At 68.4% G+C, this 57,671-nt stretch carries 47 protein-coding genes, 2 pseudogenes and 1 riboswitch (2 of these 50 running past the window's edge); of the genes and pseudogenes, 21 read left to right on the forward strand and 28 right to left on the reverse strand.

The features are described 5' to 3' along the window. The 3 genes in view from OG714_RS44485 to cobG are tightly spaced (at most 11 nt apart) and all read right to left on the reverse strand, a layout consistent with a single transcriptional unit that may run on beyond the window. Positions 1-1,058, reverse strand: partial view of a precorrin-2 C(20)-methyltransferase gene (locus OG714_RS44485; protein WP_406129704.1) — the 5' portion only. It extends 430 nt beyond the left edge of the window; only the first 1,058 of its 1,488 coding nucleotides appear in the window; it begins with the start codon at positions 1,056-1,058; the stop codon falls past the left edge of the window. Next, the gene (locus tag OG714_RS44490; RefSeq protein ID WP_406129706.1) at positions 1,055-1,717 is read right to left on the reverse strand and encodes a precorrin-8X methylmutase; all 663 of its coding nucleotides are present in this window, start codon (positions 1,715-1,717) and stop codon (positions 1,055-1,057) included. Before OG714_RS44490 ends, OG714_RS44485 begins: the two co-directional genes overlap by 4 nt. 11 nt (positions 1,718-1,728) lie before the next feature. Continuing rightward, complete coding sequence (cobG, locus tag OG714_RS44495; protein ID WP_406132155.1) at positions 1,729-3,024, reverse strand: precorrin-3B synthase; 1,296 nt, start codon at positions 3,022-3,024, stop codon at positions 1,729-1,731. A 54-nt stretch (positions 3,025-3,078) separates the two neighbouring features. Then, a riboswitch (cobalamin riboswitch) is annotated at positions 3,079-3,225 on the forward strand. Positions 3,226-3,255: 30 nt separating this feature from the next. On the opposite strand from cobG, the gene cobN reads away from it, so the two are divergent. Then, positions 3,256-6,846 carry a cobaltochelatase subunit CobN gene (gene cobN / locus OG714_RS44500; protein ID WP_406129707.1) on the forward strand — a complete coding sequence of 1,197 codons (3,591 nt, stop codon included), beginning with the start codon at positions 3,256-3,258 and terminating at the stop codon, positions 6,844-6,846. Positions 6,847-7,007: 161 nt separating this feature from the next. On the opposite strand, the gene OG714_RS44505 is transcribed toward cobN, so the two are convergent. Continuing rightward, positions 7,008-7,427 carry a Fur family transcriptional regulator gene (locus tag OG714_RS44505; protein ID WP_406129709.1) on the reverse strand — a complete coding sequence of 140 codons (420 nt, stop codon included), beginning with the start codon at positions 7,425-7,427 and terminating at the stop codon, positions 7,008-7,010. A gap of 161 nt (positions 7,428-7,588) precedes the next feature. Between OG714_RS44505 and OG714_RS44510 the strand changes: the two genes are divergently transcribed. Together OG714_RS44510 and OG714_RS44515 are read left to right on the forward strand one after the other, a co-directional pair. Next, positions 7,589-8,230: a superoxide dismutase gene (locus OG714_RS44510; RefSeq protein ID WP_406129711.1), complete on the forward strand. Its 642-nt coding sequence runs from the start codon at positions 7,589-7,591 to the stop codon at positions 8,228-8,230. Positions 8,231-8,447: 217 nt separating this feature from the next. Next, positions 8,448-8,735: pseudogene (locus tag OG714_RS44515) on the forward strand (GNAT family N-acetyltransferase); the annotation flags it as partial. 359 nt (positions 8,736-9,094) lie between these two features. Here OG714_RS44515 and OG714_RS44520 read toward each other — a convergent pair. Further along, positions 9,095-9,606, reverse strand: a pseudogene (locus OG714_RS44520) (DUF6879 family protein). 544 nt (positions 9,607-10,150) lie between these two features. Here OG714_RS44520 and OG714_RS44525 point away from each other — a divergent pair. From OG714_RS44525 to OG714_RS44540, 4 genes are all read left to right on the forward strand, one after another. After that, positions 10,151-11,047 carry a DUF5655 domain-containing protein gene (locus OG714_RS44525; RefSeq protein WP_406129712.1) on the forward strand — a complete coding sequence of 299 codons (897 nt, stop codon included), beginning with the start codon at positions 10,151-10,153 and terminating at the stop codon, positions 11,045-11,047. Positions 11,048-12,245: 1,198 nt separating this feature from the next. Then, positions 12,246-13,820 carry an N-6 DNA methylase gene (locus tag OG714_RS44530; protein ID WP_406129714.1) on the forward strand — a complete coding sequence of 525 codons (1,575 nt, stop codon included), beginning with the start codon at positions 12,246-12,248 and terminating at the stop codon, positions 13,818-13,820. Beyond that, on the forward strand, positions 13,813-15,024 hold the full coding sequence (locus OG714_RS44535) for a hypothetical protein (protein ID WP_406129716.1): 1,212 nt from the start codon (positions 13,813-13,815) through the stop codon (positions 15,022-15,024). Before OG714_RS44530 ends, OG714_RS44535 begins: the two co-directional genes overlap by 8 nt. Positions 15,025-15,027: 3 nt before the next feature. Further along, the gene (locus OG714_RS44540; protein ID WP_406129718.1) at positions 15,028-18,102 is read left to right on the forward strand and encodes a type I restriction endonuclease subunit R; all 3,075 of its coding nucleotides are present in this window, start codon (positions 15,028-15,030) and stop codon (positions 18,100-18,102) included. 180 nt (positions 18,103-18,282) lie between these two features. Here the strand turns inward: OG714_RS44540 and OG714_RS44545 are convergent, their stop codons facing one another. The 6 genes from OG714_RS44545 to OG714_RS44570 form a co-directional block, all read right to left on the reverse strand. After that, a complete protein-coding gene (locus OG714_RS44545) occupies positions 18,283-19,641 on the reverse strand; it encodes a DUF2399 domain-containing protein (protein ID WP_406129720.1) in 1,359 nt (452 codons plus the stop codon). Positions 19,642-19,644: 3 nt separating this feature from the next. Next, the gene (locus OG714_RS44550; protein ID WP_406129722.1) at positions 19,645-22,755 is read right to left on the reverse strand and encodes a hypothetical protein; all 3,111 of its coding nucleotides are present in this window, start codon (positions 22,753-22,755) and stop codon (positions 19,645-19,647) included. Then, positions 22,752-23,405 (reverse strand): hypothetical protein, encoded by a 654-nt coding sequence (locus tag OG714_RS44555; RefSeq protein ID WP_406129724.1) that lies wholly within the window; start codon positions 23,403-23,405, stop codon positions 22,752-22,754. The genes OG714_RS44550 and OG714_RS44555 overlap by 4 nt, the downstream gene beginning before the upstream one ends. Then, the gene (locus OG714_RS44560; RefSeq protein WP_406129725.1) at positions 23,398-23,988 is read right to left on the reverse strand and encodes a hypothetical protein; all 591 of its coding nucleotides are present in this window, start codon (positions 23,986-23,988) and stop codon (positions 23,398-23,400) included. The genes OG714_RS44555 and OG714_RS44560 overlap by 8 nt, the downstream gene beginning before the upstream one ends. After that, a complete protein-coding gene (locus tag OG714_RS44565; protein WP_406129727.1) occupies positions 23,975-25,279 on the reverse strand; it encodes a hypothetical protein in 1,305 nt (434 codons plus the stop codon). The genes OG714_RS44560 and OG714_RS44565 overlap by 14 nt, the downstream gene beginning before the upstream one ends. 380 nt (positions 25,280-25,659) lie before the next feature. Then, positions 25,660-26,052: a hypothetical protein gene (locus OG714_RS44570; RefSeq protein WP_406129729.1), complete on the reverse strand. Its 393-nt coding sequence runs from the start codon at positions 26,050-26,052 to the stop codon at positions 25,660-25,662. A gap of 75 nt (positions 26,053-26,127) precedes the next feature. Between OG714_RS44570 and OG714_RS44575 the strand changes: the two genes are divergently transcribed. Together OG714_RS44575 and OG714_RS44580 are read left to right on the forward strand one after the other, a co-directional pair. Continuing rightward, positions 26,128-26,973, forward strand: coding sequence for an IS5 family transposase (locus tag OG714_RS44575; RefSeq protein WP_406117946.1), 846 nt, complete (start codon positions 26,128-26,130; stop codon positions 26,971-26,973). 88 nt (positions 26,974-27,061) lie between these two features. Continuing rightward, positions 27,062-27,253: an NUDIX domain-containing protein gene (locus tag OG714_RS44580; protein WP_406132157.1), complete on the forward strand. Its 192-nt coding sequence runs from the start codon at positions 27,062-27,064 to the stop codon at positions 27,251-27,253. A 125-nt stretch (positions 27,254-27,378) separates the two neighbouring features. Here OG714_RS44580 and OG714_RS44585 read toward each other — a convergent pair whose 3' ends face one another. The 11 genes from OG714_RS44585 to OG714_RS44635 all read right to left on the reverse strand — a co-directional run bounded on the left by OG714_RS44585 (position 27,379) and on the right by OG714_RS44635 (position 36,967). Further along, positions 27,379-27,879, reverse strand: a complete 501-nt coding sequence (locus tag OG714_RS44585; protein WP_406129731.1) for a hypothetical protein — start codon at positions 27,877-27,879, stop codon at positions 27,379-27,381. Further along, a complete protein-coding gene (locus tag OG714_RS44590; protein ID WP_406129733.1) occupies positions 27,864-28,292 on the reverse strand; it encodes a DEAD/DEAH box helicase family protein in 429 nt (142 codons plus the stop codon). The genes OG714_RS44585 and OG714_RS44590 overlap by 16 nt, the downstream gene beginning before the upstream one ends. A 57-nt stretch (positions 28,293-28,349) precedes the next feature. Next, entirely contained in the window at positions 28,350-29,846 is a 1,497-nt protein-coding gene (locus OG714_RS44595) for a hypothetical protein (protein WP_406129735.1), read from the reverse strand. A 423-nt stretch (positions 29,847-30,269) separates the two neighbouring features. Beyond that, positions 30,270-31,052, reverse strand: coding sequence for an SAM-dependent methyltransferase (locus OG714_RS44600; protein ID WP_406129737.1), 783 nt, complete (start codon positions 31,050-31,052; stop codon positions 30,270-30,272). Positions 31,053-31,207: 155 nt separating this feature from the next. After that, positions 31,208-32,476: a cytochrome P450 gene (locus tag OG714_RS44605; RefSeq protein WP_406129739.1), complete on the reverse strand. Its 1,269-nt coding sequence runs from the start codon at positions 32,474-32,476 to the stop codon at positions 31,208-31,210. Positions 32,477-32,479: 3 nt separating this feature from the next. Beyond that, on the reverse strand, positions 32,480-33,790 hold the full coding sequence (locus tag OG714_RS44610) for a cytochrome P450 (protein WP_406129740.1): 1,311 nt from the start codon (positions 33,788-33,790) through the stop codon (positions 32,480-32,482). Beyond that, on the reverse strand, positions 33,787-34,383 hold the full coding sequence (locus OG714_RS44615) for a GTP-binding protein (RefSeq protein ID WP_406129742.1): 597 nt from the start codon (positions 34,381-34,383) through the stop codon (positions 33,787-33,789). The genes OG714_RS44610 and OG714_RS44615 overlap by 4 nt, the downstream gene beginning before the upstream one ends. Continuing rightward, positions 34,361-34,729, reverse strand: coding sequence for a DUF742 domain-containing protein (locus OG714_RS44620; RefSeq protein ID WP_406129744.1), 369 nt, complete (start codon positions 34,727-34,729; stop codon positions 34,361-34,363). Before OG714_RS44620 ends, OG714_RS44615 begins: the two co-directional genes overlap by 23 nt. Continuing rightward, positions 34,726-35,148 carry a roadblock/LC7 domain-containing protein gene (locus OG714_RS44625; protein WP_406129745.1) on the reverse strand — a complete coding sequence of 141 codons (423 nt, stop codon included), beginning with the start codon at positions 35,146-35,148 and terminating at the stop codon, positions 34,726-34,728. Before OG714_RS44625 ends, OG714_RS44620 begins: the two co-directional genes overlap by 4 nt. Beyond that, positions 35,145-36,419 carry an ATP-binding protein gene (locus tag OG714_RS44630; protein ID WP_406129747.1) on the reverse strand — a complete coding sequence of 425 codons (1,275 nt, stop codon included), beginning with the start codon at positions 36,417-36,419 and terminating at the stop codon, positions 35,145-35,147. The genes OG714_RS44625 and OG714_RS44630 overlap by 4 nt, the downstream gene beginning before the upstream one ends. After that, entirely contained in the window at positions 36,419-36,967 is a 549-nt protein-coding gene (locus OG714_RS44635; protein WP_406129749.1) for a hypothetical protein, read from the reverse strand. Before OG714_RS44635 ends, OG714_RS44630 begins: the two co-directional genes overlap by 1 nt. A 530-nt stretch (positions 36,968-37,497) precedes the next feature. On the opposite strand from OG714_RS44635, the gene OG714_RS44640 reads away from it, so the two are divergent. The 3 genes from OG714_RS44640 (at position 37,498) to cutA (ending at position 40,116) form a co-directional block, all read left to right on the forward strand. Continuing rightward, the gene (locus tag OG714_RS44640) at positions 37,498-38,904 is read left to right on the forward strand and encodes a helix-turn-helix transcriptional regulator (RefSeq protein WP_406129750.1); all 1,407 of its coding nucleotides are present in this window, start codon (positions 37,498-37,500) and stop codon (positions 38,902-38,904) included. Next, positions 38,892-39,623, forward strand: coding sequence for a 2'-5' RNA ligase family protein (locus OG714_RS44645; protein WP_406129752.1), 732 nt, complete (start codon positions 38,892-38,894; stop codon positions 39,621-39,623). The genes OG714_RS44640 and OG714_RS44645 overlap by 13 nt, the downstream gene beginning before the upstream one ends. Positions 39,624-39,789: 166 nt before the next feature. After that, positions 39,790-40,116, forward strand: coding sequence for a divalent-cation tolerance protein CutA (gene cutA / locus OG714_RS44650; protein WP_406129754.1), 327 nt, complete (start codon positions 39,790-39,792; stop codon positions 40,114-40,116). Positions 40,117-40,182: 66 nt separating this feature from the next. Here the strand turns inward: cutA and OG714_RS44655 are convergent, their stop codons facing one another. From OG714_RS44655 to OG714_RS44665, 3 genes are all read right to left on the reverse strand, one after another. Continuing rightward, a complete protein-coding gene (locus tag OG714_RS44655) occupies positions 40,183-41,424 on the reverse strand; it encodes a helix-turn-helix transcriptional regulator (RefSeq protein WP_406129755.1) in 1,242 nt (413 codons plus the stop codon). Between the two features lie 192 nt (positions 41,425-41,616). Beyond that, entirely contained in the window at positions 41,617-42,768 is a 1,152-nt protein-coding gene (locus OG714_RS44660; protein WP_406129757.1) for a helix-turn-helix domain-containing protein, read from the reverse strand. An 18-nt stretch (positions 42,769-42,786) separates the two neighbouring features. Continuing rightward, positions 42,787-43,206 (reverse strand): NUDIX domain-containing protein, encoded by a 420-nt coding sequence (locus OG714_RS44665; RefSeq protein ID WP_406129759.1) that lies wholly within the window; start codon positions 43,204-43,206, stop codon positions 42,787-42,789. A 168-nt stretch (positions 43,207-43,374) separates the two neighbouring features. Between OG714_RS44665 and OG714_RS44670 the strand changes: the two genes are divergently transcribed. From OG714_RS44670 to OG714_RS44700, 7 genes are all read left to right on the forward strand, one after another. Then, the gene (locus OG714_RS44670; protein WP_406129761.1) at positions 43,375-44,175 is read left to right on the forward strand and encodes a TauD/TfdA family dioxygenase; all 801 of its coding nucleotides are present in this window, start codon (positions 43,375-43,377) and stop codon (positions 44,173-44,175) included. A 140-nt stretch (positions 44,176-44,315) separates the two neighbouring features. Further along, entirely contained in the window at positions 44,316-44,645 is a 330-nt protein-coding gene (locus OG714_RS44675; RefSeq protein ID WP_406129763.1) for an ATP-binding protein, read from the forward strand. 430 nt (positions 44,646-45,075) lie between these two features. Then, on the forward strand, positions 45,076-45,243 hold the full coding sequence (locus OG714_RS44680) for an FxLD family lanthipeptide (RefSeq protein WP_406129765.1): 168 nt from the start codon (positions 45,076-45,078) through the stop codon (positions 45,241-45,243). A gap of 84 nt (positions 45,244-45,327) precedes the next feature. Next, the gene (locus OG714_RS44685; RefSeq protein WP_406129767.1) at positions 45,328-48,399 is read left to right on the forward strand and encodes a lantibiotic dehydratase; all 3,072 of its coding nucleotides are present in this window, start codon (positions 45,328-45,330) and stop codon (positions 48,397-48,399) included. After that, on the forward strand, positions 48,375-49,679 hold the full coding sequence (locus tag OG714_RS44690) for a lanthionine synthetase C family protein (RefSeq protein ID WP_406132158.1): 1,305 nt from the start codon (positions 48,375-48,377) through the stop codon (positions 49,677-49,679). Before OG714_RS44685 ends, OG714_RS44690 begins: the two co-directional genes overlap by 25 nt. A 22-nt stretch (positions 49,680-49,701) precedes the next feature. Then, positions 49,702-51,783: a methyltransferase, FxLD system gene (gene fxlM, locus OG714_RS44695; protein ID WP_406129769.1), complete on the forward strand. Its 2,082-nt coding sequence runs from the start codon at positions 49,702-49,704 to the stop codon at positions 51,781-51,783. A 91-nt stretch (positions 51,784-51,874) separates the two neighbouring features. Continuing rightward, positions 51,875-52,996, forward strand: coding sequence for a hypothetical protein (locus tag OG714_RS44700; RefSeq protein WP_406129771.1), 1,122 nt, complete (start codon positions 51,875-51,877; stop codon positions 52,994-52,996). Positions 52,997-53,009: 13 nt separating this feature from the next. Here OG714_RS44700 and OG714_RS44705 read toward each other — a convergent pair whose 3' ends face one another. Further along, positions 53,010-53,177, reverse strand: a complete 168-nt coding sequence (locus tag OG714_RS44705; RefSeq protein ID WP_406129772.1) for a hypothetical protein — start codon at positions 53,175-53,177, stop codon at positions 53,010-53,012. 834 nt (positions 53,178-54,011) lie between these two features. On the opposite strand from OG714_RS44705, the gene OG714_RS44710 reads away from it, so the two are divergent. Further along, positions 54,012-54,209, forward strand: a complete 198-nt coding sequence (locus OG714_RS44710) for a helix-turn-helix transcriptional regulator (protein WP_406129774.1) — start codon at positions 54,012-54,014, stop codon at positions 54,207-54,209. Continuing rightward, a complete protein-coding gene (gene xerC, locus OG714_RS44715) occupies positions 54,200-55,690 on the forward strand; it encodes a tyrosine recombinase XerC (protein WP_406129776.1) in 1,491 nt (496 codons plus the stop codon). The genes OG714_RS44710 and xerC overlap by 10 nt, the downstream gene beginning before the upstream one ends. Positions 55,691-55,752: 62 nt before the next feature. Here xerC and OG714_RS44720 read toward each other — a convergent pair whose 3' ends face one another. Then, complete coding sequence (locus OG714_RS44720; RefSeq protein ID WP_406129778.1) at positions 55,753-57,276, reverse strand: aldehyde dehydrogenase family protein; 1,524 nt, start codon at positions 57,274-57,276, stop codon at positions 55,753-55,755. Positions 57,277-57,431: 155 nt separating this feature from the next. Continuing rightward, a protein-coding gene (locus OG714_RS44725) for a GAF domain-containing protein (RefSeq protein WP_406129780.1) crosses the window boundary here: on the reverse strand, positions 57,432-57,671 show its end. 1,038 nt of this gene lie beyond the right edge of the window; only the last 240 of its 1,278 coding nucleotides appear in the window; its start codon lies off the right edge, out of view; it ends in the stop codon at positions 57,432-57,434.

Raw genomic sequence — 57,671 nt, forward strand, 5'->3', positions numbered from 1 at the left:
ACCCGTACCGGGACGTGCTCGTACTCCTTCTGCGCGGCGACCTCCAGGACGGCGGTGGCCATCGCGAAGACGCCCGGGTCGCCGCCGGAGACGACGGCCACCCGCCGCCCCCGCTGGGCCAGTTGGAGCGCGAACTCCGCCCGCTCGGACTCGACGCGGTTGTCCGAGCCGTGCCGCGCCTGGCCGGGACGTACGGGCACCCGGCCCAGGTAGGTGGTGTAGCCGATCAGATCGTCGGCGGAGGCGAGCGCGCCCCGCGTCTCGGGGGTGAGCCACAGGGGACCGGCGGGCCCGGTCCCGACCACCACGACCTCACCCTGCTCCCGCACGGGCCGCTCGGAGCCGACCTGGCTGGGCAGTACGGCCACTGAGAAGTACGGCACCGACTCCGCGTCCACGTCGGCCAGTTCGGCCACCCGCTCCCCGGCCATGGTGGCGCGCTCGACGTACCGGGCCTCGGCCAGTCGCCCCGAACTCTCCAGCGCGCGCCGCACCTTGGGGAAGGTGCGCCCCAGTTTCATGACCACGGCCGCGTCCGTCGAGGCGAGGCGGGCGGTCAGCTCCTCCTCGGGCAGGGTGCCCGGCAGGATGGTCAGTATCTCCTCGCCCTCGGCGAGCGGGGTACCGAGCCGGGCCGCGGCGGCGGACACGGAGGTGACACCAGGGATGACCTCGGTGTCGTAGCGGTCGGTGAGCCGCTTGTGCATGTGCATGTAGGAGCCGTAGAAGAGCGGGTCGCCCTCGGCGAGGACCGCGACGGTCCGACCCGCGTCCAGGTGCACGGCGAGCCGGGCGGACGCCTCGGCGTAGAACTCCTCCATGGCGCCCTGGTAGCCGCCGGGGTGGTCGGTGGTCTCGGTCGTGACCGGGTAGACCAGCGGCTCCTCGATGTGGTCGGCACGAAGGTGCCCGGCCGCGATGGAGCGGGCGATGGACCGGCCGTGCCGGGCGCTGTGGTAGGCGATCACGTCCGCCTCGGCGATGACCTCGACGGCCCGTACGGTCATCAGGGACGGGTCTCCCGGGCCGAGCCCGACCCCGTACAGCTTGCCGCTCACTCTTCCTCGCTCGCGATCGCGTTGAGCGCGGCGGCGGCGATGGCGCTGCCACCGCGACGGCCCCGTACGACGAGGTGTTCCAGGCCGGACGGGTGCGCGGCGAGGGCCTCCTTGGACTCGGCGGCACCGACGAAGCCGACCGGGACGCCGATGACGGCGGCGGGCCGGGGCGCGCCCTCCTCGATCATCTCCAGGAGGCGGAAGAGGGCGGTGGGCGCGTTGCCGACGGCGACCACGGCACCCTCCAGCCGGTCCCGCCACAACTCCAGGGCGGCGGCACTGCGCGTGGTGCCCAGCTCGGCCGCCAGGTCCGGGACGGCCGGGTCTGAGAGTGTGCAGAGCACGTCGTTGCCTGCCGGCAGCCGCTTGCGGGTCACGCCGCTGGCCACCATCTGGACGTCCGTGAAGATCGGCGCGCCCGCGCGCAGGGCCTCGCGGGCGCACGCCACCACGCCGGGCGTGTAGGCGAGGTCGCGTACGAGGTCGACCATCCCGCAGGCGTGGATCATCCGGACCGCGACCTGGCTGACGTCGGCGGACAGGCCCGCGAGGTCCGCCTCCGCGCGGATGGTGGCGAAGGACTGGCGGTAGATGGCCGCGCCGTCCTTCTCGTAGACGTACGTGGTCACGGTGTTCTTCTCGCTGCTCTCGGTCGTCATACGGCTCGGGCTCATGAGGTGATCGCCGCCAGGGCGGTGGCGAGTCGGAAGGGGGTGTTCATGTCGGCGGTGCGGGATTCCTGTCCCGCTACGGCGGTGGCGAGCCGGTAGCCGCCACCGGGGGCTGCGACCACGTCGATCCGGTCGCCCCTGGGGTGCCCGCAGCGGCGCTCGCAGCCGGACCAGTACAGGGGCAGGCTCTGCCCACTGGCCGCGACGCGGGTGTTGGCCGCGTCCGTCCGTACGTCGGCATGGGACTTGGCGCATCCGGGCCGGCCGACGCAGGCGCCGACGCGCAGCCAGGGGGAGTCCGGGTCCGTGACGAGGCCGGTGGCGGCAAGGCGGGTGAGCGACTCGCCCGCCTGCGCGGTGGTCATGCCCGGCGTGGGAAGGACGACGCCGCGCCACGGTGTCAGACGCACCTCACCGGTGGCGACGGACGCCAACTCCCGCCAGGGGAGGGCCGAGAGACGGCCCAGGGGGACGTGCACCGACAGGGCCTCGCCGACAACTCCCGGACGCGGACCGTCCGTACGGGCGGCCTCCCGCGGCCGCCGTTCGTGGGCGATGCCCTCGGTATCCAGGCGGCGACCGACCAGGCGGATCAACTCGTCGTCCGCAACCGGGAGTTCGGTCACCCGCCAGGCGCGCGTCCCGCTCGCCCGTGCCGCTTCCAGGAACACCGCCGCGGCGATCAGGGCGGCGCGGGGAGCGTCCTTGGCGGATATGCGCAGCGTCTCGTCGGCTGCGCCGAGACCGAGCTGAGCACCGTCGTCGGCCGTCGCCCGCAGCGTCACGTCGGCACCGAGTCCGGCCACGTCTCCGCGTCCGTCGTCGACTGCGAACAGGAAGCGTCCCGACAGTGCCTGCGCCGCCTCGCTCGCGCACAACTCGGCGTCCAGGCCCGCCAGCCAGTCCTGTACGTCTCGTAGGCCGCCCCCGTCGAGACCGGACAAGGGCGAGGCGACGATGTTGCGAATCCGTTCGTGGCCGTGCGAGGGGAGCAGTCCGGCCGCGTCCAGCAGTCCGGCCAGCTCCGTGCCGCATCCCTCGCCCAGCCCCCGCAGTTGCACGTTGCCGCGCGAGGTGAGGTGCAGCTCGCCGTCGCCCAGCCGCTCCGCCGCGTCGGAGAGCGCCTCCGCCTGCCGGACGGTCAGCACGCCACCGGGAACACGGATACGGGCCAGTGCGCCGTCGTCCGCGAAGTGCAGCCGCAGCGACCCCGGGCAGGCGTCGCCGCGGTCCCGTGAGACCGCTGTGGCCTGGGACGACGGATGGAGAGCAGCCGTGGACATGGCGGCGAGCATACCCACGATCACATCGAATGTATGCCCCGCCCTCTTCCGGTGACCCTTACTATGCTCCGTGGTGGATCATCCGGTCCGCCATCGCCACGACGGCGACAGGGGAGGAAGCCCGGTGCGAATCCGGCGCGGTCCCGCCACTGTGAATCCGCCCCGAGAGGGTCGGGTGAGCCAGGAACTCCCGCCGTCAGACACCGCCCGGGGCGCGGACACCCCGAGGAAGGCCGACGAAGCATGATCCTGCTGCTGTCGACGTCCGACACCGACCTGCTCAGCGCCCGCGCTGCCGACGGCCCGGTGCCGTACAGGTTCGCCAATCCCTCCCGCCTCGCCCTCGACGAACTCCCGTCCCTGCTCGACGGCGTGGACCTGGTCGTCGTACGCCTCCTCGGCGGCCTGCGCGCCTGGCAGGACGGCCTCGATCTGCTCCTCGCGGACGGCCGCCCGGTCGTCGTCCTCACCGGTGAACAGGCCCCCGACGCCCAGCTGATGGCCGCCTCCACGGTCCCCATTGGCATCGCCGCCGAGGCCCACGCCTACCTCGCGCACGGCGGCCCGGCCAACCTCGCCCAGCTCGCCCGGTTCCTGTCGGACACGGTCCTGCTGACCGGCCACGGCTTCGAGGCGCCCGCGCCCGCCCCGACCTGGGGTCCACTGGAGCGCACGGCGCGCACGCCGGATGGCCCGACCATCGCCGTGCTCTACTACCGCGCCCACCACATGAGCGGGAACACCGCCTTCATCGCCGCCCTGTGCGACGCCGTGGAGGTGGCGGGCGGCCGGGCGCTCCCGCTGTACGTCGCCTCGCTCCGGGCCCCCGAACCCGAGCTGATCGACGAACTGCGGGCGGCCGACGCGATCGTGACGACGGTCCTCGCGGCGGGCGGTACGAAGCCGGCCGAGGCGTCGGCGGGCGGTGACGACGAGTCCTGGGACGCGGGCGCCCTGACCGGCCTCGACGTGCCGATCCTCCAGGCGCTCTGCCTCGCCTCCTCCCGCGCCGACTGGGACGCGAACGACGACGGTGTCTCCCCGCTCGACGCCGCGAGCCAGATCGCCGTACCGGAGTTCGACGGCCGCCTCATCACCGTCCCCTTCTCCTTCAAGGAGATCGACGCCGACGGACTCCCGGCCTATGTCGCCGACCCCGAGCGCGCGGCCCGCGTCGCCGGAATCGCCGTACGCCACGCCCGACTTCGCCACATCCCGAACGCCGGCAAGCGCCTCGCGCTCGTCCTCTCCGCCTACCCGACCAAGCACTCCCGTATCGGCAACGCGGTCGGCCTCGACACCCCGGCCAGCGCGGTGGCGCTGCTGCGCCGACTCCGGGCCGAGGGCTACGACTTCGGCCCGGCACAGGACATCCCCGGCCTGGTCTCCGGCGACGGCGACGAGCTGATCCGCGCGCTCATCGACGCGGGTGGTCACGACCAGGACTGGCTGACCGAGGAGCAGCTGGCCCGCAATCCGGTCCGCGTCACGGCCGCCGACTACAGGCGCTGGTACGCCACGCTCCCCGAAAAGCTGCGGGCCGCCGTCGAGGAGCACTGGGGCCCGGCACCGGGCGAGATGTTCGTCGACCGCAGCCGCAACCCGGAGGGCGACATCGTCCTGGCCGCCCTCCGTTTCGGTAATCTGCTCATCCTCATCCAGCCGCCGCGCGGCTTCGGTGAGAACCCGATCGCGATCTACCACGACCCCGATCTGCCGCCCTCCCACCACTACTTGGCCGCCTACCGCTGGATCGCCGCCGCGCGGTCGGAGGGCGGATTCGGCGCCGACGCGATGATCCACCTCGGCAAGCACGGCAACCTGGAGTGGCTGCCCGGCAAGAACGCCGGCCTGTCCGCCGCCTGCGGTCCCGACGCGACCCTCGGCGACCTCCCGCTGGTCTACCCCTTCCTGGTCAACGACCCCGGCGAGGGCACCCAGGCCAAGCGCCGCGTGCACGCCACCCTCGTCGACCACCTCATCCCGCCCATGGCCCGTGCCGACTCCTACGGCGACATCGCGCGCCTGGAGCAACTCCTCGACGAGCACGCCCAGATCGCCGCCATGGACCCGGCGAAACTCCCCGCGATCCGCGCCCAGATCTGGACCCTCATCCAGGCCGCGAAACTCGACCACGACCTCGGCCTCGCTGACCGCCCCGACGACGACGGCTTCGACGACTTCCTGCTCCACGTCGACGGCTGGCTGTGCGAGGTGAAGGACGCCCAGATCCGCGACGGCCTGCACGTCCTCGGCACCCCGCCCGCAGGTGCCGACCGCGTCAACCTGGTCCTCGCCGTCCTGCGCGCCCGCCAGATCTGGGGCGGCTCCATGGCCCTGCCCGGCCTGCGCGAGGCCCTGGGCCTGGACGAGTCGGCCGCGACCCGCACCACGGCCGACGCGGCCGAGGAGCAGGCCCGCGCCCTGGTCCAGGCGATGGAGGACGCCGACTGGGACCCGGCCGCCGTACCCGCCGACCACGGCGAACAGGTCGCCGCCGTCCTGGAGTTCGCCGCCCGCGAGGTCGTCCCCCGCCTGGCCGCCACGACCGCCGAACTCGACCACACCGTCCACGCGCTGAACGGCGGCTTTGTCCCCGCCGGCCCCTCCGGCTCACCCCTGCGCGGCCTGGTCAACGTCCTGCCGACCGGCCGCAACTTCTACTCCGTCGACCCCAAGGCCATCCCGTCCCGCCTGGCCTGGGAAACGGGCCAGGCCCTCGCGGACTCGTTGCTGGAGCGCTACCGCACGGACAACGGCGAGTGGCCCACCTCCGTCGGTCTCTCCCTCTGGGGCACGAGTGCGATGCGCACGGCGGGCGACGACGTGGCGGAGGCACTGGCCCTGCTGGGCATCCGCCCGGTCTGGGACGACGCCTCCCGCCGCGTGACCGGCCTGGAGCCCGTCCCGTACGAGGAGTTGGGACGCCCGCGCATCGACGTGACCCTGCGTATCTCGGGCTTCTTCCGCGACGCGTTCCCGCACACGATCGGGCTCCTGGACGACGCCGTACGCCTGGCGGCCTCCCTGGATGAGCCGGCCGAGGCGAACCACGTACGGGCGCACACCCAGGCCGAGTTGGCGGAGCACGGCGACGAACGCCGGGCCACCACGCGCATCTTCGGCTCCCGCCCGGGAACGTACGGCGCCGGCCTGCTCCAGCTCATCGACTCCCGCGACTGGCGCACCGACGCCGACCTCGCCGAGGTCTACACGGTCTGGGGCGGCTACGCCTACGGCCGCGAACTCGACGGCCGCCCGGCTCGCGAGGAGATGGAGACGGCCTACAAGCGCATCGCGGTCGCGGCGAAGAACACGGACACCCGCGAACACGACATCGCCGACTCGGACGACTACTTCCAGTACCACGGCGGCATGGTGGCCACCGTCCGCGCCCTGCGCGGCGCGGCCCCCGAGGCGTACATCGGCGACTCCACCCGCCCCGAGACGGTCCGCACCCGCACCCTTGTCGAGGAGACCTCCCGGGTCTTCCGGGCCCGCGTCGTCAACCCCAGGTGGATCGAGGCGATGCGCCGCCACGGCTACAAGGGCGCCTTCGAACTCGCCGCCACCGTGGACTACTTGTTCGGCTACGACGCCACCACCGGCGTGATCGCCGACTGGATGTACGACAAGCTCACCGAGACCTACGTCCTGGATCCCACCAACCGTGAGTTCCTCCAACAGGCCAACCCCTGGGCCCTGCACGGCATCGCCGAGCGGCTGCTGGAGGCGGAGTCGCGCGGGATGTGGGCCAAGCCCGACCCGGCGGTGCTGGAGGAGCTGCGGCGGGTGTACCTGGAGACGGAGGGGGATCTGGAAGGCGAGGGGTGACGGCGTCGTTGGTTATTGCGAGTTAGTCGCAACAACATATATATTGCAGTAAGTGGCGGTGGGTTTCATACGCTCGGAACTGCCGACACGCACCGGGTGCGGAGCGCCGTCCCGCCTGACAGCGTCTGTCCCAAAACGCCGCTCCGCACCCCCTCGCCGAGTCACCCGCTGCACTCGGCGCACCGGCCGTAGACAAGCAGGGAGCCCGAGGAATCGGGCCGCAGCCCGGTCAGCGCCTCGATCTTCCCCGCCGCTGCCGTCAGATGCCTGCTCGCGACCGCCGCCACGTCGCCGCACCGTTGACACACGGTGTGATGGTGCGGCTCCCCGCTCGCGCCGTAGCGCACCGCTCCCGGCGCGTGCACGGCGTGCGTCAGACCCACGGCCGTCAGGGTTTCCAGCGCCCGGTAGACCGTGGTGGGGTGAACGACCTCTCCGGTCAGGGCCAGTTGGGCACACGTTTCGGCGGTGGAGAGGTGGCGCTCCGACGCCGACAGTACGGCCAGTACGTGCAGCCGGCCCGGAGTGCAGCGCAGACCGTGCTGCCGCAGCAAGGCTCGGGGTTCCGGCCGTGCCGTCATGTCATGGCGTGCTGGCTGAGAGGCCCCGCTCACATCAACTGCCCTTCCCCTGCCTGCGACACATCGAAAGTCCTAGGTCCAATGCCTGATCCGCAAGGTATCGTTCCTGCTGCTAGCGTGCACCTGCATACCACTCGCAATAACGTCGGAGGACGTTGGACATGGCGGTTTACACGCTCCCGGAGCTTCCGTACGACTACGCGGCACTTGAGCCGGTCATCAACCCGCAGATCGTCGAACTGCACCACGACAAGCACCACGCGGCGTATGTGAAGGGTGCGAACGACACGCTGGAGCAGTTGGCGGAGGCGCGCGACAAGGAGTCGTGGGGCTCGATCAACGGCCTGGAGAAGAACCTGGCCTTCCACCTCTCCGGCCACATCCTGCACAGCATCTACTGGCACAACATGACCGGCGACGGCGGCGGCGAGCCTCTGGAGGCCGATGGCGTGGGCGAGTTGGCCGGCGCGATCGCCGATTCCTTCGGTTCCTTCGCCGGCTTCAAGGCCCAGCTCACCAAGGCCGCGGCGACGACCCAGGGTTCGGGCTGGGGCGTCCTCGCTTACGAGCCGTTGAGCGGCCGCCTGATCGTCGAGCAGGTCTACGACCACCAGGGCAACGTCGGCCAGGGCTCCACCCCGCTCCTGGTCTTCGACGCCTGGGAGCACGCCTTCTACCTCCAGTACAAGAACCAGAAGGTCGACTTCATCGACGCCATGTGGGCCGTCGTCAACTGGCAGGACGTGGCCAGGCGTTACGCCGCCGCCAAGGAGCGCGGCGGCAGCCTGCTCCTCGCGCCGTGACGCCGTAGGCACGCCTGCATAGATGTCCTGCTCGTGATCGTCTTCTCAACCTTCACGGGGCAGGCAGTACAAGGAAGGGCTCCTGCGGGGCGGATCCTCGCGGGAGCCCTTCTGTCGAAAGGTGTGGCGGCTGCGGGAGGCTCACTCGGAGCCTGATCGTCTGGATGCCTCCTCGGGGTTGTGGCTGCGTCGTTGGTCGGCGGCGGACGCTCGTTCGGTGTTGGTCGACTTCACGGACCCATCGATGAGGCAGCAGGTCAGCGAGACGATCGCGTCGCTGGATGCGTCCAACCGATGGCTCGCGGTTCGAGCCGATCAGTGGGCCTCAGGCTCTGCCTTCACCTTCGCCGCAGTCGACACCGACGACACGGTGTCGGACAACGTCGGGGTGAGCGTGGTGAACCGTCGCCATCGCGCGGGGTGGGTGTCGTACTGGACGACGGCGACCGCCCGGGGCAAGGGCGTCGTGTCACGGGCCTGCCGGTCGCTGGCTCGTTGGGCTTTCGATGAGGTCGGACTGTTCCGGTTGGAGATGGGCCATCGGGCCAACAACCCGGCATCCGCAGAGTGGCCGGGGCCGCCGGCTTTGCCGTCGAGGGCATCGAGCGCCAGAAGGTGGAGTACGAAGGCGTGCGCTACGACGTGGAACGTCGTGCGCGGTTGGCCACGGACAAGGGGTCGTCCTGGCCATGACCGGGACGTGGGGGTACCCAGGAGCGGTCCTCCGCTCTCGGGTTCAGCGACGAGGCTGAACGTGGCCAGGGCTGCCTTGTTTGCGGCAGGGTCCTCACCCCGGCACCTGTGCGGTTGTGTCACCTGGGGCAGGTGCGCAGTCGTGACGCTGCGATGGTGTCGTTCGGGGTGTCAGACCGGCTGGAACTCTGCGTGCGGTGTTGCCCGCGCCCATACGGCCTTGAGGTCGACTTGCTGAGCTTTGTCACCTCGGGGTCGTCCGTGAGTTCCACTTCCATGTTCTCGCCTTCGCCGTCGAAGTGGTTGACGAGGACAAGGCTGGAGTCGAAGAGCCAGAAGTCGTTGCCCGGGAGCGCGAGGGCTGTTGCGCTTCGCCGGGAGAGCCAGCGCACGTCTTCGCCGGCGGCGATGTCGAGTCCTTCCGTCACGTCGTACTCGAAGTGGATGTACTCGCTGACGGGAGTCGGGGCGACGCGGGCCCGGCGGACCTCGACGCCTCGCGAGGTCGCTTCCGTGACGATGCGGTGCCAGTCGCCCCGGCGCTCGGCCGGGTCGAGTGTGATGTCTGCTTTCCAGTCGATGAAGGCCGGGTCCGACTTCATGTAGGTGTCGCGCATCTCCAGATGGACAGCCGTCTGCTGGCAGTCGCGGAACAGTTCCTCAAACGTCTGGGTCCTCGTCAACCTTCTTCATCTCCAGGAAGAACTGCACCATGCGCCGGGGGATCTCCCCCACCGACTCGTGGCCGAGAGATGTCCATCTGCCCGAGGTGCGCCGACGCGGCAACGTGCTTGGGCCTTGACAACGGCCAGCGTATCTAGGGCTGTAGAGAGTTCCCAGAGTCTGAAATTCAATCCGGATTCGAGTGCGGCAGGGCTGCGAAGCACGGTCCCTCGACGGGACGGTGGCCCGTTCACCAAGGAGCGGTCATTGAAGGCACCGGCGAACTGACGCCAGGAATACGCAATAGAGCAGGCGCTTAGAAGGCACCTGCTCTATCCACTGAGCTATGGGGTCTGACCTGCGTAAACGCAGCTTCCGAGCGCTTTCCCCCGGGTCGCGGGGGACGTATGGGGGAATCGCGGATTCCCGGTGACCGGGGGATGCGAGCGCTCCCCGATCGGGCCGTACATAGGTTCTCACACCATCTTCACGCCCCCGAAGCCTCTCGCGGAAACAATCCCGCACCTCATCGGCGTTGGTGACCTCCGAGCTGAGGAGGGGAAGGTGTCGGGCCTGAAGCTGTTCCGCACGGACACGACGAACAGCGGCATGACCGAGGTGGTGCCGCGTCTTGCTGAGATCGAGGCCGATGTGCAGGGCCTCGTCGAGGCGCACATGGAGACACTGCTGAGTGTCCGGTTCCTGGCGAGCGAGTACGGTACCGGGCCGGTCCACGGCGGCCGAATCGACTCGCTGGGCCTCGACGAGAACGGGGCGCCGGTGGTCGTCGAGTACAAGCGGGGTGTGGACTCTGGAGTCATCAACCAGGGGCTGTTCTACCTCGGCTGGTTGATGGACCACCGGGCCGAGTTCCAGCACCTGGTTCGCGACCGGCTCGGGGCCGCGACCGCGGCCCGGGTGCTGTGGAGCGCGCCCAGGCTGATCTGCGTCGCCGGCGACTTCACCCGATACGACGTGCACGCCGTACGCGAGCACCGGCGCAGCATCGACATGGTTCGCTACCGACTCTTCGGCAAGGACCTCCTGGGTCTTGAGACCGTGGCTTCTGTCACCGGGCGGACGCCGGCCGCGAGGCGGGTTCGCCGGCACGCGGCCGGGCTGCCGCCTGCCTGTGGGCAGGGCGGGGCGCTCGTGGAGCTGGCGGAGGCGGTCGATGAGGTCATGCTTGGCCTCGGGGACGGCGTCAGCCGGGTGCGGCGCAAGCAGTACCGCGCGTATCAGCGCCTGCGGAACTTCGCCTGCGTCTGCCCACCGCAGAAGACCAAGCTCCTCGTCTATCTCAAGGCCGATCCGAGGGATGTCGACCTCGTTCCCGGCTTCACCCGGGACGTGACGGGGCTCGGCCACCACGGAACGGGCGACCTGGAGGTGCAGTTGCGCTCCGAGCACGACGTGGAGCGGGCCGGGGACCTCTTCCGCGCCAGCTATGCGGCGGGATAGTCGGCTCGTGCGTCTGTGACACGGATCGGCGCGTGACTGCTGGGCTGCGGGTGTTGTGGTGGCGGTGCCTTCCGACGTACGGGCAGGTAGTGGCGGTGAACCATCTAATGATGCGGACGATCGCCGGTTTGGCCAACCGGCGATCGTCGGCTATGTTGCGCCGCTCGGTCGCCGCGTTGATGCCCGGGCGTGACCCGGCCAGTCACCGCGGGCTTGTGCGCAGCCGTGTTCGTGATTCCCGGTCGTTGGACCTCGGATTCGCGAGTGTGGAGGGACTGTCCCCGGTCGCCCGCCGTGTCCAGGCCCCACATGGTCACTCGGGGTGGCCTTGCTGGTCCGGCGGCGGAACAGGTAGTGGCCAGTACGCAGTGTCTCGCTTGCCGGCCAGCGCTTCGAGTAGGAGGTCCTCGGACAACTGCAGGGTGGGGCGCAGCGTAGGAGCTGGGAGGGCATGATGGGAGCGCCGTCGAGCCATGCGGTGATCAAGGGGCACCGCTGATCGCGGCCGACGTGGTCAAAAGAGTCCGCACGCTAACGGGAGCCTGCGGCAGAGCAATTGACGGCCAAACAGTCATGGAACCAGGTGACTGGCCGTGTATGGGATGGGCCGTTCGGCGGTAGTAGGCTTTGCCTTCGACTCGGAGAAGGTTAGCGGCCCGCGTTGTCAGTGGTGCGTGATGGGATGACCGCAGCACTGTTGACGCTGCCTCAGGAGTCGCCCGCATGAACTTACGTTTGACGGTCCCTGCGCATTGTGAGCCGAAGGCGGCCCCAGAGCGAGCCCGACATCCCTCTCTGGTCGTATGGATCAGGCAGGAGCGGTGAGCCGCCAGGCTGCGTCCTGGCGAGGGTCTGGCGTGGGCGGCTCGTGAGCGATGAGGTCCGGCCGGCGAAGCTGGCAGCGGCGACGGAGGTGTGGCGGGAGGCTGTCGACTTCTCGCGCGCACACTTCCGCGAGGTCACCACGGCATGCATCCCGATGAGCCGCGCCGTTTGGTCGGGTCGTTTGCCATATTTCGTGGCCCTGGGGAGGGATATCGTCTGTGAGCCTCCCCCGCACGGAATGCGACGCCCAGAGTGCCTTCCCGCGGGAAGCCCCAGGCGTGTACATGCCGGGTACGCCCGAAATGGGCTGACCAGCAGGAACATCACGGCCTTCGGGCCGCCACCTTTTGACGAGCAAGGACACCCCCGACTGATGGCAGTGACCCAGCAGGAAATCGAGAACCGGTTGTGGGACGCCGCCGACGAGCTGCGCGTGGCGATGCCCGAAGCGCAATACTCCTCGGTCGTCTTCCCACTGATGTTCTGGAAGTATCTTTCCGACACCTGGGAACACCAGCACCAGGAGTTCCTGGCCGACAACGAGGGCTTGGACGATCTGTCCACCGAGGAAGCCCACGAGATCGAGTACCGCGACTACCAGTCGTTCGAGGTCCCGTTCATCCACCCCGGCACTGTCCAGAAGCGTCGCGCCTCGTGGTCGTCCATCCTCGCCACCATCACTCAGCCCGGCCTCGGCCAGCGGGTCCGCGCCTCCCTCCAGGCCATCGAGACCGCCAACCCTGACAAGTTCTCCCGCCTGTTCGGGTCCATGACCTGGACTTCCGAAGAGGTGCTGTCCGGCGAGGTGTTGGCGGCGGTGATGCAGGCGATGGACCGCACCCCGAAGATGCACGAGGGCAACATGTCACATGATGTGCTCGGTGGGGCGTACGAGTATCTACTGAAGCGGTTCTCCGACGGGTCCGGCACCCGCGCTGGCCAGTTCTTCACCCCGCGCGAGGTTGTCGAGCTGATCGTCGAGGTCCTAGACCCCAAGGGCCACGAGTCGGTGTACGACCCGACTTGCGGGTCGGGCGGCATGCTAATCGCCTCCGCAAACCTCCTGAAGGCCCATGGCGGGCGTGGCTACACGCTCAAACTGCACGGGCAGGAGGCCGTACCGGACACCGCGGGTGTGGCTCGCATGAACCTCTTCATGCACAACCTCACCCAGTTCAAGGTGGAGGTCGGCGACACTCTGAGGGACCCGCGCTTCAAGAAGCCAGACGGATCCATTGCGCAGTTCGATGTGATCCTCGCCAACCCGCCCTACAGCTTGAAGTGGAAGCCTTGGACCAATGACCCGCGTGCCATCGGTGGTGTCGCACCGCAGTCGTCGGCGGACTGGGCGTTCGTGCAGCACATGATCGCCAGCATGGATCCGAAGAAGGGCCGCGCTGGCGTCGTCCTGCCTAACGGTGTCCTCTTCCGCGGCGGCCAAGAGGGTTCGGTCCGGCAGCGAGTCCTCGATGACGACTTGCTTGAGGCTGTGATCGGACTGCCAGCGAACCTCTTCTACAACACCACGATCCCGACCTGCATCCTCGTGTTCCGCGCCCCTGGCACCAAGGCCGACGAGCGTAAAAACGGGGTGCTGTTCATCGATGCCTCCAAGCGGTTCACCAAGGGCAAGAACCGCAATGTCCTGACCAACGCTGACATCGCCGACACGGTGGCTGCCTACCATGCGAGCTTCGACGTCGACGGCACCACGGTGGCTCTGGACGGGGATGGTGGGCTAGCCGCCCAGTTCGTGCCCGTGACCGAGATCGCGGCAAACAGCTATGACCTCAACATCAGTCGCTACGTCAAGCAGGTCACGGCCGAGCAGACGGACCTGCCCACCCTGATTGAGGCTTACAGCATCGCCCGAGGCGAACGTCAGAAGATCGAGCGGCACATGCTCGCCGTCCTCGCACACGCTGGGATTGAGGGATTCGATGAGTGACGCCGCAGCTGCCGTGCAGGATGAATGGGTCCTGGCGCCTCTCTCACGTGTCCTCAAGCTGAACGTGGAGGTCGTCGATGTGGACCCGGGTCGGACTTATCCGATCGTGGGAGTCCTGAATAGGGGGAGAGGGCTGCTTTTTCGCGGCCCCGTCGCTGGAAGCTCTACCGCTTACAAGAAGCTCAACCGGATCGGTCCCGGGGTGCTCGTCTACAGCCGGCTCAAGGCATTCGAAGGCGCGATCACGGTCACTCCCGACGACTTGCCGGAGTCGTTCGCGTCTCAGGAATTTCCTACCTTCGCTTTCGGGACTGACATGGACCCCGACTTCTTCCGCATTCTCACCACGACGCAGAGCATGTGGGGCGCGCTCCAAGGTGCATCGAAGGGAATGGGGGGGAGGCGCGAGAGGGTGAAGCCCGCAGACTTCCTCAACATCGCCATGGCCATCCCGCCGCTGCTTGTGCAGGAGCGGATCGTCGAGGTCATCGGGGCGATGGACGAACAAGTCGCGGCACTCGAGGTCGAAGCCGACAGCCTCCTTCGAGTCCGCAACGCCGTTCTGGGAGACATGCTCTCACGTGGCGGTGAGGGTTGGTTGTCTGCTCCATTGTCGGAGGCTGGAACACTCAGCCGCGGTCGCCGGTTCGTGAAGAGCGACTACGTGGAGTCCGGCCTGGGGTGCATCCACTACGGCCAGATCTACACGGACTATGGGGCATCGGCTACACGTACGGTGACGTACTTGCCTGAGAGCTTCCGCGGCTCGATGCGTCTCGCGCAGCCCGGTGATGTGGTGGTCGCTGGGACGAGCGAGAACGTTGAGGACGTCGGCAAGGCTGTTGCCTGGCTGGGCGATGAAGATGTGGCCGTTCACGATGACTGCTTCATTTTCCGTCATGATCTGGACCCGAAGTTCGTTTCGTATTTCTTTGCTTCACCCTTTTTCCAGCATCAGAAGCGTCAATTCGCGAGCGTGACCAAGGTGGTTCGCATCTCGGCTGCGAACCTGAAGAAGATCGTTATGCCCGTGCCTCCTCGTGATGAGCAAGAGCGCATTTCGAGGGCGGCCGGCGCGGTGGACGCGCAAGTCGCCGCTCTTCAGGCTGAGGCGGAGCGTCTCCGTCGGGTGAGGGTGGCAGTGCTCTCGGGCCTATTGAATCGCACCATCGACATCAAGTCCGCCGAGTTGTTGGAGGTCTGAGCCGTGGCGAAGGGCGTTCGGGAGCGGGAATTCCAGAACCTTATGATCCAGTGGTCCCTCCCCATGGGCTGGGGTTACACAGCGGGCAGAGCCCTGCCTCGTGAGACGACGCAGACAGTGGTCATCGGCCAGCTGCGGGACGCCATCCTCCGGTTGAACCCTGGAGTGATCGCTGGGTTCGACGTGGACGTGGTTGTCGAGGAGATCGTCGCTACGGTCAACGCCGTCGACGGTGGCCTGGTGCGTGCCAACGAGCTGGTTCTGAACCTGCTGCGCGGGCACAAGGAGTTCCGGGATGCGGACGGCGTGTGGCACGCCCTCAAGGTCATCGACTTCGAGCATCCGACAGCCAACACGCTAGTCGTGTCGGACGAGGTGACCATCACCGTCCCCGGCAAGACCTCCCGCCGGTTCGACCTCGTGTACTGGGTCAACGGGCTGCCTCTGGTCGTAGTCGAGGTGAAGTCTCCGACCGCGAAGTCCGGTTGGGCGGACGCGGCCCGCGAGATCAACGACGTGTACGCCCCCGAGTACCCGTGGTTCTTCACCCCCAATGTCTTCTCCGTCGCTTCCGACGGACTGAAGCTGCGGTTCGGTGCCGCTGGCGCGCCCGTGAACCTGTGGCAGCCGTTCCGGTCCACCGATGACGACGAGAACCTGTCCGGGCAGGCGGACGTGCGGCGCTCCGTCGAGTTGCTGCTCAGCCCGGCCACGATCCTGGACATGTTGGCCAACTTCGCCCTCTTCGACACCTCGGGGGATGGGGTGGACATGAAGTACCTGCCCCGCTACCCGCAGATGGAGGCCGCGCACCTGATCCACGAGCGGGTCCTGGAGGGCGGGTCGAAGGGCCTGGTCTGGCATCACCAGGGGTCCGGGAAGACACTGCTGATGGTGTTCGCCGCCTCGCTGCTGCTGACCGACACCCGCACCGAGTCGCCCACGATCATCCTGCTCTCGGACCGGACCGATCTCGTCCGGCAGACCTCCGGCGTGTTCACCTCCGCGATGGGGCACGCCTACTTCCACAAGCCCGCCACCAGCCAGCAGCTGCGCTCCCTGCTGGCCGATGACGTGCGCGGTGTCATCTCCACGACCGTCCACAAGTTCGCCGACGCCGGCACGAATCTGTCGACCCGGGACAACATCATCGTGCTGGTCGATGAGGCACACCGCACCCAGTCCGCCAAGTCGAAGTCCCTGGCTGGCCAGATGCGTGCGGCGTTGCCGAGCGCGAAGTTCTTCGGCATGACCGGCACACCCGTCAGGAACCTCGCCACCGACACCTTCGCGCTCTTCGGTGAAGAGACTGACCCGGACAGGGTGCTGCACCGGTACTCAGTATCCCGGTCTCTGCTGGACGAGGCGACTGTCCCGGTCATGCTGGACCCGCACCCGGTCACCTTCGAGATAGACGACAGCGCACTGCAGGCCGAGTTCGACCAGTTCGCCGACGAATTCGACCTCGACGACCCCGACCGCGAGGCTCTGTCCCGCAAGTTCGGGCGTCTCACCTCGGTGTTCGCCAACCCGAACCGCATACACACGGTCTGCCAGGACATCGTGGACCACTACCTGGCCAGCGCCTACCGCAACGGCCTCAAGGCCCAGGTCGTCGCCTACAACCGTGACCTGGCCGTGGCGTACACGGACAAGATCAACGAGCTGCTGGCCGGCTTCGAGGCGTCACAGGTGCTCACCGAGGTCGGGAAGCACGAGCGGATCACTGCCGAGGTGAACATCTCCGTCTCGGACTCCAAGGACGAAGACGCCGCCATGCGGCCCTACCAGCTGTCAGAAGTCGACGAGGAGAAGCAGAAGCGGCGCTTTCTCACCCCGGATGACCCGCTGTGCTTCCTGGTGGTGACCGCGAAGCTGATGACCGGGTTCGACGCCCCCAACGAGGGCGTCCTCTACCTGGACAAGCCGCTGAAGGCCCACAACCTGTTCCAGACGATCACCCGCCCGAACCGGACCTGGGTGTCCCCGGACGGGTTCGTGAAGACTGACGGCGTGGTCGTGGACTTCATCGGTCTGGCCGAAGAGGTCCAGCGGGCCGTCGTTGACCCCACCGCAAAGGGAGCCAGCAAGGGCGGCGGGTTCGTCACCGACCTGACCGAGCTGGTCGCCGAGTTCCGCACCACCTTCGCCCGCATCGAAGACCTCCTCGCCGACGTGGACGGCCTGGACCTCACCGTCCACGGATACGAGTCCGTGCGAGCCATCAACATCTTCCTGGACGCCAACCCCGGCGCTGCCGACATGTTCACCAAGGACTACCGGCTCCTGGCCCGCCTGTACCCGCTCATCAACACCGACAAGCGGGTCGCCAAGTACCGGGACGGCTTCGGGTTGTTCGGGTCCGTATACACGACCCTGTTCAAGAAGTCCTCCGACGAGGAAAGGAAGGAGCGACTGGGCGAGCTGGGGCCGATGGTCCTGGAGATAATCAACGCCCACGTCCACTCCTTCTCGGTGGCCGCCTCCCAGGAAGAAGCCCTCGTCCTGGATGCCCAGGGCATTACGATCCTCAAGGAGCTGTTGGCCCTCGTCCGTCCCAAGCCCGACAAGGACGACAGCGAGGATAAGGGGCGGCCGTCTGCGGCGGAGATCCTGGACCACATCAAGGCGGCCCTTGAGAAGGGCGTCGAACCGGGGTCTGCGAAGTACACCGCCCTGGCGGAGCGGATCAGGCAGCTGCGGGACCGGATCATCCAGAACGCTCAGGACGCCTTGGAGTTCCTGGCCGAAGCACTCCGGGTCGCCCGTGCCATCGTGAACGCGGAGAAGCACCCCGACGAAGCCGTCGTGCTGGACGACGACCACGTGGGTGTCCTGTCGCGGATCATCCGTGACCATGCGCCGCCCGGCCTCACCGTCACGGAGCAGAACCTGGCCGAGGAGATCGACCAGGTGGTCAAGCGCACCCTCGCCCAGTCATGGGACAACGCCGAGGCCCGCAATCGCGGTGTCCGCCGTGCCACCGCCGCGGTCTTCCGCCGGTACATGTTGAAGCCGGTGGGGGAGCCCTATGGCTCCACCGTCGCCTACGTCGAAGCCCACTACCTCGTCGACTGATGTGCGCACTGAGGCCCGGCAACCTGTGGCGGTTGCCGGGCCTCGTCGCGCTGCCCTGCCCAGATCTGCCCCCCTGAGCCACGCCATTCTCGTCATCACTCCAGCCGGCGTGGCGACACCGGGGGCCAGGGCTGTGGCGTCGCGCACGGTGACGCGGGACGCCGGCCTGCGACATGCAGCTCAGATCAGGCGCAGCACGCCTTCGACGATGGCGGTTTCCTGTTCGACGGGGTAGCCACGGTCGAGACAGCTCTGGGCGAGTGCACCGGCTGGACCTGCCTGGGCCGACTTCAACGTCTCCCAGACGGGACTGTCCGGCGCCCATGGCCTCTGCGGTGCATGGGCAGCGGCGCCGACGTCGCAGATCACGCTCCTGGTCTGGCCTGCGGGCGACAGGGTCTGATAAATGGCGGTGGCGATGCGGATGCCGCCGAGATCCGCGTCGGGAGCGATGACGATCCTTTCCGCAGTGGTTGCGAGGCCGGCGATGCGATCGAGAACGGCCGCGCTGGGCATACCCCCGCAGTATGCGATGCCGACGTCGCTGCTCGTGACATTCCCGTTGAGGGCGTCGCACAGCGTCTCGGCGGCCTGCAGGTTCTCGACGATGACAAGGCGGGCGCCGGTCAGGGCCAGGCGGAGGTCGGTCTGTTCGGCGCGCAGGAGCACAGGGCCGCGAAGGCGGGTCAGGGGCAGGCTCTGTCCTACGGTCTGCAGGTCGATGGCTCCTCCGGCTCCGATGCGGCTGTCGCGCTGGAGTCCGATGGCGGTCGCCACGGCGGGAGTGACACCGCAGTGTTGGAGGATGGGGCGAGCGTCGTCCCAGGTCTTTGTGTTGCCCGTGTGCGCTTGAGAGAAGGCCCGGGCATTGGGGTGGATGGTGCCTTCGCACAGGTCGCGGGCGACGGCGATCAGTATGCGTGAGCGTTTCGGCGCGGGTGCAGGTCGGTCCAGCTCTGCTTGCAGCGCGGAGCGCAGGCTCTGCACCGCGATTTCGGTGAGCCCCTTCATCGTGGGGATGGGGCTGCTGGCTCGGTTCAGATGGGGGTGCAGCGCATCAAGAGCATCTTGGATGCCGGTGCGGAGCTGATCGCGTGTGGTGGTCTGCCGTTTTGCATGCTGTGCGGCTGCCCGGGTGGTGGCGTCGGTGCGATACCAGCGGATGGGAGAGCCGAGGGCCATCTCGGAGGCGGTGACGTTGCAGCGCAGCACGACCGCCCCGGCGCGGGCGAGCGTGATGGCGGTGGCCCAGGCGTGACCGCCGTAGCGCTGCTGTACGGCGCGCCATTCGCGGTGCGCGGCGTTGAAGACGAAGGCCCGGTCACCGCTGCGGGCGAGGGCCGGGATGGCGTCGGGGGCAAGGTGTTCCGGCAGCGTGGTCGCGGTGAGGTCGACCTGGGAGTAGTGGGGCATGCCGGTCGGGCGCGCGTTGACGAGGCGTCGGGTTCCCTCGGCGGTGTGGCGGGTGCGTACGACGGCGTGTGCGGTGAGCCCTTGGGGGAGGCCCTTGAGGGGGATGACGGGACCGGTGGGCTGCATCGTCTACCACCAGGTGCGTCCGGCCAGCAGAACCTCCATGGTCAGCTCGACGCGCTCGCCGTTGGCGTCGTAGCCGAACATCCGGGTGGGTGCGTTGAGGGCTTCCGTGTGGCTGGGGTAGTTGAAGTAGAGGAGTTCGCCGCTGTGTTCGGTGGCGTCGTCCAGGAGGGACTCCTGGCAGGTGCCCAGGACGGTGATGCCGTTGCCCTGGGCGCTGGAGGCAAGGGCGCCGAGGACTTCGCGGCGGTGGTGGGAGCCGAGGGAGTCGCCCAGTTCGTCGAGGATGAGCAGGCGCCCGCGAGGGTGCGGGGAGGCGAGCAGCGAGGCCAGGACCAGGTGGATGGAGAACAGCTTCTCCTGGGCCGAGTTGGTGATGTTGTCGTAGGGCAGCATCGGGCCGTGCGGGGTGCGCCGCCAGTACGGGGTGACTTCGCACCTCCACATGTCCTGCAGCGTTGGGGGCGGAGTGAGGGTCCGGCGCAGTTCGGCACCGTAGAGCCCGGCGTCCCGGTTGAGCGTGACCAGCGCGTCCTCTATGTCGACCAGGGCCAGTTCGAGCCGCAGGGCGATACTGCCCTGCATGGTGCGCAGGCTCTCTCGTAGGTCGCCGGCCTTCTGCTCACCGAAGGCGATCCGGCTGGCCCGGTGGGCGCGTTCCTCGGCGATGCGGTTCGCGGCCGAGACGTCGGACTCGACGAATCGGTCCAGCCAGTCCCTCAGGGCACGGACGGGCGCCTCGAACGCGGTGGCATCGGCGAAGCGGCGGCCTCCGGCGTCATCGGCGAGGTTGTTGCGGAGCCGGACCGCGTCCTTGAGCGCGCCGATCGGGGCGCCGGCGCCGGTGTCGACGTCGATGCCGATCGCTTCGAGGGCCCGTTCGAGATGGCGGCCCGCGCGCTGGCGCAGAGTGTTCTCACTGCGGCGTTCCGGCTGGACCCGTGGACGATCCGAGGCGGCCGGTGGGGCGGTGGGCCAGCGCAGGGCGCGCAGGGCGGCTTCACGGCTGCCGCCGTGTTCCTGCCAGTAGCTGATGTCGAGATCGTCGATCTGCTGCTGGACAGCTGCGAGCTGTTCGGCGGCCTGTGCTTCAGCAGCCTTTGCCGTGTCGATGGCGGCTTGCGCCTGGGCGTGCTGGAGCGCGAGGGTCTTGTGGGCGACGAGGGCGTCTTGGAAGGCAGCCTGTGCTGCGTCCCTCTCCTGCTGACACGCGGCGGTCGCCTGGTGGAGGGCGGCGAGTTCGTCTTCCAGCGCGGGGCGCTGGGACCGCAGGCGCGCGGCGCGCGCGGCTGCTTCCAGGCGGCGGACGAGTTCGGCGCTCTGCGCTTCGGTTTCCATGGCCTGACCGCGCTGCCGCTGGGCCTGGCCGAGGTCTTGCTCGGCTTGGTCCAGTGCAGCACGCAGACGGGTCAGGAGGGAGGCTCGCCCGGTGAGCGGCTCAGCGTATCCGCCCAGTACGTACAGGCCCAGAGCGTTGTCGACCGCGGTGTCCGGGGAGTGTTCCAGACGCATGCGTGCGGCCAGGGTGTCCAGAAATCCCTGGACGGGATCGTGGCCGCGGTGGTCCGTGTCGGGTACAGCGATGAGTACTGCGCCGGGCCGGCCGGCCAAGGCCGCCCGGGCGGTAGCGATGCAGGACGTCGCGATGCACACGGCGTCGCGGTACAGCGCCAGCCGGGGCTCCCAGGAGGCGCGTTCCTCGGGAGCGAGAGTGAGTCCGTCGAGTAGGCCGGTGGCGTGGATGCCGGCTTCGCTCAGGGTGCTGATCGTCTGGCCGGCGGTGCCGTAGCGGCCCTCGTTGGCGCGGGCGAGGTCGTCTTGGGCGTTCTGGCGCAGCGCGGTGGCCTGCGTCAGGTGGCCTTCGCAGGCGATGGCATGCTGGTGGGCCTTTTGGGCATCGAGGCGGGCGTCGTCGAGGTTCCCGTGGACTCCCGCCGCGGCGTCCTCGGCGTCCTGGAGGGCTTGATCGTGTGCGGCCAGGTGGTGACGAGCGCCGCTTTTGTCGTCCCGGGCCCGGATCAGGCGCTGCTCGGCGCCTTCTTTGGCATGCGCCGCCTCGTCGTGTCGGCGGGCGAGGCGCTCGGGGTCGTCGAGGGCGCGTTGAGCGGCCTGGGCTGCTTCCCGGTCACCCCGGGCGCGTGCCCGTGCCTCTTCTTGTTCGCCCAGTGCGGCCTGCAGCTGGTCGGTGCGGTCCAGTGCGTCGAGCAGTCCACGGGCGTAGTGCAGGGCCCACATGTCCTGGGCCTGTACGAGCTCCTCTCGGGCGCTGATGCGCTGGATGACGGTGTGCAGGGCCCGCTCCTCGGCCGCGTAGCTGGTGATGTCCTGGTCCCGGCTGGTCTGCAGCTCGCGTTCTGCTTCGCTCAGGTCGTGGCGCAAGGACGCGTCGGTGTCCAGGAGCGTGGCGCGGCCGGTGAGGTCGATGAGTGCGGTGCCGATGCCGGCGGGGGTGAACAGGCCGGTGTCGAGCTTGAGGAGGGAGGGGCCGCCGCGTCGTTTGCCCCGGGAGGTCAGGAACGCGAGGCAACGGGGAACGGGCCCGTACAGGGCGGTCGCGTACTGGGTGGCTCCCAGCGCGGATGCGGGCGGCAACCCGCGGTAGATCTTGGCGGCCTTGTCATGGCGTTTGGCGTCGTCCTGAGCGGTGGCGAGATGGATGCCCGGGGCGTGCCGTACTTCGACGTACGTCGGGGTGGCGGACAACTTCAGCCACACGGTGTGGGCGCTGGCGGGGACATCGTCCGGGTTCGCGAAGAGCCCGGCGATGTAGCCGGTGGTGGCGGGCGTATAGCCCTGGGCGCCGATCCCTGCGGTCTGCGGTTCGAAGAGCAGGTCCGCCACCGACGCCGGGCCGCTGCTGTGCATCCGCCATTCCGGATCGCCCAGCAGCAACGAGACGGCGGCCAGCCAGCTGGTCTTGCCGGATTCGTTCGAATCCGTGGGCCCCTTGCCGGAGACGGCGACGAAGCAGCCGGGGATGAGAGCGACCGCGGCCGAGGGATGCCGGGCGATGTCGAAGGTCTGGACGCACAAAAGTTGCCGCCCTCCGATGATCCCGAGGCTGATCGGTACCTCTTCCGGGGGCTGCGTCTCCTGCTGTTCGGTGGCAGTGTTCATGGTGCGATCTCCCGCGGGACGGAGGAGGGTTCGGGCGGTGTCTTCTCCTGGCGGCGCTGGCGGATGGCCCGGGCGTACATCGAGTCGGGCTGAGTGACCAGGACCAGGTCCTCCCACAGCCGGGCCGACTGTGTATCCGTCAGCCGCAGCAGCGCAGGGCCCGGCAGCAGGGCGCGGTGAAAGCCTTCCCGCAGCAGGCGGCGCGCCTTGAGACGGCGCACCGCCGGGCGCAGCTGTTCGTAGGTGAAGAAGGGGTTGGCGTACAGCTCCTCGACGCTGGTGCCGGGTCCGTCGGCGAGCCAGGTCGCCGACCCGTGGACGCCACGGGCGCGGGGGGCTGCGACGGTGCGCAGCAGGACCAGTACCAGCACCGCCCGGTCCAGGGGCGGCAGGACCCCGATGCCCTCGGCGGCCAGGCGTTCGCCCACGGTGTCGTCGTAGCCGCTGGTGAAACCGGATATTCCATGGTGCTCGCGGAACAGCAGGACGCGGCCGAGGCCGGCCAGACGCCGGACGACAACCGCCCGCAGCGCATCGGTCTGCAAGGCGGGAAACGCTTCGCCCGGCACCAGCCCGTCGGCGGTCTCCAGGGCCGCGAGGGCGGACTGGACGTGGGCCTCGTCAACGTCGGAGAGCGGTATCTCACTCATCGTCGTCCTTCTGTACCGGCGGGGCCTGGCCCGTACCAGGGAGCTGGTCGTGAAAGCGCCGCATGGTTTCGGCGAAGGTGGCGGGCAGAGCGGCCACCGCCGGCCCCAGTCGCAGCCGCTGTCCCTCGCGGACGATCAGCAACAGCAAGTGCAGTTCTCCGTCGAGGGCGGCCTTGGCGAACTTCACGTCCAGCCCGATGTCCCCGGCCGTGTCTAGGATGTCGGCGCGCTCGAACGGGCGGCCAGGGTAGGGGGGCCAGTCCAGGTCGGGCCACGCCCGGGCCAGGCACAGGGCGAAGGTGATCATCTGGGTGGGAGTGAGCCGGGCGACGGGGTAGGTGCCAAGTTCCTCGGGAACCGGCGCCTGTGACCAGCCCAGCACGAGCGCACGGCCCAGCGGGCCCGGACGGCCGCCCGAACTGGACGGGGTGGGCCACGGGCAGTCGCATTCCACGAGGCTGCGCCCCGCGATCCGGGCCGTCTCATCGGCCTCGGCCAGCAGCCCGGGCGGCAGGCTCCCGGGGGCGATCGCGCCACCGGCTCGGGCGGCGGCCAGGATCAGGGGCACATCAGGGTTCTTCATCGCCGTGCTCGCTTGCCACCAAGTCCTGCGGCGCGGCAGCCGCAGGACGCTCCGTGCGGTGGACCGTGACCGGATGCAGATACGTCACCCACGCCTCACGGTCGATGAGCAGCTCGGAGCCGATCTCCAACCGGTACGGAGCGTGGGGGTCGGCGTCCAGCATGATCAGATCCGTCAGGAGCCTCACGGCCCGCGGCCACCGCGACCGCCGCAACTCCTCCGTCACCTCGACGCGGTCGCGCTCCAGAAGCATGCGATCGGCAGCCCGTTCGCGACGCGCCCGTTCCCGCACCCCTCGCTCGACCACCGCCGCGAACGGATCCCGCTCCGGCGACCCCTTGGGCATCGGCGGCCGGTAGCGCACCCGGTGGCGCGGCGCGAACGCATCCACAGCGTCCACCACAGCCCCCGCATCCACCCACACCTGCGGCGCATCCACCACCATCGCCGCGCCGGCCTCCGCAAGCCGTTCCGGCGGGGCATCGCGGGCCGCCTCCAGGTACTCCTCGGCCGACAGGACATCGAAGTCCAGGGCAACCCCGGCGTGGTCCAGCACCCGTAGCAGAGCTTGCGCAACCCAGTGGCCGTACCGCTGCTCGGCCTCAACCATGGCCATGGCCTTGTGGGCGAGGTCGGTGTCCTTGGGGAAGTGCCGGTTCACGTCACGGTTCAGGCGAAGGACACGCTGGTCCAAGTCCTGGTGGTTGTACTGCCGCTGGTCCTCGATCAGTTCCTTCAGCGAGCCGTCCAGGACCAGCGCCTCAAGCTGAACCGCGAACGTCGCGAACACCCACTCGCAGAAAATGATGTTGCGGGCGACCGCATCCCGGTCAGGATGCTCACGGTCGAGGAGTTCCTGGGTCCGGTCCAGCAGGCCGATCAACTCGTCGATGCCGCCGTGGCTCTCCAGCCGGTCGCAGATCATCAGGAAGACGGTGCCCAGTGGGTGAAAGGAGTGCCGCAACTGGTGCTTCTTGGACCGATAGGGGCGGATCAGCTGCTCGCTCTCGAAGACCTGCCAGCGTGACTCGAACATCTCCACCGCATAGGCGGGCCGGGCATGTTGTGTGATCCACTCCCACACCTGCGTCTTCGTCGCCCCGCCCTGGGAGCTGTGGGCAGCAAACCCCTCCGCGATGTCGCGGGTGATCCGCAGATGCAGACGATCGGTGACTGTCGCTCCGGAGTGCCGCGCCGCCGCCGCGACGAATGTCTGCAAGTTGCTCGACCGCTGGGAGTCGCTCAGCTGCCGATCGACGCCATCACCCGGGTCCTCGTCGCGGAAGGTCACCGCCGCGCCCCCTTCTCCTTCTGCAGGAAGGGCTTGCGGACCATCATCCCCCCGACACGCGCGGCTTGCGAGTTATGACCAGATATGCGAGGGCGGCCTTGCGTACTCGTAACGTGCTTCCCCAAGCGACGTGGGGCACGTTCGGCGGCCTGACGGGTGGCCTGCGGAACCAGGCGATCGGCACCACTGGCGGATCCGGGCGTGAGCGGTGGATGCGCGCCGTCTGCACCGCAGCGAGCTTGGGGCTCTCCCTGAAGCTGGCTGGGCTGAGGCTGAAAGCCCGGCAGCCTGTGTCGGTTGCCGGGCCTCGTCGCGCTGCTCGGGCCCTAGCCTGTCCCCTGAACCACGCCGTTTCATCATCATTCCGGCTGGTGGGAGTGCTACATCGAGGGGAGCGCTGCGATGTCGCGCACGGTGATGTGGAGGGCGTGAAGCGGCTGCGTCCGTGTGGGGCGGACGACCTCCAGACTCTGTGTGCCTTCACGGAGCCGGTAGATGAGTTGGTCGAAGTGGTACCAGCCGAGGTTGATCCACAGAGCGCCGGCCCCGTACTGGTCGTGGCAGTGGTCGAGTGGCTGTCCCTGCACCCACATGGATGGCGGGGACATGCTGGTGTCCTCCGTGTAGCGCACGGCAGCAGCGGCTGCGCGGTGCAGTGGGCTGTCCGGCTTCCATCGGCGCCCCAGGGCGGCCACGGCTGCCGGGTTGGTGGGGTCGGCGGCAGGGAGTGCGATCCGGCTGATCTCGATTGCGCCGGTGTCGAGCAGTTCCACTAGAGGGCGTCTGAAAAGCCTGTCAGTGGGCAAGTTGCCTGGTAGCGGGGTGGTGGCGCACTTTCGGGGGTTTGGGTGTGCGGGCTGCGTACCCGTTACTCGACGGATCTGTCTGATGCGGAGTGGGAGATCCTCCGTCCGTTGGTTCCGGCGGTCAAGCCCGGTGGACGACCGGCGAAACACATGCGGCGGGAGATCCTCAACGCGTTGGCGTACTGGCTGCGGGCCGGCTGCGCTTGGAGACTTTTGCCGCATGACCTGCCGCCGTGGCAGACGGTCTACCACTACTGGCGGCGGTGGCAGCAAGAGGGCGTGTGGGAGCGGATGTTGACGGCGCTGCGTGAACGCGAGCGGGTGCAGCTCGGCCGTGATCCCACTCCCAGTGCGGCCATTGTGGACAGCCAGAGCGTGCGGGCCAGTGAGCGCGGTGGCCTGCACGGTTACGACGGTGGCAAGAAGGTCAGCGGCATCAAGCGTCACCTGCTCGTCGACACCCGCGGCACCGTCCTGGTCACCTGCGTGAGCCCGGCCAGCGTCGGCGACCGCGACGGTGCCGCGGTGCTGTTCTCCCTGGCCGCCGATGCCTTCCCACGCCTTCAGCACGTGTGGGCGGACCAGGGCTACCGCGGTGCCGACTTCCACGCCTGGGCCCGGGAAGCCACCGGCATCGCCGTGGAGGTCGTGCAGCGCCGCGACGGAGGATTCCGCTCAACCTGGGCTCGGGTGGGAGCACCGCCTCCGGCAGTGCCCCTCTTCGCAGTGGTCCCTCGCCGTTGGGTGGTGGAGCGGACGTTCGCCTGGCTGGGACGGTGCCGCCGCCTGTCGAAGGACTACGAGTACCTGCGCGTCTGCTCGGAGAACGCCATCTACCTCACCATGGCCATGCTCCTCGTGCGCCGCCTCGCAAGACCAGCCAACTGACAGGCTTTTCAGACGCCCTCTAGACGGTCAGGGACTCGTCGTTCTCGTGGAGGACGACTTCTACCTTCAACGGCGCCGTGTCCTTCACGTGCCTGGCGGTGGCTGCGGCGGCCAACGCCCGTATGACGCCGCACTCCGGGAGCTGGAGGAGGAGACAGGGCTGGTGGCAGGCACTGTTCATTCGATCGGGGGTCATCGACCCGCTACCAGCCGTCACCGCGGCGCGCACGCACCTGTTCCTCGCAACCGAATTGCGCACTGGATCCCAACGTCGGGATGACAGCGAAGCCGGGATGACCGTGCAGTTGCGGACGATGGCCGAGGCCGGCGAGGCGGTGCGCCTGGGCGAGATCACAGAGGCTGGCAGTGTGACGGCTTTGCTGCTCGCTGCGCAGGCGCTCCGCCCTACGCCGTCTGCCCCACCCATTCCTTGAATTCGTACCCGCAGACCTCGACCAGCGACGACCGGAGTTCCGCGATTCTCCCGGTCGCGGTGATGACCGCTGGCTTGGCCTGAGCGAAGCGAGGCCACGCACGCGCGGTGTCCCCATCGCCCCACTGTCGGCTCGTCTCGCTGAGGGCATCCGTCGCTTCAGGGGCGAGACCGAAGCGCGCGTCGCAGTACGCGATCCAGGACGGGCGCATAACGACCACCGCGGACATGGCGGCCAAGGCGTCCTCCGCCGCCTCCTTCAACGGCCGTTGCGGGGCGATGCCGTAAGCCAGCTTCATCAGTACTTCGTGAACAGGCGCGCTGTGAAACACAGCTTCGCCAACCAGAGAATCGGGGTCTTCCCGCGGCGACGCCGTGGCCGCGTACGGCGGGCGGGTAGCCATCGCCATCTGGGCGTACATCGCCAGAGCACGCTCTTGGCGGGTTCTGTTGGGTTTCAGCCAACCGAGCACGACGCCCTCCCCTCCTCGACAGCACAAACTGACCGCCTGTCTACCTGACGAAGCGTCCCGCTCACAACACTGTTCAGTTCACCGGTGGTCACCATCGTCTGCTGGTGGACCAGCGGCTGGCCGTCGCGGTCCAGAAGGACACCGTCGTCGGAGCACACGGCGACGACACGGCCGAGGTGGGCGTCGCCCCGGTAATCCCGCCAGTCGCGCAGGATCTGACCGACCAGGTCGATGGTGGGCGCGACGATCAGCACGCGGTCGTCGGCGGCGACGATGTACGCGACTTCGCAGTCGGCACGTGTCTTGCCGAGACCGCACGCCATCACGCCCGTGGTCCGGGGCTCGGTGGCGAGCGTGCGGGCGGCAGCGGTGACCAACTCCTGCTGGTGCAGCCACAGAGCGGGGGCAGGCATAGTCAACGATGCTTTCTCTGAAACGGACGATGTTCGGGTGAAGGACACAGCCGGGGGCTACCGCTGGCCGGGCAGCCGTTCCACGGCCGCCCGCACGGCCTCGGCGAGGCGCGGCCGCGCTTCGGCGTCGTCCAGGCGGATCGTGTGCCACAGGTCCTCAAGGGCGGCCAGGAGGGCGAAGTCGCCGAGCAGGAGGTGCTCCAGTTCGTCCAGGGGCCGGCCGTAGCCTCGGCTGAAGGCGTCCTGCAGAGCCGGCCGGTCGGTCCACAGCAGCGACGGCCGCGCGAAATCGACTACGGTGGCCAGCAGTTGGGACCGAGTGAACCCGGTCAGGGCGAGGGACTGTGTGGGACGCTGCCACCGCCAGGCGCCGGTTCCGAACGACCCGTGGCAGTACGAGGCGGGCAGCTGTGGCAGCGCCTCCCGCAGGACGGCGAGGCGGCGTCGGATGACCGCGCGATGTCCGGCCAGCACCGGGGAATCGATCCGCTCCAGCACACGGTCCATGTAGTCGATGTACCGCTGGGTGTTCGCGGCGGCCTGAGCCTGCCGGTCGCCAGTCCCGAGAGTGCTTTCGTGCAGGGTGTGCAGGAGCTGCCCGGCCTGCTCGTGGACGGATTCCCTCAGGTGAAGGCCCCGGTCGGGTGTGTCGTCCACGCGTTCGCCGCGCGGCTCCCGCGTCAGCAGCGCCCGCAGTCCGGGGTCGAACCCGACCATGCGCGGTGCAAGGCCGGTATCGAGCCGGATGATGGCGTGCCGGTGTGCGGTCACCTCGCGCTGGAGGTCGCCGTGGGTCCGGGTAATCCGCAGCTCGATGATCCCTTCCGGCGAGGACATCCGCCAAGTCCGGGCGCCGGCAACGTCGTTGGGCAGTGCCCATGCCTGGTGGCGTCCTATGTGATTGCTGACCCAGGTGGCTACCCCCGGCGGGATCGGCGCCGAATCCTTCTGCGCATTCCGGTCTGACTCGGCGGGGCCGGGCGCCGCAACGGCCGGGCTGCTGGCGCGGCTTCGGCGTGCGGATTTCGCAGACGGCTGCGGAGGCGTGGTGGGCAGGAGGATGCCGGTGCCCGTAGCGGTCATGTGGAACGGAGGCATGCCGGACAACGGTTTGGAGGGAAAACGCGGAGAGACGGCGCAGCAGGTCACCACCTCCACCAGCACGGCGTGAGCGGCGAGTTGGCACCGGTTGTCCGCGCGGAGCGCGCGGGCGAGCCGCGCAACGGTGGTGAGTACCGGGTCGACACGACGCTGGAGCCGGGCCGCGATACGCGGTCCTTTCCACCCTGCGACGATCAGATCGAGGACCTGCTGATCGTCCTCGTCCACGGGGGGCGGTGTGCTGGGCGCGCAGGGCAGGTGGTCGCGTGTGACCAGACCGTAGACGGTGCCGAGGGCAGCGAGGTGCTCGCTGTTGTCCGCCGCGAGCACGTGGCACAGTCGGCGCCTGCTCGTGTCGATCTTGGTCGTGCTGTTGAAGGTGACGTCGGCGATGTCGATGCGCCGCCGGCCGGCGGCGATCAGACGCAGGATGCTCAGATCTTCTTCTTCCAACAGGACCGGTGCACCGGCGGTCAGTGCAGCAGCGGCTGCGGCATGGGTCGGATCGGCCGACAGGCTATGGAGGTTTTCGCAGGCTAGAGGCATGTGTTTTCGCTGTCAGGGGTTTCGGTGAGGTTGGACGGCAGGTTTGACGAAGGGGGCCAGCTCCGCCCCGACGGGGACGCGGACGGAACTGGCGGTACTGGGGGCGGACGGCTCCGGCGGGGACATGGATCAGGCGGCGAGAGCGAATCGGGCACGCCAGAGATCGACGACGGTGTCGAGGTCGTAAGTCACCACCACCGAGTGGTGATCGCTCAGACCCGTCATGTCGACGGCGCTGGTCGTCCGGCTCCGGGCTGAGCGGTGGACGAGGGTTCCGGTCTGCTTGGTGCTGGTGGTGAGGATTCGGCGGTGGTCGGCGAAACGGAGGTGTTACACCTTGCGGGAGACGCCTCCGAAAATGTCCGTGTACTTCGGGGATTTGCCGGGATCGGGATTGGGACGCCACAGCGGGCAGGAGACGAAGCCGGGCTCCAGCAGGGTGAGGCCGTCGTGGAAGGCCGCGAGCTGGGAGGGGCTGCGCAGGACGTAGGGGGCGGCTCCGGTGTCGTCGTAGTTCTGCTGGGCCTCCCGGAGGGCGGCGTCTTCGTCGACTCCGTCGTAGGTCACGAAGTAGCTGCCGGCGGGGAGGGATTCCCGGAGGTGACCGACGATCGTGCGTGCTTCGTCGTAGTCCTTGATGTGCCCCAGGATGCCCATGAGCATCAGCGCGATGGGCTGGTCGAAGTCCAGGATCCGGCTGGCTGCTTCGACGATCGCTTCGGGTTCGCGCAGGTCCGCGTCGACGTAGTCGGTGACGCCTTCGCGGGTGCCATAGAGGAGTGTTCGGGCGTGGGCCAGGACCTGCGGGTCGTTGTCGACGTAGACGATCTTGGCGTCCGGGGCGATGTCCTGGGCGACTTCGTGCGTGTTCTGGGCTGTTGGCAGGCCGGTGCCGATGTCCAGGAACTGACGGACACCCAGTTCGCCGGTCAGGAATTCCACGCTGCGGACCAGGTACGCGCGTGACTCGCGAGCCATCTCCGCTACCTGGGGTGCGATCTTGAGATAGGCGTCGCCGGCCTCCTCGTCGACCGGGAAGTGGTCCTTGCCGCCCAGCCAGTAGTTCCAGATGCGGGCCGAGCTGGGAACACTCGTATCGAATGCGATGGGCAAGAAGGTCTCCGAAGTGGCGTAGGAGTTCAGCGGACGATGCCGGAAGGGTCAGGTACGGGAGGGACCGGTCCCGGGCCGTATCCGGGCGGCGGAGTCCGGTGTGTTGCCCGCCGCCGACAGCGGACAACACACCGGGGTCTGGGGACGTGGCGGAATCAGGCGGCCCGCGGTTGCGTGTCCCGGGCGGGGCCGAGGACGGCGGGGAGGAGCTGGTGGCCGTTGGAGATGAAACTCTCCAGGGGCTCCAGGTCCTCGGGCGCGGCAAGACGCAGGGCGGGGAAGCGCGCAAAGATGGCCTCGAAGGCGATGCGGCCCTCGATGCGCGCGAGTTCGGCACCCACGCACAGGTGGGGGCCGTGGCCGAAGGCGAGATGGTCGCGTGCGGTGTCCCGGGTGGTGTCGAACGCGTCGGCGTCACGGGGGTGGCGGCTCGGGTCGCGGCCCGCAGCGGCGTAGTTGATGACGAGGGCGTCGCCTGCGGCGAACGTCAGACCGGTGGGCTCGTCGGTGACCTCGCGCACGGCGAAACGCAGCGGAATCGACGCGATCGGTGCCTGGTGACGCAGGGTCTCTTCTACGACCTGTTCCCACGGGATCTCGCCGGTGGTCGCGAGGGCGAGTTGGGCGGGGTGGGTGGCGAGATTGCTGATGCCGTGGTCGAGGAGGTTGACGGTCGTCTCGTGTCCCGCGCCGATCAGGAGCAGGAGGCTGTCGGCGAGTTCCTTTTCCGTCAGCTCGCCTCCGTCACGCTCGGCAATGAGCAGCGAGGTGACGTCGTCCCCCTGGTCCCGGCGCTTCGCGTCGATCAGCCGGGCGATGAGGCTGTAGACGCGGGCGGGGGCCGCTGCCGCTTCCTCGGGGGACAGGTTGGTGGCGAAGAGCAGGCCGATCGCGTCGCGGAAGGGGCCGTGCAACTCCTCGGGAACGCCGAGTACGAGGTTGGCGACCAGCAGCGGCAGGAGCCAGGCGAAGCGGGCCCGCAGGTCCACGACCTCGTCCGGACCGGCTGCCTGGAGGTCGTCGAGGAGGCTGTGCGTGATGGCCTCGATCTGCGGAATGAGGGCCCTGACCCGCCGGGGGCTGAACGCGGCCTGGAGGGGCCGGCGGAGCCGGTCGTGCTCGGCGCCGTACGCGGTCAGCGCGTTGACGACGTCGACCCACGTGCTCAGCGCCCAGGCATCGGGTATCTCGCCGTTGATGTAGGCGGGCCAGTGGCGGTGGGCGTCTTTGGAGATGCCCGGGTGGACGAGCAGGCGGCGGATCAGGCCGGGGTCGGTGACCGACCAGGCGGGGACCCCTCCGGGGAGCAGGACGTGGGCGGCCGGGCCGAGTGCACGCAGGGCGGCGGCTTCGCCGTGGATGTCCGAGCCTGTGGGGTCGAGGGGGTAGGGGCATCCGGTGGCGGGGGGCTGGGTGGTGGTCATGCGTCACCTTCCGGGCAGGGCGAGACGAGTTGTGTCGGGCTGGAATGAGACGGGTAGGGCGGCGGGCCCGGCCAGGAACGGCCCGGGCAGGGTGGGCACGTCGGCGGGGGCGACGGTGAGAGCGAGCTTGGGCAGACGGTCGAGGGCGCGCTCGACGGCGATCTCGCCGATGACTCTGGCGATGCCCGGGGCCGCGCAGCCGTGGGTGCCGGCGGAGAAACCGAAATGCGCTCGGTTGCCCGCGAAAGCTCCGGGTGAGGTGCCGACGAAGAGGTCCGGGTCGCTGTTGGCGGCGGCGTACGAGCAGAGAATCGGATAGCCAGGCTGGACGAGCATGCCCTGGACCCATTGAGGGCCTCGCGCGTACAGGGGGTGGTAGTTGGCGACGGACGGGTTCTTCCACATCACGGCGTCGAGGGCGTCGGCCACGGGGCGCACGCCGGTGTGGACACTTCCGCCGGACTCGGGGTCGGTGATGATGTCGAGCAGGGCACTGCCGATGTATTCGCTCTCGGGCGGGGCGGCGGCGCCGAACAGGAGGAGCAGTGTCTGCGCCATCTCGCGGTTGCTGAGCCCGCCCTGGATCAGATAGGTGATGACGTCCGGACCAGGGTGGGCGCGCTTGAGGCGGGTCAGTTCCAGGCACGCCTCTTCGAGGTCCGCGTTCGCCTGCGCGGCGTCGTCGGGGCCCGCTGAGAAGAGACGGGTCACCGCAGTGACGATGCGCTCGCCGAGGGAGGACTGCACGATCCACTCGCCGCGGGAGGAGGACGGGGAGTCCAGGAGGTCGATCACCGTCAGCATTGGCAGCGGGCCCGCGTACTGGGCCATGAGGTCTGCGTGCCCGAGTGCGGCGAAGGAGTCGAGCAGCTGGTCGGCGATCCGTGCGACGGACTCGGCGAGCGCGAACGTGTCGACCCGGTCGAGGGCGCTGGTGATGGCGCTGCGCAGCCGGGTGTGTTCGGCGCCGTCCTTCCACAGTGCGTTGTCGCGTGGCCCCATCATCATGAGTGCCGGACTGCCGGGCGGGATCTCGCCCCGCTGGAGAGCCGCCCAGTGGACGGGGTCCTTCGCGAACAGGGTCGGGTTGTTGCGCAGGAGATAGCCGACGGACCAGTGCGTGACGGCCAGATACCCAAACACGTGGGGGGAGATCTCGACCGGGACGACCGGTCCCTGCGCGCGCAGGCGGGCGTAGGTGGCGTGCGGGTTGGCGCTGAAGGTCGGGCCGAAGATCGGCAGTGGTATGGGCGGTGGTGGCGGCGGAGTGTGCGCCGGGCACCGCGGGTCTCCGGACTGGGGGTGGGTGGTCATCGGCTGGGCTCCGGCGTCAGGGTGAGGAGGTGCTTGACGAAGACGATCAGTGCGTTGAGGGAACTGCGGTAGTCGCGGGCATCGCAGGTGATGACCGGGATCGTGGGGGCGAGGCGCATCACCTCGCGCAGCCGTTCCTCGGTGGGCTGGGGGGCGCCCTCGAACCGGTTGATGGCCACCGCGTAGGGCAGGCCGAGGTCTTCGACGAGTTCGAGGATGGGGTAGGTGTCGCCGAGGCGGCGGGTGTCGGCCAGGACGAGGACGCCGAGCGCGCCGAGCGCCAGGTCCTGGAGGATGGGGAAGAAGCGGGGCTGGCCGGGTGCGCCGAAAAGGTAGAGGACGAGGTCGTCGCTCAGGTGCAGGCGGCCGAAGTCCATGGCCACGGTGGTCGTCGACTTGCCGGGCAGCTCTGTGTGGTCGATGCCGATGCCCGCGCTCGTCATCGTTTCCTCGGTCGTGACGGGCGGGATCTGGGACACGCTGCCGATGAGCGTGGTTTTCCCGGCGGCGAGGTGACCGGCGACCAGGATCTTCCTGGTCAGCTCGTGCCCGTGCAGGACGGGCGCGGGTTCAGAGCTTTTGCAGCCCTTCAAGGACGGCCTCCAGGATCATTCGTTCGGGGGCCTCGTCGGCCAGGTGGATGCGCCCCTCGGTGGTGATGTGTCCGGTTTCCATGAGGTCCGCGAGCAGGATGCGGATCACGCTCATGGGCAGGTTCAGGAGTGCGCCGAGTTCAGCGACCGACTGGGCGCTGCGGACGAGCAGGCCGAGGATCGCGTTCATTTCTGGATTGAGCTGGGCGCGGCTGAGCTGGGCGGAGTACGGGGACAGGGCGATCAGGGTGACGAAGTCGAAGTGGTTGCGGGTGGCGCTGTGCCGGCCTCCGGTCACCACGTACATCCGTACCAGGGGGTCACTGCCGTGCCCCGCGGGCGTCATTCCTGTCCGGTGTGCTGTCGTGCCTCGACGGCCATCGCGTCACCCAGGCGCTTGACGGTGTCGGCCATGAGGTACGAGAAGTTGGCGACCTCCACGTGCATGCCGGCTGAGGCGACCAGGAAGGAGCCGTTGCCGGCGGTGATCACGAAGAGGAATCCGTCCCGGTACTGGACCATGGTCTGCTGCCAGGGGGTGTCCTGGTCGCTGACGAACTGGGCACAGTTGCGGCTGAGTGCCTGGAGACCGGAGGTGCTCGCCGCGATCGTGTCGGCGAGCACGTCGCCGACGTCCTTCGACGCCGCCATCGCGAGCCCGTCGGCGGACAGCAGCACCGCGTGCCGGGCTTCGGGGGCTTTCACGAGTTCGTCGAGAACCCAGCTCAGGTCCGGGCGGACATTCGACTTCGGGAGGGCGTTCATCGCGGTGGCTCCTCGGTCGCGGGGGCTTCGTGGGTGGGGGTGTGTACGGTCTGGGTGCCCTGTGCGAACGCGGCGAGGGCTCTGCCGGAGTCTGCGGGCGGGGGCTCCGGCGGGGTCAGCTGCTGAGCCCGGTGGCGGGGACCCCTGGAGGGGGGAGGGCGCAGGGCCAGTCCGTCGCCTGTCACCTGGTAGCCGTGCCCGTCGGCCCGGGTGCTGTCGGCGGCAGCGGATGCCGTGTGTGCCAGCCGTTCCTGTACCGGCCCGGCGTCCCCGGCAGGCGGTGCGGCGAGCATGGTGCGGGGCACGAACACGACGGCGCGGATCCCGCCGTGGACCGAGTGCTCCTGGTCGAGACGTACGGTGAAGCCGTACTGCCGGGCGAGCGCGCCCACCCCCAGATGCCCGAAGGCCGGCGGCGTGCGCAGTTTCGTGAGCTGGACGGGATGCTGTCCGGACAGGCGCCGGGCCGCCTCGGCGCGGACCTCGGCCGTCATACCGGACCCGGCGTCGTGGATCTCGATGCTGATGCCCTGGTGGGCATCGACGAACGTCACCTCGACCGGCGTCCGCGGCGCGCTGTGCCGGGCGGCGTTGTCCAGCAGCTCCGCCACCGCCAGCACCACCGGTTCCACGTACCGGCTGGACACGTAGTAGGGGAACTCCCGGGGAACTCTCACTCGGAGGTAGTCACGGATGCGTGATACGCCTCCACGGACCGCGTCCAGCAGAGGCACGTCGTCCCGCTGACGGCCCGGCCATTTCCCGGTGATCACGGCGAGGATCTGGAGACGCCGGGCCAGTTGGCTCGCCAAGTGGTCAAGCGGCTGGAGCCGCGCGAGCATCGTCGCGTCGTGCTCGGTGGCCAGCAGTTGGGTGATCGCGGTCTGTATGTCGTAGACCAGCGGCTGAAGCGAACTGGTGGTGGCCTGCACGGCGGCACGCGAGGACGCCTCGGCCCGGGTCTCAGCCGCCTTGAGTGCGGCATCGACCTGGTCCAGGATCGACCGGTAGGCCAGGCCGGTCTCGGTCCGGGCCAGCTGTTGGTGCAGTGTGGCCCCGGTGGGCGACGCGGAGTTGCCGGTGCCGTTCTGCGAGGTGTACACCAGCGCTGGAAGCCGGGTGTTGGCCAGGTGCCGGGCCTCCTCGTCTAGTGCCGCCACCTGCCGCAGGGCGTTGGCCTGAGCGCCGCGATAGCGCACCGCGACCGCGCTCGCGGCGACGAATCCGGCGGACGGCACGCAGAGCAGCACGTCCTGTATCAGGGAAGTCATCAGATCCTCACGGGCATCTGGGAGTCGGGGACGGGACACTCGGCGACGCGCAGCAGCGGCAGTACGGGATGCAGCATCATCGGCGCTGTGAAGGCCCGGCCGGTGCGTCCGGCGTTGCCGAGACGGGCCCAGCGCAGGTATCCGTCGGCCGAGGCCAGCACCGGCGGTACCTGGAGCGTTCCGCTGTCCTTGTGAACCGCCGGCGTCGGCCAGTCCGTCTCGTAACCCGACCCGGGCGGGAGGAACAGCACCCACTCACCGGGGTGGGCAAGGACGGCGCCCACGGGATGAGGACGGTAATGAGCAAGACGAGCGAGGGCCTGCCGGGCCTGTGGTTCGGGCAGAACCAAGGTGTCGAACAGGTCGCCGACCGGCACATCGACAGGTAGTGAGGCCAGACAGGCGGCCGGGAGCACGCTGGCCAGCGTGGGGTGCGATGCCACGGGCATCTTCCGGCTCGGCAGTGAGACACCGTTCTCCCGGCTGACCATGCCGGCGATCTGCGGGTCTTCGACCGGCCCGAAGTCCTTGATGCGCGCGCGAGTCATGTTTTCGTTTCGGGGAAGGCCCGGAAGGTCCGGGCGTACGGGGATGGTGTGGCGCAGGAAGGGTCGGCCGCGCTCGCCAGACCGCTGGAAGGAGAAGCGGGTCTCCCCCACACGCGGCGGGAGCACGGACTTGGGCCCGTCCACTCAGCATCGGCAGGCTCAAGAACCGGGCGGGACGAGGCCCGCAGGGGGAGCAGGCCAGTCCCTGCGACTGGTTAGCGGGCCCGCCATGCGGAGAGGACGGGCGGCGGTTGGATCAGGAGCCGGAGCATGAAAGCGGAAGTCCTTCCGAGAGGAGTGATTTCACGTGACCGGATGACGGAGGCACAGGACTTCCCCGGCGGGCGAAGCCGTGTCGATCGGGTCGCTCAGAAGGAAGCCCTGTACGGATCGTGGTCACAGAGTGACCGTCTCGCGAGCCTGGGCGCCCCACCAGGGGAAACCGGAGGGGGAAAAAATCTGTCAAGGGGGAAACAGGAGGGGGAAGTTGCAGCCATGATTGGCACACACACGACGACAAGGTCACGCTCATGGCAACAGACCCGTTCGCGGAACTGCTGATCCAGCTCCGGAAGGAAGCAGACCGGACGCAAGAGCAGCAGGCCGACGCGATCAACGCTGCCTCAGGCAGTGAAACCGTGACTCGACGTGAGATCAACCGCTACGAGAAGTCCGAGAACATCCCTACGAACCGCACACTCGCCCACATCGCAGTGGCCTCCGGCGTCCCCTTCGAAGAACTACGGCGCGAGGCCAAGGCCGCCCGCGCCCGGCGTAGACAGGGCGCTCACGGCGAAGAGAAGAACCAAGACGGCACGAAACGCCACCCCCTGCTTGAAGGTGCCGTGGGCGCTGCGGTCACAGCCGAGTCGCACTGGGACAGCCCGGTGGACATCACATCGGCCCTCGACGTGCTGCTGGCATCGAATACAGCGTCGGCCGCCCTTCAGGCATCTGACGACATACTTCTGCGCATCATCGAGGAGTACGAGTCCGACGGCCCCACGGGTCCCTCCCGGCTCGCGGCGGAGACACGCCGGCTCCGCTCCCGTCTGCACAATCTCATGCAAGGGCACCAACCGCCTTCCCACCGTGCCGAGTTGTTCCGGATCGCCTCACGCACATCGGCGGTCCTGGGTTACATGGCCGTCAACGCCGGACACCACAACCTCACCACGGCCTACTGCACCGAAGCCGTCGCCCTGGCGACGGACATCGGTGATCTCGAAACGGTCATGTGGGCCCATGGCACGCTGTCACTGTCGGCTTACTACCGAGGCAACCTCGCGCAGGCAGTTCGCTGGGCCAGCGCGGGGATCGACCTTGCTCCCGACCATCCGCAGGCGATCCGCTTGCAGGTCAATGGACTAGCCCGCGCACTCGCCCGCCAAGGCGACCGTCCTGGCACCCTCAAAGCGATCTTGGCGGCCGAAGACCTCACCGCCCGACACGACGTCAGCTCCGCTCTCACTCCATGCATCTCTCTGGAGCCCTACGGTCTTCCCCGCACTCTGGCAAACGCGATCACTGGCCACGTCGCACTCGGTGACACCGCTGACGTCCTGCGCTACGAGAACGAGATCAGCGGGCACGTCGCCACGTCCGACTCGGATTGGACCCGCTCCCTTGTGGCACTCGACGTCGCAACTGTCCTCGTCTCCGGCCGTAGTGCGGATGTCGAGCAGGCGATGCTCCTGGGGCGCCAGGTCCTGGACGACGCGCACCAAGGCCCCCTGATCCTTTCAGTCGTCCAGCGTGCCCATGCCCTGCACCGCAGTGCCAAGAGCTGGAAAGGGACTGCGGCCGTACGCGAGTACGGCGAGGCCCTACGGGCGTGGTCAGACACCCCTCGCGTACGTCAGCTGACCGAATCTGTCACGATGTCCGCATCAGGAGATGCCTCAGGAAGGACGTCGCCAACGGGATGGCTCCGCTGATATCGCACCCGGACGCGTTCCCCGCCACTCCTCCTCCGGACCTCGATGATCCTGCGGTCATCGCTGCCCACGAGTGGCAGGCTTTCGATGAACTAGTCCAGATGCAAGACCACTGGCAGCGCCCAGGATGGGCTGCGGAGACCCGGGCCTACTACTGGCTGATCACAATCCCCGACGACCACGCCTTCGTCGCCCACGCTCTGCGCAGCCAGGATCTCGTCCGCGATCTCGGAGTGTTCGATCTGATTGGCGCGGGAGACTTCCACCTCACGCTCGGACGCATCGGTCGCACGGATGAAGTCAATGACGACCAACTCAGGTTTCTCACCAAGGCTGTTCAGGCCGCCGCGCCGCACACGTTCAAACTCTCCGCTTTGCCCCTGACCGGATCCCGCGGAGCCCTCCGCTACAGCGTTGCTCCCTGGACTCCCGTTATCTCCCTCCACCAGCTCCTGGTTGAGACGGCGGCCAGTTGCGGCCTGCCCCCCATGAAGAGCACCAGCAGACTCAGACCACACATCGGGATCGGCTACTGCCACACGGCAGGTCCGGCCGGCCCCGTCCACGCAGCCGTGAAACCCCTCCGGTCGCTGCCGCCCACAGACCTACTGATCGATCGTATCGATCTTGTCGAAATGCGACGTGAGCGTGCTTCCTATAAGTGGCGGGTCGTCCAGACCGTTCGGCTGCCACGCGCCGATGGCGTGGCACTCGCCTAATCGGCACGAATCTACGCACGACTCCATGGTCGCTGAGGCGACGGACCGCCCTCGAACATGCGAGTGGAGCCACCTCAGGCCACCCGAAGTGAGGTCAACTGCTCTGCGGTAGCGAACCAGAGCTGCTGGGTAGGGTCGTGGTACACGGAGCTGGAGAGGTAGTCGCATGGCCAACGAGATTGTGATCGCGCAGACGACCGTCGACGACGAGGACCAGGCGAGGGCGCTGGCACGGGGTGCGGTTGAGAGCAAGTTGGCAGCGGGCGTTCACATCGACGCGCCGATCACCGCCGTCTACTGGTGGAAGAACGCGGTCGAGACGGTGCGGGAGTGGCGTATCTCGTACATGACGACGTCGGACCGTCTCGAGCAGTTGGAGGCATGGCTCTCCGAAAGGCACCCGTACGACGTCCCCCAGTGGATCACGCTGCCTGTGACCGGCGGGTCGGAGGCGTATCTGTCGTGGGTTGTTAAGGAAACAACAGGGGGCTGAGGGACGACGTGCCGCGTGACGGCGGTCGTTTTCTGAGCTTGCCGTGTACCGGACGAGGGGATCGGTTCAGGACGCGAACTGCCGCAAGTGGTGGGCGAGTTCCCGCTCACTGTCGGGGAGCCATGCGGCGATTTTCGCGGCGCGCTCCTTGCCCATGGTGTTGGGCTTGGCTTGTGACGCGGCCGTGAACTGGCGCGATACGTAGACGCCGTGCTCGACGTCGCCTCCGTTCAGCAGGGCCGAGGCAAGGTCGCCGAGGACGACGACGCCGCCGTCCGGTAGTTCGTCCCCGAGGCGGTCTACCGCGGTGTCGGCCGTGGCGGTGAGTTCGGGCCGCCTCAACTGCCCGTACACGGAAAGGGCCAACGAATCCATTCGGTACGGCGTCACGAAGTGGACCCATGCCTGTTCGCTGGTGTGATCCGCGAAGTCGTAAGCGAAGCGTGCTTGATCAAGCGCACGCAGCGCCCCCATCTCGTCGCCGACCGCGGCCGCTTCCTCCGCGTGCCTTCCGAGAACCCAGGCCGCGGCCGTGGCATTGCCGTGGCCGCGCACATCCCGGGATGCCTGGGACAGGAGTTCTAGCTTCCTCTTCGGTGTCGGAGCCCCGTAGCTGGCGTAGGTGAGGGCCAACGCTCTGAGGGGAGGATGCCCGGCCTTCGCCGCGCACTCGGTTGTGACGTCGTAGTAGGCACCAGCCTGGGCATAGTCGCCCAAGTCCCAGGAGACCCATCCGGCAAGGGCGGCGGTTTCCCCGGCTGCGACGGTGAGGGCCCGTTCGTGCTCGCCGGCGTGAGGCAGGGCTGCGGTGATCGCGTCAAGGTGCGACTCAACTGTGCTTTGCAGGCGGCGGGCACTGAGGTTGAGTTCTTGGACGTGCAGGTCGGCAGCACGGTTGATGAGCGCGAACGCGGCGGGTGTGTCGATGAGCGAGCCTTTGCTGAGAGCGAAGGCGAGCCGTCCCCAGGGCTCGGCAGCCGCGCTTACGCCGATGGCGGCGCTGCCCAGCAGCGTGCGGCGCTTCACGTCGTCCTGGTCCTCCTCTTCACGGACGTTCACCCTCCTCCGTCGGGCGCGGGCCGCCTTGGCCTCCCGCAGTAGTTCTTCGAAGGGGACGCCGGAAGCCACTGCGATGTGGGCGAGTGTGCGGTTCGTAGGGATGTTCTCAAACTTCTCATAACGGCTGATCTCCCGGCGGGTCAGGGTTACCCGGCCGGAGACCGCGTTGATCGCGTCTGCCTGCTGCTCTTTTGTCCGGCCTGCGTCCTTCCGGAGCCTGACCATCAGTTCGGCGAACGGATCTGTCATGAGTGTGACCTCTGTTGTGGGCGGAATTCAATCATGACCTCAATTCCCCCCAAGGTTTCCCCCCTTGACAGGTTTTTCCCCCTCTGGATTCCCCTGGTAGACGGCTTCGCAACACGGTGCGATGGGCCCATGACCACGTTCCTTAAGCCGAGCGACCGATGCCAGCCGGTGCTGCTCTGGGGCGAGATCAAGTTAGGCGGCCATCTCCTGCCGAATCCGGTCCAGGGCATGGTCTGCGACTTCCCTGATCTCCGGCAGCCGGTAGTCCGCCGCGCGCACGATACGTTGCAGCTGGTGGGGAAGTCGCTGGCGGACTGCTTCGTCGACAGCGGTGTGCAGGGACTGCGCGGCGCTGCCTGGATTGTCGGCGGCCAGCCGTACTTGAGCCACGGTGATGAGCTCGATCACGCGCCACTGCGGGGCGACGGTAGTCGTCGGTACAGGACTGCCCTGCTCGATCAACTGTATGGCCATGTCGGTCCTGTCGGTGGCCATCAGCCCTCGCAGGCGGATCTCGTGCAGGGCGTAGGGGTTGAACAACGACGTGTGTTCGGTCTCGTCGAGGAGCCGGTTCGTCTCCCACATCGCCTCGTCGAACAGGGGCTGGTTCTGGAGGGTGCCGGCCGCACGGGCGAGCAGCGGGAGTACGGCTGCTTTCGCCTCGTTGTGCGGTGCGATGGCAGCCGCGTGCTGGAGTCGGTCGACGGCGGCTCCGTGGAGGCGGGCCTTGCGCAGTTCGTTGCCGTGCATGCGCAACACGTAGGAGGTGAAGGGCGGTTCGCCGAAGTAGCGGGCGATGCCGATGCTCTTCGCGGTCCAGTGGGCGGCGGTGCTCAGTCGTTCCTCCGGCAGGACGTTGCCCAGGGCGACGCCGAGGCCGACACGGGCTCGGGCCAGGAGGTGCAGGACGTCGCGTTCCGTGTGCCCGTCCTCCATGCGGGCTTCGAGCCGGGCGACCAGGGGCCACAACTCGGCGACGGCTTCGGAGGCATGTCCGGACTGGCGGGCGATCTCGGCGAGACGGACCGTGGACTCGCCGAACTGGAGCATGGCGCGGTGGTCTGTGTCGGCTGGATCGGTGACGCCGACGACGTGCGGAGGCAGATGAAGCGTCTCGGCGATGTGTCGGCGGGAGCCGATGTCTTCAAGGCTCCGTTTGCCGAGTTCGAGGAGCGAGATGTACGTCTTGTCGTAACCGAGGACCTGTCCGAGTTCGGTCTGGTTCATGCCATGCACGGTGCGGTGGAAGCGCAGGATGGCGCCGAGGTCGCGCGTGGCGAGGATCGCCTCGGCCTGCGGCGTGGCCCAGTGCCACAAGGTGTGTTGAGGGCGTCGTGCCATCATCGCGCCGTCCATCGCCCGTCACATCCGCGCGTACCAGGCGGCGATGGACTGCTTGTATCCGTCTGGCATGGTCAAGCCGGGCACTTCGTCGGCCGTGAACATGCCCAGTTGTTTGTGCTCGTGGCTCAGCACGGGGTCCATGTCCGGGGTGAGGACGATGCAGCCGTAGGTGACGATCACAACTCGCCGGTCCGGCATGGCCACGGGCAGAGGCTGGTAGATCCACGCGTCCAGGAGCGGACCGGCCTTCACCACCCAGCCGGTCTCCTCCTCGATCTCCCGCTCCACTGTGGACTCTGGTGTGGCATCGGAGAGTTCGAGTCGGCCTCCGGGCAGTTCCCACTCCTCGCGTTCGTTCTTCAGCAGCAGTACGCGTCGCCGACCGTCCACAGCGACGCCCTTGACGGAGACGGGCCAGGTGGGGGGCGTGTACGCCATCGCTCTCCTCGGATTGAGCGTGCGGCCGGGGGTGTTCGGAACGTAGCACGCGACCCGTGGCGCGAGATGGGCATGGGCGAATTGCCCGAGTCGACAATCTGTCGCTTTACCGCCGTACCAGCGGCGACGAACAGTGAAAGCACCGCAGCCCCGCTAAGGAGATCCAGGATGCACCGAGTTCATCAGCCGTACCCCGATGTCTTCGTGCGCAACCGTATTGACCTCCGGGTGCCGGGAGCGGAAGAAAGGATCGCGGGGCGGCTACGGGAAACGGGCTTGGTCACTGTCGACGGTCTTGCCTCACGCACTGCCGTGCTCGCCTTTGCCACCCGGATCATAAATGTAGTGCCGCACCGCGACAGTGGCCCGGACGGTCTCACCACAATCTGCGACACCCGACGCGACGCGCATCGGGCGGGCTTCGCGGGGTTCAGCAACGGCCCCCTCGATCCGCACACCGAACGCTCCGGTACACCCCATCCGCCCCGTCTGATGCTCCTTGTGTGCGGGCAAGTTGCCGCGACCGGTGGGGAATGCCTACTCACCGATGGGCAGGCCGTGCACTCCGACCTCTTCACCCGCCAACGACAGGCCGGCGTTGCCCTGGCGCAACCCCGCACCGCCTTCTTCGGCGCCGGAGACGGTCACGCCACACAGGTGTTTACCATCCACCCCGATCTGCGGGTGTCCGTTCGCCTTCGGTTCGACGGGCTGGCGCGCTGGAACCCGATAGTCCAGCCATACCTCCCGCAACTGCGGGCCGCAGCCATACGCCACCAGGTGCGCCTTCGCTTGGCTCCCGGCCAGGGCTACCTGTTGGATAACGAACGCTGGCTGCACGCGCGCAGTGCGTTCACCGGCGACCGGCTCTTCTGGCGTGCCCTTGGGCAGCCCCTGTTTCCCATGCCGCGGGGGTTCGTTCCTGCCCGCACTTCCGTCCCCGCACCCATGCTCTCGGAGGCAGGATGATGGCCGAACGAGGCATCACGTTTGCGACGGGTGCGATGACGTCCAGCGAGTCTGTCGCCCTCAGTTCCTCATCCGAGGGCCAGGCAGTCGAGTACAGCTTCAAGGTCGACTTCCTCCCGGCTGAGACTTGCGCCGGGCAGATGAGACACATCACCAGGGACCGGCTGGGCCAATGGAACCTGACGACGCTGACCGACGACGCCATGCTCGCCGTCTCCGAGTTGGTCACCAACGCCGTCAAACATGGCAAGGGAAGACCGGTCGAACTCAGGGTGCGGCTCCTCGACCATGAACTTCGCATCGAAGTAACAGACGGCACCCCGACTCCGGCGCGGCTTCGTTCAGCGGGCCCGGCCGACGAGAACGGCCGCGGCCTGTTGCTCGTCGCGGCCGTCGCGAAGGAGTGGGGCGTGAGCACCGACGGCACGATGACGTGGTGCTCGCTGACGATCCCCGACGAGGCGTCGTGATGGTCACAGCAACGGCTGACGTCGCCATGGGGTTGCCGAGCCCGCAAGCTTCCAACGATCGCGAGGCAACGGGCGTGGTCTTGTACGGCCTCCGACGCCTTTTCACGAGCGAGGTGAGCGACGAGCAGCTGTACAAGGACCTGGAATCCCTACCGCACGGAGCCTCGTCACTGATTTGTACCGACGGCATCTCGAACGTCCTCAACCAGCAAGCCGCCGAGGTAGCGGCTTGATAGACGGCCGTGCTGATGACCTGGCCGCTTCGAGCCGGGTTCATCGGGGCGGCACGCGGCCTGAGGTATGCGGCCCATAGCGCCTCGGGCCGGTGGCCGGGAACTGCCTCCGTGACATAGCTGCCTCAATCCGCTCCGCACGCAGGCACCCGGTCGTACCACCGTTCATAACTCGCATTCGACGAACAGGAGTTGGCATGAGCCCCAACATCAACCACACCACCACGGCGATCCCGGCGACCGCCTCGGACGGCTTCGACCTCGACGTGAGCCTGGTCGAGGTCGGCGACTTCGCCGGCCTGGTCAACCTGACGGACGACGGGTGCGGCGAGACCTGCGGCGCCTGCACCACCAACGTGGCCTGACCTAACGCGCACGGCACCCAGGCCGGTGTCTTCGTGACCCGCGGTGCGAAGGCGCCGGCCGTCCGTCTGGACCAGGAGATTGTGATGGCTTCGAGCACCACGTTCCGTGCCGGTACGACCGCGCTCGTCCGCGCGGTCGCTCGGCCGGAGCTTCCTGTCTCTCCGTGTCCCGACCTCAACGACCTTTCCCCATATGGAGAAGCGGCCCGGCTCGCATGGTTGCGGGAGGTGTGGTCCGACGAAGACGTTGCCGAGGCACTGGAGCACGCCAGTCCTGTCCTCGCCTCCCAGGTGCGTGCCCTGTGTTCCTCCAGCAGTCCGGCGGCGCGTGACGTGCGGCGCGCTGTCTCCTCCGTGGCGCGCTACGTGTTGCGTGCCGAGCAGCGGGCAACTCCATTCGGCCTGTTCGCCGGTGTGGCCTTGGCTGCCATCGGCTCACGAGCACGCTCGAAGTGGGGCTCGGACCATGTTGTCATCGGCCGGTCGAGCGCGGAGTGGCTGACGGCCGTTGTCGAACGACTGGAGTCGTGCCCCGAACTCCTGGCGCGCCTTGCGGTGGTCGTCAACAACACCGCGACGCGACGCGGTGACCGGCTGATCGTGCCGTACAAGGTCGACGCCCAAGGTGACCGGCGGCGTGCGGTTGAGGCATCCGTGGCCCTGACCGAACCGGTGCGGGTGGTCCTGGAGGCAGCCCGCGAGCCCATCTGTGCCGGAGCTCTTGCGGACAAGCTGGTTGCGGATTTCCCCGGAGCAGGCCCGGGAAAGGCGCGGCGGCTCGTGGAGGGGCTGATTCGGAACGAGGTCCTGATCACCAGCCTGCACGCACCAAGTACCGAGACCGACGCCCTGGACTACCTGTTGGCGCAGCTCGACGCCGTGGAAGCCGACGCCGTAACCCAGGTCGCCGATACGATCCGCGAACTCCGGGCTGTCCAGGCGGACTTGCGCGACTGCGGCTCTCGCAGCGGCAGGGGCCGCGCCGCCGCGCGGATGCGGGCTCTGGTCTCAGGGCTGCGCCGCCATCCCCTCGCCCTGGACTTGTGTCTGGACGCCGAGGTGGAGCTGCCGCAAGAGGCTGCGCGCGAGGTCGAGCGGGCAGTCGGCGTGCTGGCCCGGGTCAGCGCCCTCCCGTACGGGACCGCGGCGTGGAAGGCGTACCAGCGGCGGTTCTACGAGCGGTACGGCATCGGCACGATGGTGCCGCTCACCGAAGTCGTCGCCGACAGCGGCACGGGTTTCCCCGACGGGTATCCCGGTGCTCCCTCCGACGGGCGGCGCTCCCGCCTTTCTGCACGTGATGACACCTTGGTGCGGCTGGCGCAGGCGGCCGTCCTCGACGGCCGCGACGAAGTGGTTCTCACCGATGAACTGATCGCGGCGATGGATCTGGGACCCGAGAGCCCCAGGGTGCCGCCCCACTTGGAGGTCGGGGTCCGGGTACACGCGGCCAGCACCGAGGAACTGCAGCGCGGGCGGTTCCGGCTGGAGGTCGCGAGCGTGTCTCGCGGCATCGGGGTCACCACCGGCCGGTTCCTCGGCGTGTTGGCGCCCGAGGACCGCGGGCGCCTGTCGGCGGAACTGGCTGACCTCCGGACCGCAGACGACGGCACTGTCCCCGCCCAGTTGTCGTTCCCGCCGATGCTGCCCACGAGCGCCCACGTCACCCGCGCTCCGCAGGTCCTGTCCACCGTGATCAGCGTCCAGGAGCACCGTTCCACCAGCAGCGACGTCCTCACGCCCGACGACCTGGCAGTGGCCTGCGACGGTCGCCGCATGTATCTGGCCGCGCCCGTGCGCGGGCAGCGGATCGAGGCCGTGGGGATGCACGCGCTGAATCTCAAGGAGCACACCCCGCCGCTGGTCCGGTTCCTCACCGAGCTCTCGCGCGCCCAGTGCGCGCAGGTCACCCTGTTCAACTGGGGCGCCGCGACCGCGATGCCATTCCTGCCCCGGCTGCGCTACGGCCGCACTATCCTCGCCCCCGCACGGTGGCGGCTGGAAGGGTCCGAACTCCCCGGCCGCGACCGTCCCCAGGTCCGGTGGGACACCGCTCTTGAGGAGTGGCGGACCCGATGGAGGATGCCTCAGCGGGTCGCCCTGGCCGAGGAGGACCGTCGTCTGCTCCTCGACCTCGACCAGGCCGCCCACCGGACCCTGCTGCGCCAGCATCTCGACCGCGCCCGCCTCGCCGTCCTCGTTGAGGGGCCGGCCGCCGACGCCTACGGCTGGTGCGAGGGCCGCGCGCACGAGGTCGTCGTCCCCCTCAGGGCCGCACGGCCCCCGGCATGGCCGCTCCTGCCGACCCCCGCACCGGCCCGCATGTTCTCTCCAGCGCAGATCCAGACGCCCGGCGTCTCGTCCCTGCTGCTGGCCACCCTGTACGGCGACCGCCGTCGTCAAGACACCGTCCTCGCCCAGCACATCCCCGACCTGCTGGACCAACTAGGCAGGCCACCATGGTGGTTCATCCGCTTCCGCGACCCCGACCACCATCTCCGGGTACGCATCGCCCTGTCCGATCCCGAAGCTTTTGCCGAGACCGCCCACATCGTCGGCACCTGGGCCAACGAACTGCGCACCGCCGGGCTGCTGTCGGACATGTGCTTCCCCACCTCCTACCGGGAGATGGGCCGTTGGGGCTCCGGCACTGCCTGGGACGCCGCTGAGAATGTGTTCCGCGCTGACTCGCGAGCCGTCGTCACCCAGCTCTCCCAACCCCGGCGACCGCATTCGCGTGCGCTGGTCGCCGCGCATACCATTGCCATCGCCATCGCGTTCCTCGGCAGTACCGAGGCCGCCATGAGCTGGCTGATCGACCACATTCCGCCCAACGCGCCCGCACCAGTGGCGCGTCCACAGTTCACCGAGACCGTAAGGCTGGCCGACCCGTCCGGCGACTGGGCGGCACTGCGCGACGTTCCCGGTGGCGAGGCCATCGTGGAGGCGTGGGCGGACCGGGACGCGGCGCTCGTCGCCTACCGCCCCCACCTCCCTGGCCCCGCAACCCAGGGCATCCGCCTGGACGACGTTCTCTCCTCGCTCCTGCACGTCCACTTCGTACGGCACCTGGCAGTGGACTTCCCTGAGGAAGCGATCTGCCTGTATCTCACCCGTGCCGTTGCCCTGGCCTGGATGTCCCGGAGGACACGGTGACCCAACCGTTTGCGCCCCTCGCGCTCAAGTTGGCGGACGCCGTCGCCGACCTCCTGGCCGACCCCGCCACAGCCCCAGTGAGTCCCCGCACGACCACCACCGAACGGCAGCAACTCGCCTACGGGCCGCTGGGAATCGCGCTGCTGCACATCGAACGGGCCGCGCGTGGCCTCGGGCCATGGCAACGCGCCCACGACTGGCTCACGGCAGCTACTCGGCAACCGTTCACCAGCGGTCCGGACAGCCACCCGTTCTACGGTGCCCCCGCCCTCGCCCACACCGTGGCCTGCGCGGCCGACCACCTACCCGGTACCTACCAGCGGGCACTGGACACCCTCGACGCGCAGATCGCCACCGACCTCCGCACACGCCTTGACGCCGCGCACCGCCGAATCGACGCCGGCCACCTGCCACACCTGGCGGAGTTCGATGCGATCCGTGGACTCACCGGCTACGGGGCCTACCTGCTGCGCCGGGACCCGTCCAGCTCCGACCTGCACGCGGTCCTCGGCTACTGCGTACGCCTCACCGAACCGCTCAGCTCCGGCGGCGAGATTCTGCCCGGGTGGTGGACGGCCACCGGGCCATCTGGCCGACTGGACGAGCGGTTCTCTGGCGGGCACGCCAACAGCGGTCTCGCGCACGGAATCGGCGGGGTGCTCGCGCTGCTGGCGCTCGCCGTCCGATACGGTGCCGCGCCCGCCGGACACCACGACGCCATGCGCACCATCCTGGCGTGGCTGGACTGCTGGCAGGAGAAGACCGACCTCGGCGTCGCCTGGCCGTACTGGGTCATGCGCGCCGAACTCGCGGACGGGCACCTCATCCCGTCTGTACCGCGCCGCCCGTCATGGTGCTACGGCACCGCCGGCCTCGCCCGCGCCCAGCAGCTCGCCGCTCTGGCCCTCGGTGACACGACCCGCCAAGTCGAGGCGGAGAGCGCGCTCGTGGCAGCCCTCACCGAGCGCACACAGCTCGCGGCCACCACCGACAACGGCCTGTGCCACGGCTTCGCCGGTCTTGCCCACATCGCCGCCCGCACCAGCACGGACGCGTACCCCACGACCGTCGGCCAGCTCCAGGCGACGATCCCGGCGCTCCTGGCCGCGGTGTGCCCGCCGGGTACCGATCCGGCAATCGCAGCCGCGGCCCTGGTGCGGGATGAGGAAGCCGGGCCCGGGTTCCTCAACGGTGCCGCCGGCATAGCCCTCGCGCTCCTCGCCCCCGCGACCACCACGCCACCCTTATCCGCCTGGGATTCCTGCCTCGTCATCGCCTGACCCTGATCGAAGGACCGCCGCCATGCCCCCGGACTGCTGGCACCAGCACAACATCACCTTCGCCGACCGCGCGACCGCCCAGCGCGCCATCGCCGAACGCCTCGGCCCCACCCTGCTCGCAGCTGAGGAAGAGGGCCAGCTCACCGGCTGGTGGTTCATGAACAAGCAGCCCTGGCCCCTGCGCTACCGCGCTGCGACACCGTCCCCCCTGGTCGAGTCATTGTTGAGCGAGCTTGTCGTCGACGGCACGGTTCGGTCGTGGACGTACGGCATCTACGAGCCGGAGACCACCGCCTTCGGCGGCACGGCGGCCATGGAAGCTGCCCACGACCTGTTCCACGAGGACAGTCGGCACCTGCTCACCTATCAACCCGGCCCCGACCGACTGGGGCGTCGGGAGACCGCCGTCCTCCTCTTCAGCTCGCTGATGCGGGCCGCCAAGCTCGACTGGTTCGAGCAAGGCGACGTGTGGGCGAAAGCCGCCCTGCTGCGCCCGGCAGCCGAGGCTCTCACCCCGGGGCGGACTGCCGCCCTGATACCGGCCATGCGCACGCTGATGACTGTCGACGCGCGCAGTCTTGGCCGAACGGACGGCCCGCTCGACGGGCACGCCGAGTGGGTGGCCGCCTTCGAGCAGGCCGGTGCCACGCTCGCCCACCTCGCCGCTGAGGGCGGACTCTCGCGCGGACTGCGAGCCGTCATCGCCCACCACGTGATCTTCCACGCCAACCGCGCAGGTCTCCGCCCGGACGACCAAAGCGCCCTGTTCAACACCGCACGAGAGGCAGTCATGGGATCGAGTGACAACACCGCGTCGCCCGCCGAGGGCACGTCGGACACCACTAGCGTCAGGACGGTGAACACCGACACGATCGCCACCCCCGGGGCCGAGGCCGAACGACTCCGCAACGCCCTGGTCGACCAGATCCGCGAAGCCGGATACGCCCGCACGCCCGCCGTCGAGACCACTCTGCGCACCGTGCCCCGCCACCTGTTCGTGCCCGACGCCCCGCTCGCAGACGCGTACGCCAACGTGCCGGTCAACATCAAGTACGACACCGACGGCACGTCGATCTCCTGCGCCTCCCAGCCCGCAATCGTCGCCCTCATGCTCGACCAGCTGGAGGCCAGGCCCGGCGAACGCATCCTCGAACTCGGCGCCGGCACCGGCTACAACGCCGCCCTCCTCGCCCACCTGGTCGGCGAGAGCGGTCACGTGACCACGATCGACGTCGACGACGACCTCGTGGAAGGAGCCCGCGCCCACCTCGACGCGGCAGGGTGCACCAACGTCGAGGCGCTGACCCGGGACGGCGCCGTCGGCCACGCGGAGGGCGCCCCGTACGACCGGATCATCGCCACCGTCGGCGCGCACGGCGTTCCCCACGCCTGGCTCGACCAACTCGCCCCCGGCGGACGGCTCGTCGTTCCCCAGCGACTCAAAGGCAGCGTGTCCCGCTCCATCGCCTACGAGCAGCGCGACGGCCGCTGGACCAGCATCGGCAGCAGGATGAACACCTTCATGCCGCTGCGACGCGGTATCGCCGACGACGACCGCCGCGTCGTCCCGCTCAGCAGGGACGGAGCCGTACGGCTCCAGGCCCCTGCCGGGCAGCCCATCGACGCCGACGCCCTGGCTGGTGTGCTGGAGCAGCCGCGCACCGAGGAATGGACCGGCATGACGGTCCGCGCCATGGAGTCACCGGAGTGGATGGAACTGTTCGTCTCCTGCACCGTGCCCAGCGGCCTGATCCGCATGCTGTTCCCACAGGACGCCAAGGGCACGCTGCTCACCGAGGACCCCTACCCGTCCTCCACCGCGGCCGTCGACAAGGGCGCCGTCACCTACCTCGCCCGCCGCCTCTCGGAGCAGAAGACCCCCGAGGGCGGCAAGCTCTGGGAGTTCGGCGTCATCGGCCACGGGCCCGGCAGCGACGAACTGGCCGCGAAGGTCGCCGAGGCGATCCGCACCTGGGACCGCACCTACCGGGGCCGCGAAGCCTCCTTCGCCATCGAGCCTCTCGACGCACCTGCGATCGAGGAGCAGCCCGGCCTCTTCTCTCTCGACACGCCGCTGAACCGCATCGTCGTCGACTGGCGCTGACGCCGGCCCGGACGTGAAGGGGGTGGAGCCCGTGGGCGTTGCCGACGGGCTCCACCAGCCCCTACCCATACCGTCACTCCCAGGGGGCCCCATGGACCCGCACGGCCCGATAGCAAGGCGCTTCCCGCTCGTTGCCCGATTCCGGCCCGCCTGCCTCCCACTGCCCGACCGGGTACAGGCACTCGTCGACCTCGCCGACCGGGCGGAACAGCAACGCGAACAAGGGCTGGCCTCCACGGTTTTCAACCAGTCCGCGCTCCTGGCCTCCGACCTCGGACTTCCCGACCTCGCCCGGTCGATGTGCCACCGCCACGCCAACGCCTACCTGCGGGCCTGCCCCCTGTCAGCGACGAGCACCATCCGTGGCCTGGAACCCCTGGTCAACCTTGCCCGTTTGCAGATCCGCGCCGGCAACACCGACGACGGCCGCCGTCGGCTCCTGGACCTGTACGAAGCCGTCGGCACCGGAGACGAGGTCACGTTTGAAGGGATCACGGTGCCTGCCGACCTCACCCGCACCCAGCAGGACCGGCACGACGTCCGAGCGTGGCTGTGGCGCGTCTTGCTCGCCGACGGCACGCGCACCCTCACCACCACGGGCCGCTGGCGTGAGGCCCTGACTCACATCGAAGAGCACCGGGGCGTCGGCACACGCATGCTGGACGGACGCCAAGTCGCCGTCGTCGCGGCCCTTACCGTCGGTGACACAAAGCGGGCTACGGACCTGCTCACCACGACAGCGCCGGGTGACCCGTGGGAGCAGGCCGTCACTGAATGCCTGACCGCGCTGTGCTGCCGCGACGCAGGACGGGATGTCAATGCCAGCCTCGCTGGTCTCGTGAACATGTACCTAGGGCACGCTGCCAAGCCAGGGCTGACCGTCTTCGACATCCGTCTCGGCCTCACAGTCCTTGATGCGGTCGGGTCTACCGATCAACCTGGGGCCGGCCTCCTCGTCGATGATCTGGCCCGACGAACTACGGAAGCCCGCAACGGGTATGCGGCCCGCGAGGTCCTGGCACACCCTCTGTTCCTCGCGTTCGCCACCGATAGCCAGGCACGAGACTGCAAGGACTTGGTTCGGGCCTGTGCGCTCGGCGCGAGGACGCTGTCAGAAGAAGCGTATCGAGACCTTGCCACGGCTCTGAACCGCAGTGAAACGGTGCTCAACTCCTCAGTTGAACAGGAGCACCAAGCCCTCGCGGCAGACTAGGCTGCTGGGCCGGTCAGCCCAGCTTCTCGTGAGCCGCGTTGAGGAAGGTGTTTATGAGTCCGCGCAGGTGGTCCCGCGCGGCTTCAGCTCGGCCGAGGTCCTCCCACAGGACATGGTCCATCGCGCTCGCGTAGTCCCAGGCGAGCTGGTGGAGCCGCGGGCCGATGAGGACAAGGATCATCCGCTCGCAGACCCAGAGGTGCTCGATGAGAGCCCGTTCGGCGGCGAGCCACTCAGGTGTACGGCCGGAGAACCACTCGGGCGCCTCGTAGCGTTCCTCGGCGAGACGTATGCCTTGCTGCGTGAGCTGGATGAACTCGCCTTGCCGCCGTGACCGAGGGATCGAGTCTCCGCCGGTATCAATATGCGATGCTGCCGCTCGCCCAGGTGCGGCAAAACCGCCCGAAATTGACTGCCGGTACGGTCTGTTGCTCTTTAGGTGTGCTCATGCTTGGCCAGCGAGCCAGCGAGCCAGCGAGCCAGCGAGCCAGCGAGCCAGCGAGCCAGCGAGCCAGCGAGCCAGCGACCACCGGAAAGCGACGTGCTATTGATTTTCACCCGTTTAGGGAACCGTCCGATGGGCACCGCCCTTCACGGAGGAAGCGATAGCTGACCAGGTTTTGCGACTTAATCAAGGGGAAGATCCGCTCACGGCAGACGAGAAAGCCCTTCGAAAGACTGGAATCGGATCTAAGGCTATGTCAACCTACAACACCTCAGGAAGGTCACGCTGTCGGCAGATCAGCGGGCCACCGGAGGTTTGAGGGGATCGCCGCAGGGCGTCTTGGCCGGTGAACGACGAGGATTGCTGCCAGCTTCGAGCGGAACATAGACGACGATTGCCGGTTGGCCAAACCGGCGATTCTGGAGACCGTTGAGGGTGTCCGCATTCGACTGCCCTGCGAGGTGCAGTCGTTACGTTCAGGGTTTCGCCGGTCAGCCTGACTCGGTTACCTGAGTCCCAGGTGATGGATCGGATGAATGCGGCACTCGACTCGAACCCAAGGATTTCCCGTTGCCCCGTCCACCCGCCCTGAAACTAGCCGAGGTCTTGGCAGAGATCCGCATGAGCCCATCGGCTTTCTACCGTCTGCGTGCCCGCGGTCAGGCGCCACGAATGATCAAGCTTCCGAATGGAGAACTGCGCTGCCGTCGTGACGACTTGGACGCTTGGTGGGAAGTGTGCGAAAGGGAAACGCCTGAATGGTATTGAGCTACAAGGTCAGGTTCTGGGAGATACGCGAACGGGCTGACCGCGCCAAGGCGTTCGAGGTGCGCTGGACGGTCAATGGCCGCGAAAAGTCTGAATCCTTCCTGACCAAGGGCCTCGCGGAGAGCCGCAAAGCGAAGCTCATTACCGCCGCGCGCGACGGTGAGCCGTTCGACCCGAAGACGGGACTGCCGACGTCGGAGCTGCGCGCGCTGCGCCAGCGGACCACGTGGTATGAGGTGGCCCGGGAGTACATGGACGCTCGCTGGGAGCGCACTCCAGGAAACACCCGACGCACGCTGGCCGAGGCGCTGGCCACGATCACGGTTGCCTTTGTGGACACGGGGGCCGTGTATCACGACTCCCGTGTGCTGCGCAGGGCGGTTTACTCGTGGGCGTTCAACAAGAAGGCTTGGATGAACCAGCCCCGCGAGGAGTGGCGGGCAGCCCTGGAGTGGTTGGAGCACAGGTCGCTACCCGTCGCGGAACTCGACGACCCTGTGGTGCTGCGCCGGGGGCTGGACTCGCTGTGCAGGAAGCTCGACGGCACCGTCTCGGCGGCCAAGACGACCAAGCGCAAGAGAGCCGCTGTCAACGAGGTCTTCGCTGATGCGGTGGAGCGAGGCTACTTCACCCACAACCCGCTCATCGGCCTACGGTGGACTGCTCCAGCAGTGGATGACGAAGTCGACCCCGACTGCGTGCCAAATCCCGTACAGGTGAGGCGGTTGCTGGAAGCGGTGCGGCAGCTTCCGGGACGTGGCCCCCATCTCTACGCCTTCTTCGGCTGCATGTACTACGCCGGGATGCGCCCGGCAGAGGTCATCAACCTCAGGAAGTCCCAGTGCCGACTTCCCCGAACCGGCTGGGGGCTGCTCAATCTCAAAGGAGGCGTCGTCACCGCGGGAAAGGAATGGTCGGACGACGGCGCTGTCCATGAAACACACTCGCTGAAGCGTCGCTCCGCCAAGACCACTCGTCCTGTTCCCATCCCGCCGGTGCTCGTGCGGATGCTCATTGAGCACATCGCCCGATTCGGGGTAGCCCCGGACGGCCGGATCTTCCAGAACGCCGCCGGCAACTACATCGACGCCTCTGCCTACGGCATCACCTGGGGGCGTGCGAGGGAGGCCACTCTCACCATGGACGAACACATGTTGAACCTGGCGAAGCGCCCATACGACCTGCGTCACGCTGGTATTTCCTTTTGGCTGGCCTCGGGCGTGGACCCGGCCGAGTGCGCGCGCAGGGCCGGGCAGAGCATCCAGGTGCTCTTCCAGTACTACGCGAAGTTCCTGGCCGGAACGCGTGACCGTGCCAACCAGCTGATCGAGGACTCCATGAACCGTTGGGAGGAGTCTCCAGCGTCGGAAGAGGCCGAGTTATCCGTGAGTTGGCCCGGAAATACCCCGGACCAGCTGGTCAGCGATGGGATGGCGGTGGGGCAAAGTGGGAGTAAGGAAGCATTTCGCCTTGCTGTCTGAGTGATGGCTCGGAAGGGTGCCTGATGGGAGTTTTCCCAGGTCAGGCACCCTTTCGTTTGCCTTTAGAAGAAGCCCAGCTTCTTCGGCGAGTACGACACGAGCAGGTTCTTGGTCTGCTGGTAGTGGTCCAGCATCATCTTGTGGTTCTCACGCCCGATGCCGGACTGCTTGTAGCCACCGAACGCCGCGTGCGCGGGGTACGCGTGGTAGCAGTTCGTCCACACCCGGCCCGCCTGGATCGCCCGGCCCGCGCGGTACGCCGTGTTGATGTCCCGGGTCCACACACCGGCGCCGAGGCCGTACAGCGTGTCGTTGGCGACCTTGATCGCGTCGTCGAAGTCGTCGAACGACGTCACCGAGACCACCGGGCCGAAGATCTCCTCCTGGAAGATCCGCATCCGGTTGTCGCCCTCGAAGATCGTCGGCTGGACGTAGTAACCGCCCTTCAGCTCACCGTCGTAGTCGAGGCGTTCGCCGCCCGTGAGGATCTTCGCGCCTTCCTGCCGGCCGATGTCCAGGTAGGAGAGGATCTTCTCCAACTGGTCGTTGGACGCCTGCGCGCCGATCATCGTGTCCGTGTCGAGCGGGTGGCCCGGCTTGATCAACTCGGTGCGGGCGACGGCCGCTTGGAGGAAGTCCGCGTAGTGGCCGCGCTGGATGAGCGCCCGGGACGGGCAGGTGCACACCTCGCCCTGGTTGAGCGCGAACATCGTGAAGCCTTCGAGCGCCTTGTCGAGGAAGTCGTCGTTCGCCGACGACACGTCGTCGAAGAAGATGTTCGGCGACTTGCCGCCGAGTTCGAGCGTGACCGGCTTGATGTTCTCGGAGGCGTACTGCATGATCAGCCGCCCCGTCGTGGTCTCGCCGGTGAAGGCGACCTTCGCCACGCGCGGGCTGGACGCGAGCGGCTTGCCCGCCTCGACGCCGAAGCCGTTGACGATGTTCACCACGCCCGGCGGCAGCAGGTCCGCGATCAGGCTCATCCAGTAGTGGATGGACGCCGGGGTCTGCTCGGCCGGCTTGATGACGACGGCGTTGCCCGCCGCGAGCGCCGGCGCCAGCTTCCAGGTCGCCATCAGGATCGGGAAGTTCCACGGGATGATCTGCGCGACGACTCCGAGCGGCTCGTGGAAGTGGTACGCCACCGTGTCGTCGTCGACCTCGCCCAGCGAACCCTCCTGCGCGCGGATCGCCCCCGCGAAGTAGCGGAAGTGGTCGATGGCCAGCGGGATGTCGGCGGCGAGCGTCTCGCGGACCGGCTTGCCGTTCTCCCAGCTCTCCGCGACCGCGAGCGGTTCGAGCATCGCCTCCATCCGGTCGGCGATCTTGAGCAGGATGTCGGAACGCTCGGTCACCGACGTCCGGCCCCAGCCCGGCGCCGCCGCGTGCGCCGCGTCCAGCGCCCGCTCCACGTCCTCCGCGGTACCGCGCGCGATCTCCGTGAACGGCTGCCCGTTCACCGGTGACGGGTTCTCGAAGTACTGCCCGCGGGCCGGCGGCACGTACTCGCCGCCGATGAAGTGGTCGTAGCGCGCCTGGTAGGAGACGATCGCGCCCTCGGTGCCGGGTGCCGCGTAACGGGTCATCCTGGTCTGCCTCCCGGAACAGCGCTGCCCGCCGTTGGGCAGCTCTCGGCGCGAGGCTAGGGAGCGGGAGGTTGCATGTACGTTGCGCGGGGGCGGAGGTGTGCCGGGATCGGGGTGTGGGCGGTCCAAGTGACCTGTACCGAGGGCGAGTTACGTCAGTGATGTGCCCGGCGTGACCACTTGGCCGGTGCCGCCAGCTCGAACTCCAGCGCGACGAGTCGCGAACGCACCGGTGCGGTCGGGCGTATCGCCGCCAGCGCCCGCCAGACGTCGAGGTCGTCCTCGCCCCACGGCGCGTGCGCCCAGTCCGCCAGCAGGTCGGGGTCGCGGCGGGCGATCAGCGCCGTACGGAGGCCGTCCGCGAGGCGGGTCCTGAGCCGGACCACCGCCGGCGC

It is taken from the genome of Streptomyces sp. NBC_00989, from assembly GCF_045162655.1.
In the GTDB taxonomy this organism is placed as follows: Bacteria; Actinomycetota; Actinomycetes; order Streptomycetales; family Streptomycetaceae; genus Streptomyces.

Excerpts from the sequence above, each read along its gene's own strand:
- cobG (WP_406132155.1), bottom strand. The coding sequence starts at position 3,024 with ATGCTCGCCGCCATGTCCACGGCTGCTCTCCATCCGTCGTCCCAGGCC.
- OG714_RS44645 (WP_406129752.1), top strand. The coding sequence starts at position 38,892 with ATGGCTCCGCTGATATCGCACCCGGACGCGTTCCCCGCCACTCCTCCT.
- xerC (WP_406129776.1), top strand. The coding sequence starts at position 54,200 with ATGGTATTGAGCTACAAGGTCAGGTTCTGGGAGATACGCGAACGGGCT.
- OG714_RS44560 (WP_406129725.1), bottom strand. The coding sequence starts at position 23,988 with ATGAAGAACCCTGATGTGCCCCTGATCCTGGCCGCCGCCCGAGCCGGT.
- cutA (WP_406129754.1), top strand. The coding sequence starts at position 39,790 with ATGGCCAACGAGATTGTGATCGCGCAGACGACCGTCGACGACGAGGAC.
- OG714_RS44510 (WP_406129711.1), top strand. The coding sequence starts at position 7,589 with ATGGCGGTTTACACGCTCCCGGAGCTTCCGTACGACTACGCGGCACTT.
- OG714_RS44680 (WP_406129765.1), top strand. The coding sequence starts at position 45,076 with ATGAGCCCCAACATCAACCACACCACCACGGCGATCCCGGCGACCGCC.
- OG714_RS44675 (WP_406129763.1), top strand. The coding sequence starts at position 44,316 with ATGAGACACATCACCAGGGACCGGCTGGGCCAATGGAACCTGACGACG.
- OG714_RS44610 (WP_406129740.1), bottom strand. The coding sequence starts at position 33,790 with ATGACCACCCACCCCCAGTCCGGAGACCCGCGGTGCCCGGCGCACACT.
- OG714_RS44505 (WP_406129709.1), bottom strand. The coding sequence starts at position 7,427 with ATGACGGCACGGCCGGAACCCCGAGCCTTGCTGCGGCAGCACGGTCTG.
- OG714_RS44655 (WP_406129755.1), bottom strand. The coding sequence starts at position 41,424 with ATGACAGATCCGTTCGCCGAACTGATGGTCAGGCTCCGGAAGGACGCA.
- OG714_RS44630 (WP_406129747.1), bottom strand. The coding sequence starts at position 36,419 with ATGACTTCCCTGATACAGGACGTGCTGCTCTGCGTGCCGTCCGCCGGA.
- OG714_RS44545 (WP_406129720.1), bottom strand. The coding sequence starts at position 19,641 with ATGCAGCCCACCGGTCCCGTCATCCCCCTCAAGGGCCTCCCCCAAGGG.
- OG714_RS44685 (WP_406129767.1), top strand. The coding sequence starts at position 45,328 with ATGGCTTCGAGCACCACGTTCCGTGCCGGTACGACCGCGCTCGTCCGC.
- OG714_RS44550 (WP_406129722.1), bottom strand. The coding sequence starts at position 22,755 with ATGAACACTGCCACCGAACAGCAGGAGACGCAGCCCCCGGAAGAGGTA.
- OG714_RS44720 (WP_406129778.1), bottom strand. The coding sequence starts at position 57,276 with ATGACCCGTTACGCGGCACCCGGCACCGAGGGCGCGATCGTCTCCTAC.
- OG714_RS44705 (WP_406129772.1), bottom strand. The coding sequence starts at position 53,177 with ATGATCCTTGTCCTCATCGGCCCGCGGCTCCACCAGCTCGCCTGGGAC.
- OG714_RS44605 (WP_406129739.1), bottom strand. The coding sequence starts at position 32,476 with ATGACCACCACCCAGCCCCCCGCCACCGGATGCCCCTACCCCCTCGAC.
- OG714_RS44555 (WP_406129724.1), bottom strand. The coding sequence starts at position 23,405 with ATGAGTGAGATACCGCTCTCCGACGTTGACGAGGCCCACGTCCAGTCC.
- OG714_RS44590 (WP_406129733.1), bottom strand. The coding sequence starts at position 28,292 with ATGCCTGCCCCCGCTCTGTGGCTGCACCAGCAGGAGTTGGTCACCGCT.
- OG714_RS44670 (WP_406129761.1), top strand. The coding sequence starts at position 43,375 with ATGCACCGAGTTCATCAGCCGTACCCCGATGTCTTCGTGCGCAACCGT.
- OG714_RS44660 (WP_406129757.1), bottom strand. The coding sequence starts at position 42,768 with ATGATGGCACGACGCCCTCAACACACCTTGTGGCACTGGGCCACGCCG.
- OG714_RS44635 (WP_406129749.1), bottom strand. The coding sequence starts at position 36,967 with ATGACTCGCGCGCGCATCAAGGACTTCGGGCCGGTCGAAGACCCGCAG.
- cobN (WP_406129707.1), top strand. The coding sequence starts at position 3,256 with ATGATCCTGCTGCTGTCGACGTCCGACACCGACCTGCTCAGCGCCCGC.
- OG714_RS44640 (WP_406129750.1), top strand. The coding sequence starts at position 37,498 with ATGGCAACAGACCCGTTCGCGGAACTGCTGATCCAGCTCCGGAAGGAA.
- OG714_RS44665 (WP_406129759.1), bottom strand. The coding sequence starts at position 43,206 with ATGGCGTACACGCCCCCCACCTGGCCCGTCTCCGTCAAGGGCGTCGCT.
- OG714_RS44535 (WP_406129716.1), top strand. The coding sequence starts at position 13,813 with ATGAGTGACGCCGCAGCTGCCGTGCAGGATGAATGGGTCCTGGCGCCT.
- OG714_RS44625 (WP_406129745.1), bottom strand. The coding sequence starts at position 35,148 with ATGAACGCCCTCCCGAAGTCGAATGTCCGCCCGGACCTGAGCTGGGTT.
- fxlM (WP_406129769.1), top strand. The coding sequence starts at position 49,702 with ATGCCCCCGGACTGCTGGCACCAGCACAACATCACCTTCGCCGACCGC.
- OG714_RS44620 (WP_406129744.1), bottom strand. The coding sequence starts at position 34,729 with ATGACGCCCGCGGGGCACGGCAGTGACCCCCTGGTACGGATGTACGTG.
- OG714_RS44530 (WP_406129714.1), top strand. The coding sequence starts at position 12,246 with ATGGCAGTGACCCAGCAGGAAATCGAGAACCGGTTGTGGGACGCCGCC.
- OG714_RS44700 (WP_406129771.1), top strand. The coding sequence starts at position 51,875 with ATGGACCCGCACGGCCCGATAGCAAGGCGCTTCCCGCTCGTTGCCCGA.
- OG714_RS44490 (WP_406129706.1), bottom strand. The coding sequence starts at position 1,717 with ATGACGACCGAGAGCAGCGAGAAGAACACCGTGACCACGTACGTCTAC.